The sequence below is a fragment of the Sorangium sp. So ce1014 genome, from assembly GCF_051521505.1.
Lineage (GTDB): Bacteria > Myxococcota_A > Polyangia > Polyangiales > Polyangiaceae > Sorangium.
This window is the reverse complement of the sequence record NZ_CP150356.1, coordinates 1-57,671: the sequence shown is the minus strand read 5'-3', so window position 1 is coordinate 57,671 and position 57,671 is coordinate 1. Positions and strand designations below refer to the sequence as shown.

Below are 57,671 nucleotides of genomic sequence, written 5' to 3'. Positions count from 1 at the left end.
GCGCGGGAGGGCCTGCGGCGCGCGATGGTCGAGAACACCACGGCGGTCGTGGACGTGTTCGCGCCAGGGCTCTCGCTGGGGGCGCAGGCGACGGCGAAGATCATCGTGGATCAGGGCGGGAAGCAGGCAGGCGCGCTCGTCGCGCAGCAGGCGGCGCGGCAGGTGGGCCAGGCGGCGCTCACCGACGGCGCGTCGGCTGCGGTCGCCAGGACGCTGGCCCGCGAGGTGATGAAGACCGCGGGCCGGGAGGTCCTGAAGGGCGCGGGCAAGGCGGCCGGGATCGGGTTCGTCATCGACGGCGCCTTCGGCGCGTACGAGGGGGTCACGGCCTATCAGCGCGGCCAGATGACGAAGAAGGAAGCGATCACGCACGCGGCCCAGGAGGCCTCGACGGGCGCGGTGGCCACCGGCGCCGGCGTGCTGCTCGCGGCGGGTCTCATCGCGGTCACCGGCGGCGCTGCGGCGCCGCTCGTCTTCGCGGTGGGCGCGGGCGGCGCGATCGGAGCGAAGCAGATCCTGCGGCGGTTCGTGGGCCGAGTGTCCTCGAAGATCCAGGTCCGTCCCGTTCCCGACGGAAGCCAGGTGGGGTGACGTCGCGTGGCGGCGCGCGTCCTGACGAGCGCTGCCGCAAACTCGAACCGTCAACGCGCGCGGGCCGGCGTTCGTCCTGTGCATCACCGCGGCGGCGGCCTCGTGGCGCGCCCGCGCGACCGCTTTCGCGCGGTGGCCGTTCGACGTAGATCCTGTTCATGAAGCGACGCGTCCCGAGGCGATCCTTCTTGCGCATCGGCGGGGCTGCAGCCGCGGCGCTGGCCCTGCCGTTCTCCCTGATCTTCGCGCGGAGGACGGCCAAGAAGGTGACCGGCCGGTTCGGGCCTCTCGTGCCCGATCCAGCGGGCATCCTCGACCTCCCCGCGGGCTTCACCTACCGGATCCTCGAGCGCGCCGGCGGCGACATGGAGGACGGTTACCGGGTGCCCGGCCGGCCGGATGGAATGGGGTGCTTTCCCGGGCCAGATAACACGTTGATTCTGCTCAGGAATCACGAGAACGGGCCGGCGGACAGGAACATCGGACCGTACCGAGCCGGCCAGGACGCGCCGGCCGAGGCGTACGACGCGGGGAGCATGGGCGGCGTCACGAGGCTCGTGCTCGACGCCGCGACGTTCGAGCGCCGCTCGAGCAATCTCGTGCTCGCCGGCACCAACCGGAACTGCGCGGGCGGCGTGAGCCCCTGGGGCTGGCTCACCTGCGAGGAGAACGTCGACGCTCGCCACGGCTATGTCTTCGTGTGCGCCGCGAACGCGTCCAGGGTGGCGCCGCCGCAGCGCCTGACCGGCTATGGCCGCTTCTTCCACGAAGCGGCGGTCGTCGATCCCGCGACGAACATCGCTTACCTGACCGAGGATCGGGCGGACGGCTGCTTCTACCGCTTCAAGCCGACGGACCCCGCCGCTCCGTTCGAGGGCCAGCTCCAGGCGCTCGCCGTCGTCGGGGCCCGCAAGGTCGATGCGTCGGGCTGGGCGCTGGGGGAGCCCCGCGAGATCGCGTGGGTCGATATCGACGATCCCGATCCGCGGGACGACACGGTCCGGAAGGAGGCCCAGGCCAAGGGGGCCGCCGTCTTCCGGCGCGGGGAGGGCATCTGCCTCTCGCAAGGTGCCGTGTACCTCTGCGCGACGAGCGGCGGCCCGGCCGGCGCTGGGCAGATCTTCCAGCTGGTCCCTGCGGAGGACGGCGGCACGCTCCAGGTCATCGCGCACGCGACCGACACGGAGGATCTGGACGCGCCCGACAACATCACGCTGGCTCCCTGGGGAGAGCTCTTCCTGGCGGAGGACGGCAGCCGGGGGAACTATCTTCGAGGCGTGACGGAGGACGGGCAGCTCTTCGACTTCGCGCGCAACGCGCGGAGCCTGAGCGAGCTCGCCGGCGTGTGCTTCTCGCCCGACGGCAAGGCGCTCTTCGTGAACCTGCAGGAAGACGGGCTCACGCTCGCCGTCACGGGCCCGTTCCCCGGGGTCACCGCGGGCGCCAGCGGCTCGATCCCGACAGGGACGGCGACGCCGGGCGCCGGGTAGAGCGGCGACCGCGGCCGGTGCGCGGGAGAAGAAGGAGCTCTCCGGGCGTTCCGGCGCTCCGTCGCTCGAGCCGATCCGGGGCGCTCACGCGCCGCGCGTCGCTCAGAACGGCGGCGGCGCCGTGTCGCCGGCCGGCAGCGGCCCTGGCTCCGGCGCGTGCTCCGGCTCGATCGGCCCCGGCGCCGTCCCCGGCTCTGTCGGCCGCGGCCCCTCGCCTGGCGCCGGCACGACGCCCTGCAGCTCCTCCGGCGCTCCGCCGCCGGCGCCCTCCGCGCCCGCGTCCGCCTCGGGGACCGGCGCCTCGTCGGCCGGCTCCGTCCCGGCGACGAACACCTCGTCGATGGCGTCTTCCTGCCCCTCGCGCGCAAGGAGGCCCGTCAGCGGATCGATCTTCACGCGCACGACGCCGTTCGGCACCGGGAAGTCGGCCACCGGGCGCTTCCCGTGCGCCTGCTTCATGAAATCCACGAACGCCGGCAGCGCCGACGTCGCGCCTGCCTCGCCCTTGCCGAGCGGCGCCGCGTCGTCGTAGCCGGTCCACACCGCGCACGCGATGTCGGTCGAGTAGCCGACGAACCAGGTGTCCTTCGACTGGTTCGTCGTCCCCGTCTTGCCGGCGATCGGCCGCCCGAGCGCGCGCGCCTGCTTGCCGGTCCCGCTCTGCACGACGGACGTCAGCAGGCTCGTGAGCACGTAGGCCTCCGACTCGTCCATCACGCGGTGCGCCGGCGGGCGCGGCGGCAGCGGGATCTCCGCCCCGCCCGGCCCGACGATCTTCGTGATCAGGACCGGCTGCTCGTAGACGCCGCCCGCGGCGATGCTCGCGTACGCGCCCGCCATCTCGCGCGGCGTGACCTCGTAGGCGCCGAGCGCGAGCGACAGGTCCGCGCCGAGCTTCGACTGGATGCCGAGCGCGCCGGCGAAGGCGACCACGTTCGAGGCGCCGACGCGCGACAGCGCCGACACCGCGGCGACGTTCACGCTGTGCGCCACCGCCTCGCGGAGCCGCGCAGGCGACTTCCCCTCGCTCTCGTCGTGGTTCTGCGGCTTGTAATCGACGATGGACAGCGGGTTCGTGTCGAGGATCGTCGACGGCGTCAGCGTGCGCGCGTGGATCCCGTAGCCGTAGACGAACGCCTTGAACGTCGACCCGGGCTGCCGCCGCGCGAACGTCGCGCGGTCGAGCCCGCCGCGCACCGCCTCGTAGCTGCCGACGAGGGCGACGATCTCGCGCGTCCGCACGTCGACGGCGACGAGCGCCCCCTCGGGTCCGAGCTCGAGCCGCAGCGGCACCGGGGCCGCGGGCTTCGCCGGGTTGCCTGCGGGCGCGGCACGCTTCGCCTCGCCGGCGGCGTCCTCGTCCTCTTCCTGTCCCGGCGCGACCGCCTCGACGACCGGCTCCGGCGCGGGGCCGATCAGGCTGACGCGCACCACCTTGTCGACGTCGGCGAACTTGCTCGCCGCGAGCCCGTTCGGGTTGTACCGCTGCGCGCCGCGGAGCGCGACCGTGCCTTCCAGCGTGCCCACGCGCACCGAGAGCGTCCCTCGGGCGTCGTCGGCGCCGGTCACGATCCCCCGGAAGACCTTGTGACCGGCCGGTGTCCCCTCGAAGGGCGGCGGCTCCTTCTTGGTCCGCGCGAGCGGACCGAACAGCTTGTGCCGCTTCGCGTAGGCGTCGAGGTTCTTGCGGACGGCCGCGCGCGCCGCCGCCTGCAGCGCCGGATCGATCGTGGTCGTGATCGTGTAACCGCCCTGCTGCGCGGCGGGCCCGACGACCTCGCGCAGCACGCGCTGCGCCTCGCTGACCACCTCGGGCGCGAGCTCGGCGAGCGACTCGGTCTCGATGGCGAGCAGCACCGGCTCCCGCTTTGCCTGCTCGACCTGGATCTCGTCCGCGAAGCCCTTGCGTTGCATCTGGTCGAGCACGAAGTCGCGCCGCCCCACGGCGCGCTCGAGGTTCGCCCGGGGCGAGTACACCGACGGCCCCTTCACGATGGCGACGAGCAGCGCGGCCTCGGCGAGCGTCACGTCGCGCACGCTCTTGCCGAAGTAGTAGCGGCTCGCCTCCTCGACCCCGTAGCGGCCGTGACCGAAGTAGATCTTGTTGAGGTAGAGCTCCAGGATCTCGTCCTTCGTGAGCTCCTGCTCGATCCTGCGGGCCAGGATGATCTCGCGCGCCTTGCGCTTGTAGGTCCGGTCCGGCGTGAGCAGGACGTTCTTCACGACCTGCTGCGTGATCGTGCTCGCTCCCTGCCGGGTCTGAGTCGAGCGGAGGTTCACCGCGAGGGCGCGGAGCATGCCGAGATAGTTCAGCCCGGCGTGCTCGTAGAAGCCCGCGTCCTCGGCGGCGAGCGTGGCCAGCTTCACCTGGTTCGGGATCTCGCCGATGCGCACGACGGTGCGCCGCTCGGTGAAGAGCTCGCCGAGGCGCGTTCCGTCGCGCGCGAGGATGCGCGTCACCTGCGGGGGCCGGTAGTCCTTGAGCTCGCGGGTCGAGGGGAGATCCGCCTCGTAATGTCGGACCACGAGCACGACGGCGGCGGCGGCGAGGACGAGCAGCGCCGCGAGCGCGATCCCGATGCGCTTCGCCCAGGTGGCGATCCTGGCGTTCCGCTCCTGTGCGGCCGCGTCGTCCGGCGGGGGTGGCGGGCGAGACGGGCGCGACGGGACATCGAGGTGTGGCGCGCTCACCGGCCGCGCCGCCGCGCTGATCCGCTGCGGCGGCTCGCTCCCTCGCCCCGGCGGTCCGGACCTCCGCGCCGGCGGCTCCGACGCCTGCCGCGCCGGCGGCTCCGACGCCTGCCGCGGCGAATCGGCCCTCCTGGCCGGATCGCTCTCGTTTCCTCCTGGGTTCCCTGATTGCTCCGAGGCCATGACGACGTCCCCGTGAACGCTGGCGCAGGCGATGCGCATCCAGCGCGCCGGAGCGGCGACGCTAGCACGCCCGTGGAGGCTCGCCTCGATCCAGGGCGCAGCCGCGGAGGCTCAGCCCTGGAACAGCCGCATCGCCACGATGGTGATCAGGATGCCGGCGATCAGGCACCCCGCCGCGATGCCGACGAGGAGCAGCGGCTTCGCCTCCGCCCTGGCCGCCGGCGCCTTGGCGAGGGGCGCGGGCGCCGGCTTGGCGACGGGCGCCTGCGGCTGCTGGGCCATCTTCACCGTCTTCGCGGGCGACTTGTACGGCGACGACCCGGGCGGCCTGCTCGCCTGGAGCGCGGCGGCGTGCTGCTTTGCCGCCAGATCGAGCGCCGGGTTCGCCTTCTTCGGCATCATCGCCGTGTAGCCCTTGCCCGCGCCGCCTGCGAACGGCTTGAGCGCGTCGGCGAACTCCGAGGCCGACTCGAACCGATCCTCGGGCCGCTTCTCGAGCGCCTTGCCGAGCACCAGCCCGAGCCCCGGCGGGAAGTGCTTCCCGGCCACGCGCTCGTCGAGCGGGATCGGATTCCTTGTCACGTGGTGCTGGATGTACTCCATGGGCGTCCGCGCCTCGAACGGCAGCTTGCCCGTGAGCACCTCGTACAGGATGGTCGCGAGCGAGTAGATGTCGCTGCGCGCGTCGAGCACCTTGCCCTGCGCCTGCTCGGGCGACATGAACTCCGGCGTCCCGAAGACCATGCCCTCCTGCGTGAGCATCACCGACCCCGGCCGGAGCTCGCGCTCCGTCACCTTCGCGAGGCCGAAGTCGAGCACCTTCGGGTAGTCCTTCAGCCCGCCGTTGGTCGACAGGAAGATGTTCTCGGGCTTGAGATCGCGGTGCACGATCCCCTGGATGTGCGCCTCCTGCAGGGCGCCGCAGACCTGGATGAGGATCGGGATCGCGCGCTCGACGGTCAGCGGCCCGTCCTTGCGGACCACCTGGTTCAGGTTCTTGCCCTCCAGGTACTCCATCACGATGTACAGCGAGCCGTCCTCGAGCTCGCCGTAGAGCAGCACCTTGACCGTGTTCGGGTGGGTGAGGTGGCTCATCGCCCGCGCCTCGCGGCGGAAGCGAGAGACAAGATCTTTTCGGTTCGCGAGCTTCGGGTGGAGGATCTTCACCGCCACCATCCGGTTCATCGCCGGCTGTGTGGCCTTGTAGACCGACCCCATGCCGCCGGAGCCGATCTTCTGAAGAATCTGGAACTGCCCCCCGAGCAGATCTCGACCGATATTCGGGTCCGGACCGGCGGCCATGCGTGGAGCGGGAAAATACCACGCAACCCACCCGTATCGTCTATGACCGAAGCAGCCGACGCATCCGATCGTTCGTGGCGCCCCAAATGACCGTAAAATTCGACGTCCCCGGGGCGGCCGAGGCGCTCGAGAGCCCGCTCCTCGCCTCCGCCGGCTTCTCGCACGCCTTTTTCACCCGGCGCGGCGGCGCCAGCGCCCCCCCGTGGGACACCCTGAGCTTCGCCGTGGCGCTCGGCGACGACCCCGCCGCCGTCCGCGAGAACCTGGAGCGCGCCGCGCGGCGCCTCGGCATCCCGGCGGCGCGGCTCTATTACCTCAGCCAGGTCCACGGCGTGGCGGCGCGGGTGCTCACCGGAGCCGAGGATCGTGACGACGTCGTCCGCGAGGTTGGCGACGTTACCCTCGCACGCGTGCCCGGCGTCGGCTGCGGCGTTCGCAGCGCCGACTGTGCCCCCATCCTCCTCGCCGATCGCCGGAGCGGCGCCGTCGCCGCGGTCCACAGCGGCTGGCGCGGCACCGTCCTCCGGGTCGTGGTCGAGGCGGCCCGCGCGCTCAGGGCGCTCGCCGGCCCCGGCGCGGATCTCGTCGCGGCGATCGGCCCGCACATCGAGGCCTGCTGCTTCGAGATCGGCGACGACGTCGCCGCCGATCTCGCCGCCTGCTCCAGCGCCGGCGACGCCGCCATCGTCCGCCGCGCCCCCGGCGCGCGCCCGCATGCGGACGTCCGGCGCATCCTCAAGGCTCAGCTCGCCGAGTCTGGCCTCGACGCAACCTCGGTCGAGGACGTCCCGGGGTGCACCGCGTGTGACCCCGCCCGCTTCTTCTCGTACCGGCGCGACGGACAGCGAAGCGGCCGGTTGCTTTCCGTCGTCGTCGCCGGCCGTACCGTCATCGGCTAGAACGCTCCCCATGGTCTCGCTCGCGCGCGACTCGTCGCCGATCGTCCTCGCCATGGTGGGCCTGCCCGCGCGGGGAAAGACATCCATCGCCCGCAAAATTGCGCGGTATCTCTCGTGGCTCGGCCACCCCACGCGGCTCTTCAACGTGGGCAACTACCGCCGGGCGCACCTCGGCACCGCGCAGCCGCACCAGTTCTTCGACCCCGACAACTCCGAGGGCCGCCAGGCGCTGCTCGGCATGGCGATGACGGCGCTCGACGACCTCATCGGCTGGCTCAGCTCCGGCGGCGAGGTGGCGATCTACGACGCCACGAACAGCACCCGCGCCCGCCGGAACCTCGTGATGGAGCGCTGCCAGGCGCACGGCTTCCCGGTCGTCTTCATCGAGTCGATCTGCAACGACGAGTCGACCATCGAGACCAACGTCCGCGAGACGAAGCTCCGCTCGCCCGACTACCAGGGCGTCGATCCCGAGGCGGCGCTGCGCGACTTCCGCGCGCGCATCGCGCACTACGCCCGCGCGTACGAGCCGCTCGGCGAGCCCGAGAAGAGCTACATCAAGATCATCGACGTCGGCCGCCAGGTCGTGCTGAACCGCATCCACGGCTACCTGCCGGCGCGCCTCGTCCCGCTCTTGATGAACATGCACCTCACGCCGCACCCGATCTGGCTGACCCGCCACGGCGAGAGCGTGTTCAACGAGAAGGGCCTGCTCGGCGGCGACTCGGATCTCAGCGCGCGCGGCGACGAGTACGCGAAGAACCTCGCCGGCTTCATCCGCGAGCGCTCCGGCGAAGAGCACGTCAACGTCTGGACGAGCACCCTGCGCCGCACGATCCAGACCGCGCGCCCGATCACGCAGAACCACGTCGCGTGGCGCGCCCTCGACGAGATCGACGCGGGCGTCTGCGAGGGCATGACCTACGAGGAGATCCGCCAGCAGATGCCCGAGGTCTTCCACGCGCGCGCCGCCGACAAGTTCCGCTACCGCTACCCTCGCGGCGAGTCGTACGAGGACGTCATCCAGCGCCTCGACCCGCTGATCATCCAGCTCGAGCGCCAGCGCTCGCCCGTGCTCGTGATCGGCCACCAGGCGGTGCTGCGCGCGCTCTACGCCTACCTCGTGGATCGCCCCGCGCCCTCGTGTCCGACGCTGCCGATCCCGCTGCACACCGTCATCGAGCTGACCCCCACCGCGTACGCGTGCGAGGAGCGCCGCTTCCAGCTCGCCCCGGCGGTCCAGGGCGGCGACTCGAGCACCGCGCACCCCTGATGCTTCCATCGCGGCGACGCGCGCGCGGCCGCGGCGACGCGCGAGGCCGCGACGACGCGCGGCCGGGTCAGCGCTCGCGGCTGATGAGCTTGCGGAGCAGCTCCAGCGGGTGGAACGGCAGCATCGCGGCCATCTCGCTGTCGGTCCCGGCCCGCTCGAGCACCGCCCGCATCGCGGGCCCCACGATCCCCATCGGATCGATCCGCTCCGCGATCGCGCGGAGGGCGCTGAGCGCCGCGCGCCCCGCGTCGATCCCGAGCGGGATGGCGAGCGCCGCCGGCACCGGCGCGAGGATCACGTCGCGCACCGCGACCGCCCGGGCCCAGGCGCCCGGGCTCGGATCGACCTCGAGCTTCCGGATGGTCTCCGCCTCGGCGAAGCAGCCGAGCGACAGCTCCCCTGCCCGCTCCTCGATCGCGCGCGACAGGTGCCGGTAGTCGCGGCGCCAGTCGCCGGCGAGCAGCCCCATGTCCTCCCGCACCTCGTCCGGCCCGAGGATCAGGCTGATCCCGCGCGCGTCGCGGCGCAGCGCCACGCTCGTCCAGAGCTCCCCGCCCTCGAACAGGCCGATCACCATCGTCTTGCCGACCCCGACGAGCGACTCCAGCGTGCCCCGCACGACGCCCGGCGACGGGATCGGCACGCCGTGCAGCCGCGCCGGCCAGAGATCGATCGTCCCGACGAGGAGCTCTTCGCGCGCGAGCTGCAGCAGGAGGAGCGTCTGGGCGATGAGGTCGTCGCCGCGCCGCACCCGCGCCCCGAACCGCTCCACGATCGCCTCGAGGGCGCCCGCCTCGATCACGGCGGCCCAGCTCGCGTGATGGGACGCGGCGAGCTCCTCCACGGAGAGCGTGGCCGCGCGCTGCGCGTCGTCGATCCGGAGCCGGCCGGCGTCCGTGTGCACGAGCTTCCTGAGCTTGCCGCCCGCGCGGACCGCGACGACGCCGCCGCGCGGCCGTTCGGCCTCGTCGATGCCCGTGCGTCTGGGCCGGAACAACGACAGCACGCGGATCCAGTCGGTCGCGGTGAACCCCTCGAAGCGGACGTCGGGCGACAGCACGGGGCGAGCCTACTCCCGGGACGCGCGCCGGTCAGCCCGGCGCGCGCGCGCCGTCGGGCGGCGCACGGCGACGCGGCCGGCTACGCCCCCCACCAGAGCATCTCGTGCGCCTGGGTCTCGCCGCGGACGGGCACGATCACCCGGATCTTCTGGCCCTCGACCTGGACCACGTGGGCGGGAAAGCTGTCGGCCGGGTAGTACGCGGATTTCGCGAAGCCGTTCGCGTCGAGCCAGAACAGGTGCACCCCCTCCGTGGTCGCCCCGTGCATGAGGAGCATCCGCCCGCCGCCGAGCAGCGCGAACTCCATGCTCTTGAAGGCCATCTCCTCGAAGCGCTCCGGGGACGGGAAGTCCTCCCCCACCGACCTGAGCTCCGGCAGGTGCGCGCGGAGGTGCTTGTAGAGCGTGTCGTAACGCACCTTCGCGAGCCTCGGGATCCGCCGGTCGCCCGCCGCGATGACCGGCAGCCGCTCCGCGTCGAACGTCGGCACCTCCACGTGGGTGCGGTAGCGATCCACGAGCCTGCCGCGGTCGATCTCCTCGTCGCTGAGCGCCTTGAGCCACCACTGGAAGAGCGCGAGATCGCCGGTCCCTGCGCTCGACTCGAGCCGGACCAGCGACTCCCACAGCGGCGTCCGGACCTGCCATTTTCCCCCGTGGTTCTTGACGACGCACGCGCCGACATAGAGCGCCCCGTGCGTCACGAGGGTGACCAGCATGGACGGCTCCCCGGCCCCGCTCGCTGTCGACGTGCCGCGCGTCCCGCGCGCGCCGCCCGCTCCTCCTGCCGGCGAGAGCCACGCGTCGCGCCGCTCGCGCGTCAGCGCCGCGCCCAGCCGGTGGACCGACGCATCGGAGAAATCGAGCCCGAGATCGGGCGCGTCGAACGCCCCGGGCGCGAGCCGGGCGAACACCTCCGCCGCGTGCTCGATCTGGGCCAGGATCGACGGGTTTCCAGCCGGATTTGCGTCGGTGGAGCGCATGGCCGCGAGGTCGGTGAGCGCGTCGGGCGGGTAGTGCGGCGCGAAGAAGCGCTCGAAGAGCTGGGCGGCCGTGATCGGTTCGGCGGGCATGACAGGAGGCCGGGAAAGGGGGAGGGCCGGAACGGGGGTCGAGCGGGCGCGTCCGGCGCCGTTCAGAACATCTTCTTGCGCTTCGACGAGCTCAGGATGCCGAGCATCTCGCGGTACTTGGCCACGGTGCGGCGGGCGATCTTGATGCCGTCCGTCTCCTCGAGGATCTTGACGATCGCCTGATCGCTGTAGGGATTCGACTTGTCCTCGGCCGCGATGATCTTCTTGATCGCCTGCTTGACGCTCTCCGAGGCGATGTCCTCGTCAGCCACCCTGTGGATCGACGAGTTGAAGAAGTACTTGAGCTCGAAGAGCCCCTGGGGCGTGTGCACGTACTTGTTCGACGTCACGCGGGAGATGGTCGACTCGTGCATGCCCACCGACTCGGCGACGTCCCGCAGGATCATGGGCTTCAGGTAGCCCACGCCGCGCTCCAGGAACTCGCGCTGCTTCTCGACGATGCACTCGGTCACCTTGATGATCGTGCGCCGCCGCTGCTCGATGGCGCGGATCAGCCACTGCGCGCTCCGGAGCTTCTCGCTGATGAACTCCTTCGCCTTCGGGTCCTTGAGCATCCGCTGGGCGAGGTTCTCGTTGATGTAGAGCCGCTGGAGCCCCTTGTCGTTGTCGGTGACGACGAACTGAGAGCCGTCCTTGATGACGTACACGTCCGGGGTGATGGCGATCGTCTTCTCGTCGACCTCGGCGAAGTTGCGCGCCGGCACGCTCTCCAGCTTCTGGATCTCCTGGACCGCGTCGTAGACCTCCTCCAGCGGGATCTTCAGCGCCTTGGAGATCGCGGGGAAGTTGCGCCGCTCCACGTTGTGGAGGTGGTCCTTGATGATGGCCATCTCGATCGCGTCGAAGCCGAGCACCTCGGCCTGCACCCGCAGGCACTCCGACAGATCGCGCGCCGCGACCCCGACCGGGTCGAAGCGCTGGATCATCGCCAGCACCTCCTCGGCGTCCTCGGGGTGCAGCTCCGCCTCCCGCGCCAGGTCGGCGAGGCTCATATCAGGGCCCTTCGTGCCGTCGGGACGTTCTCCCCCCTTGAGGTCGAGGTATCCCTTCTCGTCGATGTTGCCGATGACGAGCAGGGCGAACTGCCGCTCGTTCTCGACGAAATCGCTCATCTGGAGCTGCCAGAGCAGGTGGTCGCGCAGGTTCGACGGCTTCGTCAGGTTCTGGTCGATCGGCGGCAGCTCGTCGAAGCCGCCCCGGTGCGCGGGCATGGCCTGCTGCATCTGGCGGTTTTCCAGGAATTGCTCCCAGTCGACCTCCTTGACCCGCTTTTCCGTCTCGCGCGCCGCGATGTCGGTGTCGCGGTCGAACCGTTCACCGTTCTCGAGCCGCTGCTCTGTCGGCAGGTCGGCGTTCCTCCCCCTCTGATCCCCCTTCTCCCCGTCCCGCGCCTTCGGGTCGGTCATGTCGTCGGCGAGGACCGGGTTGCCGTCCAGCTCCTTCCTGATCTCGTCGACCAGCTCGAGCCGCGAGAGCTGGAGCAGCCGGATCGCCTGCACCAGCTGCGGGGTCATCACAAGCTGCTGGGACAGCTTGAACTGGAGCTTCATCTCCATGCCCATGAGGAGCTCCTTCTCTCAGTTCGCCGCCTGCGCCACCCGCCGAACGGGGGCCGGGGCATTGCGCGAGGTTCGTGCCATCGAGTGTTTCATTGGTGGCCTCACCCCCAACGTAGCATCGAACGGGGCAGCGGCCCGGGTCTTGCTTTCACGTCTGCACCAAAAAATAGCGCAGGGCCTGCATCCTGTACCGCTGAACGCGGTATCAGGCTCCACCATGGCGGATTTCTCCGCCCTGCCCGGAGTGTGATCCTTGGCCTGTTAGAATCGGCCCCCGCCAACGGATCGTTGCACCATCGGCGACCGATCGGGAGGCTTGAAATCCCCGAAAAATTGGGCGATGGCGCGATGGGACAGCCGAGGGTGCGCGGACCTGCACTGGGGATCGAGGGCGAGCGCGGCGACACCTCGCAGGATCTCGAGCCCCGTGAAGATCGAGCGCGTCGCTGACGGGCGGGTCGTCCCGCTCGGGCACCGCGGGCCCGGCGAACTCGCGGGCGAGAGCGCGCACGCGGGCGCGCCGGCCTGATCTCGTTCGACCGGCGGCGGATCGTCATCCGGGATGGCGCGCACCTCGCGGCGCGCGCCGCGGCGACCTGAGCGTGCGCCCCGACGGACCGCTGCGCGTCCTGCGCTGGAGCCGGACGACGGCGGCGCCGGTCGCCCCGACGGCGTCGCCGCCGCGCGGCTCGGCCGGGCGGTCGACCGCGCCGAGGGCGGCCCGGCCGGGGGCGCACGCGCCTCGCTCGCCCGGTCCGCTCCGCTCTGGATTGTCGAGCTCGCCGCGGACCAGCCGGAGGCGAGGAAAGACCCCGGACCTCGTGGATGGCCGGGGGCTGAGGTCGACGAAGATCGTGCTGAGCAGCCGGCCGAAGGCGTACGGCTTGAGGAGGACCTCGCTCACGTCGTCCGCTCCATCGCACGAGACCGGCTCGTCGGCGCAGAAGACGACCCGCCGCGGCATCGTGCCCTCGCGCCGCAGGCGGCCCAGGATCTCCCGGGCGCCCTGGGTCCCGGGAGCGAGATCGATCAGCGCGACGTCGTAGACGCGCTCACGGGAGAGAGAGATCGCTTCCTCCAGCGTTGCGGCCGGGCTGACGACGGCGCCGCGGTTGCCGAGGAGGAGCGCCGTGGCCCTCCGGAGGACATGGTCCTGATCCAAGAGGAGAACGTTCGGTTGGTACGTCATCGGGGTTCCCTGCGGCTTTGCAGTCGAATTGCGCCGCATCGACGGGGACGGCGACGCGCGCGCGCCCCATCGTTCAGCGGCAGCATCCGCGTCCGCGGACGGTCCTCCCTCTTCGCAACGCACGTGCCGACAGCGTGGCGCCGCCGTGGCCCGACCCTCGTCGGCCCCGGTTCTCGGCGTCAACGCGGCCCTTTCGAGCGACGCCGCCGGTGAGGCCGCCCCGTCGATCCCGGGGCCGGCGCTGTGCCCATTTCGCGCTCCCTCCGCAAGGCCTCTCCGCCCCGGCGAAGAGCGCCCCCCCATGCTGTCGGCTTGCCCACCGCGTCCCCGACCGCCGGTGCGCGGTTCGTGCGCACGGGCCAGCCCAGGTTTGCGACCCCTCCAGGACGGTGCTGTCCGCCGATCCGCCCGTTGCTCCAGGCTCGGCTTCCAGGCCGAGGCCTCCCGTCCGGGCCGCTCGTGCACCTCCGCCCTGACGCGATCGGCGCAGCGCAGCAAACTCATTTTCCCGCTTGATGAGGCTGGCGTGGGGTGCCACAAGCGTGCGCGCGCACGAGTGGCGGAATTGGTATACGCACCGGGTTTAGGTTCCGGCGCCGCGAGGCTTGGGGGTTCGAGTCCCCCCTCGTGCACCACGGCTTGAATCCTGGAGGACTCGACCTCCCTGCGGCGCGACGTGCCCCGTCGTTACCCGGGGCGGCTCGGGCCGAGCGGGGTCGCCGGTGCGCGGGCGGGGTCGGCCGGTGCGTGGACGCGGCCCGCTGGGCGTGCGGGAGTGAGCCTGCGCCGGAGCGCGTGTCCGACGGCGGAGGCGGAGGCCGGGCGGCGCCCGGGCCGCGGAGCCTCGGGCGGATCGCCTCGGCGGTGTCGTCGACGGAGCGCGCGGTCCAGGAATTGCGCGACGCCCGCGGCGCGACTACGTTCGCGTTCCTCGGCCGGACCCTTTCCTCCCACCTGACCGCCGCGGAGCCAAGGCACGTAAGATGTTCACTTGGGCGATGAAGAAGATTTTCGGCACCTCGCACGAGCGTGCCATCCGCCGCTTGCGACCCCGCGCCGAGGCGATCGGCAGGATGGAGCCGGAGCTGCAGAAGCTCTCGGACGCCCAGCTTCGGGCAAAGACGGCGGAGTTCAAGGAGAAGCTCTCCAACGGGGCGACGCTGGACGACATCCTGGTCCCGGCGTTCGCGGTCTGCCGCGAGGCGTCGAAGCGCGCGCTCAAGATGCGCCATTACGACGTGCAGCTCATCGGCGGGATGGTGCTCCACAACGGCAGCATCGCCGAGATGCGCACCGGCGAGGGCAAGACGCTGGTCGCGACGCTCCCCTGCTATCTGAACGCCCTCGAGGGCAAAGGCGTCCACGTCGTCACGGTGAACGATTACCTGGCGCGACGCGACGCCGAGTGGATGGGCAAGCTCTATGGCTTCCTCGGCCTGTCGACGGGCGTGGTCGTCAATCAGCAGGGCGACGCGGAGAAGCGCGACGCGTACCGCTGTGACATCACGTACGGCCAGAACAACGAGTTCGGCTTCGATTACCTGCGCGACAACATGAAGTTCTCGGCGCTCGAGTACGCGCAGCGCCCGCTGCACTACGCGATCGTCGACGAGGTCGACTCGATTCTCATCGACGAGGCGCGGACTCCGCTCATCATCAGCGGCCAGGGGGAGCGCTCGAGCGACAAGTACCGCTCGATCAACGAGGTCATCCCCCAGCTCCGGAACGAGGAGCACTACGCCGTCGACGAGAAGGGTCACTCGGTGACGCTGACCGACGAGGGCGTGGAGACGGCGGAGCGGCTGCTCGCGGCGCTCAAGGTGCTCAAGGGCACGAACCTCTATGACCCGGTGAACCTCGAGACGCTGCACATCCTGAACCAGTGCCTGCGCGCGCACACGCTCTACAAGCGCGACGTCAACTACATGGTACGCGACGGCAAGGTGCTCATCATCGATGAGTTCACCGGCCGCGTCCTCGCGGGCCGCCGGTGGTCGGACGGCCTGCACCAGGCCGTCGAGGCGAAGGAGAACGTCCGGATCCAGGAGGAGAGCCGGACGATGGCGACGATCACCTTCCAGAACCTCTTCCGGCTGTACAAGAAGCTCTCCGGGATGACCGGCACCGCGGACACGGAAGCGGCGGAGTTCCACAGCACGTACAAGCTCGACTGCGTCATCATCCCCACGAACAGGCCGGTGGTCCGCGTCGACTACGAGGATCTCGTCTACAAGACCGAGAAGGAGAAGTTCACGGCGGTCATCAACGAGATCCTCGAGAAGCACGAGCTTGGCCAGCCGATCCTGGTGGGCACGACGAGCGTCGAGAAGAGCACCGCGATCAGCCGGATCCTGACGAAGCGGGGCGTGAAGCACAACGTGCTGAACGCGAAGCACCACGAGAACGAGGCCTACGTGGTCGCGCAGGCGGGCCGCAAAGGGGCCATCACGGTGTCGACCAACATGGCGGGGCGCGGGACGGACATCATCCTGGGCGGCAACGCCGAGATGCTCGCGAAGCTCAAGTTCAAGGAGCAGAACCGCCAGCCCGAGGCGGAGCCCGAGGCGTTCGAGGAGCTGATCGAGGAGCTCAGGAAGGAGTGCACCGCGGAGGGCAACGAGATCCGCGAGATCGGCGGGCTGTACATCCTGGGCACCGAGCGGCACGAGTCGCGCCGCATCGACAACCAGCTGCGCGGCCGCGCCGGCCGCCAGGGCGATCCCGGAACGTCGAAGTTCTACCTGTCCCTCGAGGACGATCTCATGCGCATCTTCGCCGGGGATCGGGTGAAGAACCTGATGGAGCGGATGGGCATGCCCGACGACGAGCCCATCGAGCACCCTTGGGTGACGAAGAGCGTCGAGAACGCGCAGAAGAAGGTCGAGGAGCGCAACTTCGACATCCGCAAGAACCTGCTCGAGTACGACGACGTGATGAGCGCGCAGCGCAAGACGATCTACGACATGCGCCAGTCGCTGCTCGTCGGCCGCTATTATCCCGAGATCCTCGACGAGGAGGGGAAGCCGACTGGCGAGAAGCGGGCCATCAAGCCGCTCGCGTCGATCGTGGAGCTGGTCCGGCCGGACGTCGGCTACCTGCTTGGCATGTTCGCGAACGATCCGGTGATGCCGCTCGACGCCGACGGCAACCGCCGTGAGATCGTGCGAAAGGACTTCGAGGAGACGGAGCGGTTCGTCGAGCTCGAGAACCTGCAGCGCGAGATCTACACGCGCTGGGGCGTGAAGGTCGAGCTCGAGTCGCGCGCCGACAAGGTCCTCGAGATCTACGACGAGAGCGCCGCGCTCGTGCCCCAGGCGCTCACGGAGCAGCGCGAGCGCCTGCTCGATCTGATGGATCGGATCATCGGCGCGATGGTCGAGGAGTCGTGCCCGTCGCGCAAGCCGCCCGAGGAGTGGGACTGGGGCGGCATCTTCCAGGGTTTCCGCGAGCACTTCGGCGTCGACCTGCCGGACGACGTTTCGCACATCGGCGATCAGGAGACGCTGGCGCGCGAGCTCTACGAGCGCGCCGAGAAGGCCTACGAGAAGCGCGAGGAGGAGATCGGGATCGAGCTGTCGCTACGCATCTTCCGGCATCTCTACCTGGAGGAGCTCGACAAGGCCTGGGTCGACCACCTGACCGACATGGACCACCTCCGCGACGGCATCGGCCTGCGCGGCTATGGGCAGAAGGACCCGAAGCAGGAGTACAAGAAGGAGGGCTACAACATGTTCGTCAACATGGTGGCCCGCGTCTCCTCGAACGTGGTCACGAAGCTCTTCAGCGTGAACGTCCGGCGCGCCGAGCAGGAAGAGGCGCAGATCGAGGCGGCGGATCGCCAGCGCCACGCGGCGGCGCTGCTCGACGCGGTCGCGCAGCACGACGAGTCCCTCCCGATCGGCGCGAACCCCGCGCCGGCGCTGCCGCAGCCCGCCGTCATGCAGGAGCAGGAGTGCCCCTGCGGCAGCGGCAAGCCGTTCAACACGTGCCACGGCGTCGAGGACGAGGCGACGGCCTGAGCCGGCGCCGCTCGCCCGACAGCCGCGACGTGGCAGCAAGGGCCCCCGCCGGGCCCTTGCTCCTGCGCCGGACCCCAGCATGAACACTGCCGGAGGGCCGATTCATCGGCTCGGGGAGGCAGGACCATGAAGGTGTTCATCGACTCAGGGGATATCGCGGAAATCAGGGAAGCACAGTCGATGGGGGTCATCGACGGCGTGACCACGAACCCGTCGCTCCTCGCCAAGGGCGGCAGGCCGACGAGGCAGGTGATCGCCGAGATCTGCGAGCTGGTCGACGGCCCCGTCTCGGCCGAGGTGGTGGCGGTCGAGAAGGACGCGATCCTCCGCGAGGGTCGCGAGCTCGCCAGGATTCACCCGAACGTGGTGGTCAAGGTCCCGCTCATCGACGAGGGGCTCAAGGCCGTCCGGATCTTCGCCGCCGAGGGCGTCAGGACGAACGTCACCCTCTGCTTCTCGGCCGCCCAGGCGCTGCTCGCGGCCAAGGCCGGGGCCACGTACATCTCGCCGTTCGTCGGGCGGGTCGACGACGCCGCGGGCGACGGGATGGACCTCGTCCTGCAGGTCGTGACCATCTACAGGAACTACGGCTTCCCGACGCAGGTGCTCACCGCAAGCGTGCGGCACCCCGTCCACTTCGTGCAGGCCGCCATGATCGGCTCGCACGCCGCGACGCTGCCGCTCAAGGTCATCAAGCAGCTGACCAGGCACCCGCTGACCGACGTCGGGCTCGCGCAGTTCTTGGCGGATGCGAAGAAGATCCCCGAGCTGGTATAGCGGATCCCGTGGCCGAGAAGGACAAGGGGAGCGCGGGAACGAAGCGACGCGGGAGCCGCCCAGCGGCCCCCGCGGTCGTGTCCATCACGACGCAGGGCGGGCCGTTCCAGGGGGTGTCGGCGGCGGTCGTACGCCGGCGCGCGAGCAAGATGCTCGCCCACCTCGCGCTGCAGGGCGTGGAGCTCTCCGTTGCCCTGGTGAACGACGAGGTCATCCACGAGCTGAACCGCAATTACCGGCGCAAGGACAAGCCGACCGACGTGCTCGCGTTCCCCATGATCGACCAGAACGGAGCCACGTCACGCCGGCGCGGCCGGCGAGGCCCTGTGGATCCGTCAGTGTGGCACGGCCTGCTCGGCGACGTGATCGTCTCGATCGACACGGCCACCCGGCAGGCCGCCGAGCGCGACCGTCCGCTGCTCGACGAGATCACGATGCTGCTCGGGCACGGCCTGCTCCACCTGCTCGGCTACGACCACAAGACCGACGCGGAGGAGCGCGAGATGACGGCCTTGACCCGGGAACTCGAGGCCGCCGCGGCGTCGCGGGGCAGCAGTTCCACTGGAATCCGGCCCCGCAGCGGCGTCGCGAGGCCGAATAAGACGGGGGCGCAATGACTTATCGCTTGCGATACGAAACCTCGCTTGTTAAACGGACGCCCCCTTTCGACTTGGAGGAAACATGCCCGGTTCGAACAAGCTGACCAAGGCGCAGATGATCGTTGGTCTTGCCGAGGCCACCAACCTCGACAAGAAGTCCGTGGCCAGCGTGCTCGATGCGCTCGGCGAACTGGTGAAGAAAGAGCTCGGTCCGGAGGGGCCTGGTGAGGTCACGGTCCCGGGCCTCGTGAAGATCAAGGCGAAGGAGATCCCGGCCACGCAGGACCGGGAAGGCATCAATCCGTTCACCAAGCAGCCGATGACCATCAAGGGCAAGCCGGCGAGCCGCAAGCTCCGCGCGGCGCCCGTGAAGGCGCTCAAGGACGTCTGAGCGGTACGTCGGTGGCCGCAGCTTGCGTGGCCGCATCCGGCGGCGCGAGCTCCGGCGCTCCTGCGAGCGGGCGCGCTTCCGCGCCGATGCCCCGAGCTTCGGGCGACGCCTTCACCTTGGAGCGTCGCCCCCTGAGCGCGCCCACGACGATCGCGAGGGCGAGCAGCGACGCCAGCGGGGCGTCGCCCACGCGGGTGTAGAGCGTCAGGGGCGTGTCCCTGACCGCCGGGGTCGCGAAGGTCACCCCCGGCGCAGCGCTCTCCTCGCGGGTGCGCACCACGCCGCGGGCGTCGATCCATGACACGACGCCCAGGTTCACGGCGCGCACGAGATCGCGGCGCAGCTCGATGGCGCGCATGACCGCGAGCCGCGCGTGCAGCTCCGGCTCGGCGCTCCCGGTGAACCAGGCATCGTTCGTGATGTTGACGAGGAGGTTCGGGGTGAGCGTCCCGGTGATCCGCCGCGCCACCCCGGTGAGCGTGTCCTCGTAACAGTTGAGCACCCCGATCCGGAGCGCGGGCCCCTGCTCTCGGGGAAGCGTGAGCGCGCGCGGCTCCGCGCCCGGGACGAGCCCGCCGCTCTTCTGGAAGATGCGCCGCAGCCAGGGCAGGTAGGCGCCGCCCGGGACCGTCTCGCCGAACCAGAGCAGCTGCAGCTTGTCCTGCGTCGGCTGCATCGTCCGGTCAGGGAGCACGAGGGTGGCAGAGTTGTAGCTGTTCCGTTCCTCCACGCCGTCGGCGGCCTTCACGGGCGGCGCATGGGTGATGAGCCCGGCGAGGATCGGACCGCGGACGCCCGGCCCGAGGATGGCTCGGCCGCCGCGCGGCGCCTGCCGGGCGCTGTGCGGGAGGGGGTAGGGATAGGCCGCTTCGGGCCAGAGGGTGAGCTCGGCGCCGCCGGCCTCGGCTTTCCGGGTGAGCTCGTGCAGGGTCCGCAGGATCTGCGGGTGGTTCTTCGCCTGCCAGCGCTCGTGAGGCCCCACGGCCTGGTTGACGAGCGCGACCCGCGCCGTCGGCAGGCCCGCGCTGGCGCGCTCCACCGCGGCCATCCGCAGCGCGCCGTGAGCCGCGAGCAGCCCGAAGAGCGCGGCGCTCGAGAGCGCCGGGTAGAGGATCGCGCGCGGCAGCCGACGGCGGGCGGACCGCGGCTCCGGCGCAGGCGCGCGCGCGAGCGGACGCCCGCCCGGCGCCACCCCGAAGGCCGCGAGCCCCGCACGGGCCAGCAGAGCTGCCCCCACGGCGAACAGGACCGAGACGCCGCGCTCGCCGATGAGATCGGCGAGCTGCACGAGCGCCGGCCATGGACTCATGAGGCCCGCCGGCGTCCACCCGAAGACCGTCGGGAGGCCCACGGCGGCGAACACGCCGGCCGCGAAGGCGAGCTCGAGCGGGGCGCGCAGGCGCCGGAGGAGCACGCTCGTGATGCCGCCGCAGACCGCCCAGACGAGCGACTGGGCGGCCGCGAGCAGGACCAGCGCGAGGTACGAGGCCGCCGAGCCGAGCGGCGTGAAGCGCTGGATGACCTCCGGCACGAAGCGCAGGCCCACGATGCCTGCCGCCGTTCCCCAGGCGGCGCCGCGCCCAAAAGCGCGCCAGACCGTCGGGGCGTCGTGGACGGCGGCCGCCAGCAGGGCGAGGCCAGCGATGACGGCAGGATAGAGATCCGTCGGCGGGGCCGTGAGGGCGAACGTCGCACCGCCGGCGACGGAGAGGAGCAGCGGAGCGCGGCTGTGAAGCGCGCGTGGGGTCGAGGCCTGGGGCACGATGCGGCGTTATACCGCGTCGGAGCAGCCCGGACCGCGGAGGCAGCCCCGAGGAGATCGAAGCCGAGGCGAGCCCCGCACGGTCAGGGCGGACAGGAGGCTAGGACGAGACGCTCACCAGTAGACGCTGAGCCCACCGCGGAAGAGCCCACCGCCCGACGTGTCCGTCGTTCGCCCGGTCACGGGATCCCTGAACTCGGGAACGACACCGTCGTCAGTGCGGCCGCGCACGAAGCCGATCGCGTCGATGTTCAGCGCGAGGCGGGGGGAGAGCCGGAACTCGAGGCCGAGGCCGCCCTGCACGCCGAAGTAGTCGTACTCGGTGTTCGAAACGTACGCGTCGCCGCCGGCCGCCGCCTCGCTCAAGGGTCGCTCGACGTCGGCGTGCGACATGTTCAGGCCGCCCGTGAAGTAGAACTGCGTGCGGCTGCGCGGGTTGACGAACAGCATCCCGCTCAGCGAGAGCGGCACCTCGGTCCGCTGGTAGCCGTGATAGTCGTTGCCCGCGAGGATGTCGGCGCCGAGGTCGAGCGCGAACGCGGGGACGGGCCGGTAACGCAGGCTGATCCCGACGCCGCCCATGCCGGCGTCCTCCGCGCCGCCGTGCTCGCGGCCCATCATGAGGCCCTGCATGCGGAAGTTGACCCCCCACTGGCGCCGCCAGCGCAGCTTCGGCGGCGGAGGCGGAGCAGGCGGGGTCACGCGGCGCACGATCACACGCGGCGGAGGAGCGGACCCGGGCGTCACGACGATGACCTGCGGCGGCTGGCCCGGAGGCGAGGTCTGGTAGACGACGATCGGCGGAGCCGGACGGGTCGCACGCCGGCCCGGCGGCGGGGCCGGCGATGGGGGGGGCAGCGCCTCGGCCGGGGGGGCCTCGGCAGGGTCGGCGGAAGGCGGCCCCGCGGCGGGATCGCCGGGCGGCTCCACGTCCTCACAGAACCACGCGCCTGGAGGACAGTTGTTGTTCTCCTGCGCGAGCGCGCTCATCGGCGCGGTCATCGCCACCGCAACAAGGGCATGGGTCAAGCAACGGCGCATCGGGCGACTCCTCTTCGGTGCAGGGAACTTAGCAACCGGGATGCCATCGACCATCTCGCTGAATTGTCGTCACCATGGCCGCGAAGCACGCCGGCGTGCATCGGCCGCCACGGCGCGCTGTGGCGGAAGGTTCACACGCGCGCCGTCCCGCAGGGTACTAGCTCCCACGGCAAACGTCACGGCAGGGCCGCCCCCGTCGGCAGCCCTGCCAACATCGAGAACAATCGGGTTCCATCATGCCTACGGTTACGTTGAAGCAGGGTCATGTTCGGCCCGTGTGGTCGGGGCATCCCTGGGTGTTCGCTCAGGCGGTCGCGCGCATCGAGGGCGGCGCCGTGGCCGGCGACGAGGTCGTGGTCACCGATCCGTACGGCAGCGTGCTCGGCCGCGGGCTCTACACCCCGCGCTCGGCCATCCCGGTGCGCATGTACACGCGCGAGGACAGGCCGATCGACGCGGCCCTGTTCCGCCACCGGATCGAGCGCGCCATCGCGCACCGCCGCGAGCTCGGCCTGCCCGGCCGGGCGCCTGGCCACGAGACCGACGCCTTCCGGCTGATCCACGCGGAGGGGGACGGACTGCCCGGGCTCATCGTCGATCTGTTCGGCGACACCGTGGTCGTGCAGCTCGGGACGATCGGGGTCAAGCGCCGCGAGGGGGTGATCTTCGACGCCCTCCAGGCGGCGCTCTCGCCGCGCGCGATCGTGGACAGGACCCCGGAATCCCTCGCCAAGCTCGAGGGGTTCACCGCCGACAGCGGCGTGGTGCGCGGCGACCCCGGGCTCGATCGGCTGCGGTTCGTCGAGCGAGGGCTGCGGTACACGATCCCGCTCGCGCTCGGCCACAAGACCGGGTTCTACCTGGACCAGCGGACGCTGCGGACCCGCGTCGAGCAGCTCGCCCCCAACCGGCGCGTGCTCGATGCGTTCTGCTTCGTCGGCACGTTCGCCATGGCGGCGGCCCGCGGCGGGGCGAGCGAGGTCCTCGCGATCGACGAGAGCGCGACGGCGCTCGAGGTCGGGGCGGAGTGCGCGCGCGAGAACGGGCTGCTCGACCGGATCCGCTTCACGCGCGACGACGCCCGCAAAGCGCTGCAGAGCGCGTCGAGGGAGGGCGGCTTCGACCTCGTCCTCTGCGACCCGCCGAAGCTCGCAGGCACGCGCGCGTCCAAGGACGCCGCGCTCACGGCCTACCGGCGCCTCGCGGCCGGGGCGTGCCGCGCCACGCGACCGGGCGGCATCCTCGTGCTCTGCTCCTGCTCCAGCGCCGTGAGCCTCGACGACCTCACCCGGGTGCTCGCGCTCGGCGCGCGCGACGCCCGCATGCAGGCAGCGGTGTTCGACCGGCACTTCCAGGGGGGCGACCACCCCGTCCCCGCGGCCTTCCCCGAGGGCCTCTACCTGAAGAGCCTCATCGCGCGCGTCGACGCGCTCTGACGATCGCCCGATGAAACCTCTCTCCCTGCTGACCCCCGACGACGCGCGCAGCCTCGCCGGGGTGATCTTCGACCTCGACGACACCGTGCTGGATCACGGCGCCCTCACCGAGACCGCCTACGGTGCGCTCTTCCGTCTGCGCGAGACGGGGCTCGCGTTGATCGCCTGCACCGGCAGGCCCGCCGGATGGGGCGAGGTGATCCAGCGGCAATGGCCGATCGACGCGACGATCGTCGAGAACGGAGCCGTCGCGCTGGTCCGTGAGCAGGCCGGTCCGATCGCCGGCCCTGGAGAAGGGCTCGCCCCGGTTGCTGGCGCAGGCCGCGTCGTCAAGCTCGACGCGCTGGACCGCGACACGCGGCGGGCCCGTCGGGCCGAGCTCGTCGCGCTCGCCGATGACATGGTGCGTCGTTTTCCCGCGGCTGCGCTCGCGGACGACAACGACCAGAGGGTGACCGACGTCACCATCGACATCGGGGAGCACCGGCGCGTCCCGCCGGAGGACGTGCAGGCGATGCGCGCCGTGCTGCGCGAGCGGGGGGTGAGGACGCTCGTCTCGAGCGTCCACCTCCACCTCACCCGCGACCCGGCCGACAAGGCCACGGGCGCCGTGCGCCTGCTCTCGACCCGGTTCGGAGAGGATCCAACCCGGGCCCGGTACCGCTACGCCTTCGTGGGCGACAGCGGCAACGACGGCGTCGCCTTCGCTGCATTTACATTGACCTTCGGCGTGGCCAACGTGCGCGCCCACCTCGGCAAGCTGTCGGTGCCGCCGCGGTTCGTGGCCTCCCATCCCATGGGCCGCGGGTTCGCGGAGATCACCCGCCGGATCGTCGAACTGCGGAAGAATGCACCTGAGCCGTGATCGCCCCTGCGCAAGGTGCCTCACGCTGCGATCCGCCCCACACCTGGAGCAGGTAACCTAGCCGCGACGTGCACCGAAGGAATAGGATCGAGCTTTCGGGAGGGGCGTGCCTCCCAACCCTTTACAGGGGCGCGTGTTCTCGGGGACCATGATCTTGGTCCCTCGCTCGCCAGCGGCAGCAGATGGCGTTTCGACCCCCGACCCCCGGCCTCCTCGTCGACAACAAGTACCGCCTCGCGGAGCGCATCGGCGGGGGCGGCATGGGCGACGTGTTCCGGGCGGAGCACGTGCTCGCAGGTCGCGCCGTTGCGATCAAATTCCTCCACCCCGAGCTGGCGGACAACTCGGAGCTCTCTCACCGGTTCTTCCAGGAAGCGCAGGCGGTCAACCGGATCCGCCACCCGAACATCGTCGACGTGATCGACGCGGGCGTCGGCGAGCTCGGTCCGTACATCGTGATGGAGCACCTCGACGGCGAGTCGCTGGGCATGGCGCTCGCGCGCTTCGGCCGCCTCGACATGGAGGCCGCCGTCGGGGTCGCGCTCCCGGTGCTGGAGGCGCTCGACGCCGCGCACCGCGCGGGGATCATCCACCGCGACCTCAAGCCCGAGAACATCTTCATCGCCTTCGATCCCAGCCGCGGCTCGGCCGTCGTCCGGCTGCTCGATTTCGGCATCGCCAAGGTCCTCGACTCCGACGGCCCCTCGCCGCGGACGCGCACGGGCGTCGTGTTCGGCACGCCGGACTACCTGTCGCCGGAGCAGGCCACCGGGGAGTCGCCGCTCGACGGGCGGAGCGATCTCTTCTCCGTGGGCGTCCTGCTCTACGAGGTGCTCACGGGCACGCGGCCGTTCCGCGCGCCGACCGCCGTGGCGACCGCGTTCCGCGTCGTGCACGCGGAGGTGCCCACGCTCGCCTCGGCGGGCGTGACCGTCGACCCGCGGCTCGAGGCGATCGTGCAGCGGCTCCTGCAGAAGGATCCCGCGAAGCGCTTCCAGACGGCCGGCGACGTCGTCCGCGAGCTCGAGCGCGTCGCGCCCGATCCGCCGCGACGGACGGCGGCGCTCGGCAGGCTCATCAACGTGCAGCGGCGGATGGCCCTGAGCCTCGGGGGCGCCTCGGAGAACGAGCGCGATCGGCTCTCGTCCTCGCGCGACCGATCGCGCGCGGGCACGGCGTTCGACATGAACGCCGCGCCGCCGATGCGCCTCTCGCCGTCGCTCGTGTCGGGCGGGCGCGTCACCGAGGCGCCGCCCATGATGCGACCGTCGTCCGAGCCGTCGAAGCCCGCGCCCGGCGCGACGCTCTCGAACGCGCTGCGGAACCGAGGCTCGGAGCCCTCGATGCTCTCGCAGCGCGGCGAGTCGTTGCCCACCGTGCGCAGCGCCGACCTCGGGCTCCGATCCGAGCCGACCGTGCGCAGCGCCGACTTCGGCGCCCTGCTCAACCGGCAGCGCGATACGCGTCGGCCCAACGTCACCCCGGTCCGGCCGCTGCCGGCGCGCTTCGCGGGGCAGTACCACGTGCGCGGCCCCGTCCTGCGGAGCGTCGATCGCACCATCGTCGACGAGTACGGGAGGAGCGCGCGCGACGAGGTCGTCGCGCAGATGCCGCTCCGCTACGCCGACGACTTCAAGCACGACTCGATCAACGCGCTCGTCGGATACGATCTCGAGGCGCTCGACGCGTACATGGAGCTCGCGACGTCGCTGGTGCTGCGCGATCTCGAGCGCTGGCGCGACATCGGCAGGCTCGGCGTGGGCGGCGAGCTGCACAGCCTCGTGCGCACGCTGTTCGCCCGCCCGCTGACCGACATCGCGTCGCTCATGCGCCGCGGGACCTCGATCTGGTCGCGGCTCTTCACGTTCGGCTCATGGCGCGTGGCGACCGGACCGACCGGGCGGGTGACGCTCCACATCGGCGACTTCGACCCTGCCTCGCTGCCGCTCCGGCTGTGGGTCGTGGGGATGGTCGAGGAGACGGCGCGACGCGCGTCCGGCGGGGGCGTGAAGGTCACGATCACGCTCGGCGAGCTCGGCTTCACCTCCGAGCTCGCCTGCGAGATCAGCCTCTAGCTCCGCTCGCCAGAGGCCCGGCGCCCGGTCAACGATGGCCGGACCTCTGCGCCGCTTCGAGGCGGCTGCGCTGACGGGATTCTCAGGAAGGCTTGCGCGCGCGGTAGCACGCTTGACAGAACACGTCGCGGCCCTCGACAGGCTTGAACGGGACCTCGCCCTCGGAGCCGCACGACTTGCAGGTGATCGAGAACGTCGGACGGTTGCGCGGCGCGCGCGGCTGCTGCGGCGCGCCGCGGCCCTGCGGCACGGCTCGGCGCTCGCCGGCGAACGACGGCGCGCGGTAGTTGCCGTCGTCGCGGACGGGCGCGCCGCCGCGCGGACGGTGCGGGTAAGCGCTCGGCGCCGTCCACGCGGGCGCAAGCCCCGAGTACGCGTCCTGCATCGGGCTGCGGTACTCGTTCACGTCGCCCGTGTACTGGGGCTTTCGAGGCCGACCGTCGCCGCGCGCCGCGCCGCGGTACCCGCCAGGGCTCCGGGCCGGCCCAGGGCGCTGGTGCTGCGCCGCGCGAGCGGTCGGCGCGCTCTCGTGCTCCCCTCGGTTGTCCTTGCGCGCGCGGCGGCAGGTCCTGCACCGCTTCGGCGGGGCCGCGAGCTTCCGTTCGGCGTAGACGGCGGCTTCCGCAGCGGAGAATAGGAACGACGTGCCGCAGCTCGCGCAGACAATGTGCTCGTCTCGATGCTGTTCCATGATTCCTCTTTCGTCAGGCCGACGGGCCTCGCAGGCTCACGGGCTCGGGTGCTCGGACAACTCGGGGAACAGGAGCGCCCGGGAGCGGCCCCGCTGCGCCGGAGATGCGCAATTTACGCGGGGATCTAGATGATATGGGTGGGATCGCCCTCTTGATGGGGCACGGGAGTGCCTACGGTGACATGCTTGTCATGGCGGTCAAGCGTGCCGCCTCCACGCATCGCCGGGATCGATCGCGCGGCGTGGAGGCTTTGATTTCGAAGCCCCTCACGATACCATCCGCGCGACTTTCACGAGGAGCACAGCTCCTCCCGTGACTCCCGTGACCCACCCAAGGGCAGCACCCGCCCACGCCGCGCCTCGCAGCCAGTCGAAGCAATGAGCCATCCCTCCCTGCATCTCACCGCTCGTGACTTCGACGCGTACGCCGCCGAAAAAGCGACCTCGAAGGCCTACTCACGCCCCCGCCTCGAGGTGAAGCAGCGCGCGCTCGCCTGGGCGCGCGGCGTCGTCTCCCGGCTGGGCGACCTCGGCATCTCGGTCGACGTTCACGGCTCGGACGAGCACCCCTCGATCCGCAACAAGCACCGGGCCGACTGCCAGTGGGTCTTCTTCTGGCGTGACCAGGCGGCGCGCGACGAGCTCGATCGCCTGCTCGACCGCGGCCGCTCGATCTCCGACGCGATCGACGATCCGAGCCCCTACACGCGGCACGCGTTCCTCGCGCTGCGCATCTCGGAGGGCGAAGTGCAGGTGTGCTTCGCGGTCCACCCGGACGCGAAGGTCGACGTCGACAACCTCCGCGCCCGCCTCGCGGCGACCGAGGAGTCGACGGGCGAGCCGGCCTCGCCGCTCGCCGCCGAGCTCACGAGCGCCCTCCACGCGCTCCCGGAGCAGTTCTCCTTCGGCGCCGACGGGGGCGATCGCGTTGCCTGCAGCGCGGCCACGCCCGACGCGATCGCCGAGATGCTTCGCCGCGCCGCCGACGGGCAGGTGCCGCTCTGGATCGGCTGGTCGGTCCCGCGCGAGACCGCGGTCGAGCACGCCGACATCCTCGACGAGCAGCTCGAGGACGCGCTCGTCGCGCTCACCCCCATCTACCGGCTCGTCGCCTGGTCGCGCGAGAACGATCGCATTGCGCTCGACCGCAAGCTCGAGGGCATCGAGCAGGAGCGGGCGCGCGCCCACGCCGAGATCGAGGCCGAGAACGAGCGGTGGCGCTCCGAGCAGGCCCGGGCGCGCGAGCTATCGATGGAGCAGGCGCGGGCGCGCGGCGACGAGCGCGTCGAGGCCGCCCTCCCCGCCCGCCGGCCGACCCTGGCGACGCTGTTCAAGGCGACGAGCGGCGCCGGCGCCGTTCGCGGAGGAGAGCCGCGGCCCTCGCCGAGGCACGGCGGAGAGGGCGGCGCCCCGGCCCGGCGAGCGCCGCACGGCGAGGCGGAGCAGCAGACGAAGGCCGAAGCTCCGCAGAAGCCGCAGGCCGAGCACGCGCCGCGGGCGCAGCGCGGCCCGTCCGGCGCGCCGGACGCCGCGGCGAAGGCCACCCCGGAGCCCGCGAAGGGCGGCGTGCTCGAGAAGGGCAGCCGGGTGCGCGTGCGGCGGGGGCCCTTTGGCGACAAGATCGGTGTGGTGAGCGAGCTCGACGGGCGCGGAGGGGCGCGCGTCCTGCTCGGCCTGCTCTCGACGAGGCTCGATCTCGACGAGCTCGATCTCGTGGCCGACGCCCGAGATCGGCCTGCGCTCTCGACGTCGCACCGCAAGCCGCTCGCGCCGACGCCCCGCAAGGCGCGCTGAGCGTCGCCGCGCAGCACTCTCCTCAATGATCAAGCGCGATCCTTCAACCTACCCGGTCGGCCTCGCCGCCCAGTTCCGCCACAAACTCCCGCTCTACCTGGCCGGCGCGGCGCTGCTCGCGATGCAGCAGCTGCTCATGGCCAAGCGCGACTTCCTGGTCAAGGATGCCGTCGACGCCGCCGTGAAGCTCCAGTCGGACGAGGCCTCGCGGGCGGCGCTCATCATGCTCGCGGTGAGCGTGGGCGCCGCGGTCATGCGCGTCTTCTCGCGGGTCACCATCTTCACGGCGGGCCGCAACGTCGAGTACGAGCTCCGGGCGATCCTGCTCGCGCGCCTGCACAAGCTCGGGCCGGCCTTCTTCCGCAAGATGCCGACCGGCGAGATCATGAGCCGGGCGACGAACGACCTGACGCAGGTGCGCCTCCTCCTCGGCTTCGGCCTGCTGAACGTCGTCGGCTCGGTCTTCGCGTTCGCGAGCGCCCTGTACGTGATGCTGCACATCTCGAAGCGGCTCACGCTCGCGGCGCTCCTGACGATGCCCGCGCTGATGCTCGTCACCCGCTCGTTCTCGAGCAAGCTCTTCGTCCGCACCCGCGACAACCAGGAGGCGATCGGCGCCATGAGCGACCGCGTCCTCGCGAGCCTCGCGGGCGTCCGGGTGGTCCGCTCCTTCGCGCTCGAGGCGTCCGAGATGGCGGCGTTCACGAACACGAACCAGGCCTACCTCGAGAAGAGCCTCTCCCTCGCCAAGCTGCGCGGATCCATGGGGCCGCTCATGGGGGCCATCAGCTCGGTCGGCGTGCTCATCGTCTTCTGGTACGGCGGGCAGCTCGTGCTGGACAAGCAGATGACGCGGGGGGACTTCGTCTCCTTCTGGCTGGCGCTGCTGCGGCTCACGTGGCCGATGCTCGCCCTCGGCTTCGTCGCAGCGATCGTCCAGCGCGGTCGCGCCGGCTACGTGCGGCTCAAGGCGATCTTCGACGCGATCCCCGAGGTCGTGAGCGGCCCGATGCCGTCCCCCGACGTCGTCCGCGGCGCCCTCTCCGTCAAGGAGCTGACGTTCTCCCACGGCGCCAGGAAGGTGGTCGACGGGGTGAGCTTCGAGGTCGAAGCGGGCGGCTCGCTCGCCATCGTGGGGCGCACGGGCTCGGGCAAGAGCACCATCGCCACGCTGCTCGCCCGGCTCATGCCCACGCCGCGCGGCGCGGTGTTCCTCGACGGCATCGACATCTGCGATCTGCCCCTGGAGACCGTGCGCGCCAGCATCGGCTATGCGCAGCAGGACGCGTTCCTCTTCTCGACCACCGTGGCCCGCAACATCGGCTACTCGCTCGACGATCCGGACTCGCCCGCCTCGTTCGAGACCATCCGCGCCGCCGCGGCCGAGGCCGAGGTGCTGAACGAGATCCTCTCGCTGCCGGACGGCTTCGACACGGTGGTCGGGGAGCGAGGCGTGCAGCTGTCCGGCGGACAGCGCCAGCGCGTCGCGCTCGCGCGCGCGCTCGTGCGCGAGCCGAACATCCTCGTCCTCGACGATCCGCTCTCCGCCGTCGACGCGAAGACCGAGCAGGCGATCCTCGAGGCGATCGAGCGGCAGGCGGCGCGACGGACCGTCATCCTGATCACGCACAGGGTGGCGGCCGCGCGGCGCTGCGACGCGATCGTCGTGCTGGAGCAGGGACAGGTCATCGAGCGCGGCACGCATGACGAGCTCGTCCGCGCGGGCGGGCTGTACGCGTCGTTCTCCGAGGAGCAGCAGCTCGAAGAGGATCTCGCGACCCTCGAGGCGTCGCCGTCCTCGCAGCCGGTGGGGCTCTCATGACGCAACCGAGCCCCGGAGAAAGCGCGACGATGCGGTCGAAATCGAGCAGCCCCTCGGCCGCCGGAGAGGTGGGCGCGAGCCCGCGGCGGCCGGCGCAGGCGGCGGCGGACAGGGGCCGCGGGGCGAAGAAGGCGAGCCGCACCGAGGACGTGCTGAGCCGCTTCCACGAGGAGGCGCAGCTCGGCGAGGCGTACGACGCGCACATGCTGCTGCGGCTATGGCCGTTCGTTCGTCCGCAGAGCAAGCACCTCGCGCTCTCGCTGTCGCTGCTCATCGTCACCGCCCTGCTGGCGCTGATGCGCCCGCTCATCATGCGCGACGCGCTCGACGCCTTCGACTCGCCCGGCGGGCTCGATCGCCTCACGCGCAACGGCTTCCTGCTCACGGGCATCATGCTGGCGGAGCAGTCGCTCGCGTTCCCGCAGCTCTACCTGATGCAGCTCGCCGGCGCGCGCGCGATGGCCGACCTGCGCGTGCGCGTCTTCGGGTTCTTGCACACGAGGCGCCTCGGGTTCTTCGATCGCACGCCGGTCGGCCGGCTCGTCACGCGGGTGACGAACGACGTGGACGCGATCGGCGAGATGTTCGCGTCCGGCGCGCTCAACGCGTTCGGCGATCTGATCCGCCTCGCCGTCATCGTCGTGGTGATGGTGTCGCTCGACTGGCGCATGTCGTTGCTCGCCTTCGCGGCGGTGCCCCCCGTCGCCCTCGGCGTCAACTGGACGCGGCGCCGGATCCGCGACGCCTTCCGGGAGGTGCGGGCGAAGACGGCGAGGATGAACGCGTACCTCAACGAGCAGGTCTCCGGGATGGCCGTCGTGCAGGCCTACGCCAGGGAGGAGCGCTCAGCCGAGGAGTTCGACGAGATCAACGCGGCCTACCGCAGCGCGAACAACCGCTCCATCGTGCTCGACGCGACGCTCGACGCCGCCATCGAGATGGTCTCGAGCGTCTGCATCGCCGCGGTGCTCTGGTACGCCGGCGTGAAGAGCCTGAAGGAGGAGATCTCCTTCGGGACGCTGTTCGCGTTCGTCGCCTACATCGACATGTTCTTCGTCCCGATCCGCGATCTCTCGGCTCGGTACACGCTGCTGCAGTCCGCGATGGCCGGCGCAGAGCGCATCTTCGAGCTGCTCGACAACAAGGACGAGGACGCGACGGCGGCGGCGAGCGGCGGCGGCCCGACGGAGGCCGCGGACGAGGGCGTCGCGTTCGAGCTCGAGAACGTCGTGTTCGGCTACAAGCCGGGCGCGCCCGTGCTGCGGCAGGTCTCGATGGCTGCGAGGAGCGGCGAGAAGGTCGCGCTGGTCGGCGCGACCGGCGCCGGCAAGAGCACCGTGGCGTCGCTGCTGCTCCGCCTCTACGACGTCGAGGAGGGCGCCGTGCGGGTCTTCGGCCGCGACGTCAGCGCGTACCCTCGCGACGAGCTGCGCCGCAAGTTCGCCGTCGTCCCCCAGGACGTGTTCCTGTTCCCCGGCACGGTGCTCACGAACATCGCGGCCGGCGACGCGACCCCGGATCGCGCGAAGGTGGTGAACGCGCTGAACCGCATCGGCGCGCTCGATCTCTTCGAGCGCCGCGAGGACGGCCTCGACGCCCCGGTGCTCGAGCGCGGCAGCAACTTCAGCGCCGGCGAGCGCCAGCTGATCGCCTTCGCCCGCGCCCTCTACCGCGATCCGCCGCTCCTCATCCTGGACGAGGCCACGGCCAACGTCGACAGCGACACCGAGGCGCGCCTGCAGCGCGCGCTCGAGGGCGCCATGGAGGGGCGCACCGCGCTGATCATCGCGCACCGCCTCTCCACGATCCGCGCCGTCGATCGCATCGTCGTCTTCCACAAGGGCTGCGTCGTCGAGCAGGGCACGCACGAGGATCTGCTCGCCGCAGGCGGCGTCTACAGCAAGCTGTACCGGCTCCAGTTCGCCCGGCAGGCGGTGGCGCAGGCCTAGGGAGCAGCGGGCTCCGGGTCATCGCCGTAGCACTTGCCGACGACGGCGCCTCCCGTCGCGCCCTCGTCAGCGCCGTCCGCGCCTCCGGCGACCACCCGCAGCCAGTACTCGGAGCAGCTGTCGTTCATGACGATCAGGTGCCCGTCGTCCACGCAGGTCACCTCGGCCTGGTTGCCCGCCGCCTGCGCCAGCGTGCCGCCGTGCTTCGTGCCGTCGCTCTCGAACGACAGGTAGACCTGCCACCATCGCGGCCGCGCGCCGAGCCCGTGCTTGAGCGCGTACCGCATGCCGCCCGGAAAATAGAGCAGCTCGCCGTCCGGCGCCGACGTCTCGTAGACGCCCCCCTCGGGCGCGGCCTCGGTGAACTCGATGGGCGGGTTCGCGCTCTCGGACCGGTCGCACCGGCTCGGCGCGCACCCCGCCGCGAGCGCGGCCGACGCCCCCACCGCGCAGGCGACGGCCCACCCCGAGCGCCGCGCAGCACCTCCGCCCGCGCCCTGGCTTCGCATGGCTCAGCCGAGCCAGCGCGCGGCGTCGAGCGCGTGGTAGGTGAGGATGAAGTCGGCCCCGGCGCGCCGGATCGACGTGAGCAGCTCGAGCACCGCGCGCTTCTCTTCGATCATCCCGCGCTCCGCGGCCGCCTTGATCATCGCGTACTCGCCGCTGACGTTGTAGGCGCCGAGCGGCAACGTCGTCGCCTCGCGCACGCGCGCGATGACGTCGAGGTACGCGAGCGCGGGCTTGACCATGAGCATGTCAGCCCCCTCCTCCTCATCGAGCGCCGCCTCGCGCAGACCCTCGCGCGCGTTCCCGGGGTCCATCTGGTAGCCCGCCCGGTCGCCGAACTTGGGCGCGCAGTCCGCCGCTTCACGGAACGGCCCGTAGAAGCCGGACGCGTACTTCACGGCGTAGGAGAGGATCGCCGTCCCCGTCAGCGACTCGGCGTCGAGCGCGCGCCGGATGGCGGCGACGCGGCCGTCCATCATGTCGCTCGGCGCGACAACGTCGGCCCCCGCCTTGGCGTGGACGACCGCCGCCCGCGCGAGCACCTCCAGCGTCGCGTCGTTGTCGACGTCCACCGCGCCGGACGCGTCCTGCCGGAGCAGGCCGCAGTGGCCGTGATCGGTGTACTCGTCCACGCACACGTCGGTGATCACGAGGAGCTCCGGCACCGCCTCCTTCATCGCCTTCACGGCGCGCGGGACGGGGCCATCCGCGTCGTACGCGCTCGATCCCGACGCGTCCTTGATGCGCGGGAGCCCGAACAGGATCGTGCCGCCGATGCCGAGCTCCTTGCAGAGCCGCGCCTGCGCCGCCGCGGCGCTCACGGGCAGCTGCGAGACGCCCGGCATCGTCCCGACCGGGCGAGGCGCGTCGAGCGCCTCGTTGAAAAAGAGGGGGAGGACGAAATCCCCCGGGTTGAGGGACGTCTCCCGCACCAGGGCGCGGAGGGCGGGCGAGCGGCGGAGCCGGCGCGGTCTCTTCGTGGGGAACACGGCGGCGGAGCATAGCAGCCCTTCGCCCGCGGGGACCGCTCCGGTCTCGCCGCGCGCGATCCGTGGATCGCCTGAGCGCAGGAATCGGCTAGTGTTCGCCCGAAACCGCCAGCATGAGATCGGCCATCCACTTCCCTTCTTCCGGCCGCGCCCGCCCCGCCGCGCGGAGATCGCTCAGCGCTGGGCCGCTCCGGGGCGCGCGCTCGAGCGCGCCGCCGGCCCGGAACGCGGCGGGGGCAGGGGCGTCTGCTGGGACGAGAGCGGGACCGTATCGTCGTCGTCCGCTGCCGAGACCTCGTCCGGCTGTTCCGCAGGCGTCTCCGTGGCGGCGACCGTGACCATTGCAATGTCGGACAGCGGGCACCACACGGTCCAGGTCTCATTGCGGACGAAGCTATCGAGCGGGACGATTCCGCTCTCGATGCCGCGCGCGAGCTGGTCGAGCTTCACCGGCCCGACCGATCGCTCGCCGTTGGTGACGTACCATCGGTCCGGAAAGCCGCGCTCTGAGCTCCGCAGCTCCTCGAACAGTTTCACAGATCTCATCGAATGGACTCCAGAAACCGTCGGACGTTGAATCGAACGGGTGCGATTCTATACCCTTAACGCACCGAGTCAACTTCACTGCAGAATCGCTATGACAATCAACGTCTGCCATGAATGAACGAGAGAACGACGGGAGTTTGACGGTGGTTCCCAGGCGTGACGACCCCTCCGAGGAAGGCCACGGCGTGGCGGCCCTGCGGGCCGCGGGCGGGGGGCCGGCCGCGGCCAAGCCAGGCGTCGTGTACCTCGTCGGCGCGGGCCCGGGGGACCCGGGGCTCTTCACGCTGCGCGGCGCAGAGCTCCTCGCCACGGCCGACGTCGTGCTGCACGACGAGCTCGTCCACCCTGCGCTGCTGGACGGCGTTCGGGAGGGCGCCGAGGTGCGCTCGGTCGGCAAGCGCGGCGGCGATCGGGTGGTGAAGGACGCGAAGCAGGCGGAGATCGACGCGGAGCTCGTCGCGCTCGGGCTCGCGGGCCGCAGCGTCGTGCGCCTGAAGGGGGGCGATCCGTTCCTCTTCGGGCGCGGCTCGGAGGAGGCGGAGGCGCTCGCGCGGGCCGGGGTGCCGTTCGAGGTGGTGCCGGGCGTCTGCTCTCCCCTCGGCGCGACGGCCTACGCCGGCATCTCGCTGACGCACCGGAACATCGCCTCCAGCGTGATGATCGTCAGCGGCGTCACCCGAGCGGGCAGAGCGTTCGACTGGAGCGAGCTCGCCTCGGTCCGCGGGACGATCTGCGTCCTGATGGGCATGCAGGCGCTCGACGCGGTGGTCGCGGGGCTGATCGGGCCGGGGCGCCGCGATCCCGCGACGCCGGCGGCGGCCATCCAGTGGGGCACGCGGGCCGACCAGCGCGTCGTCTCGAGCCGCCTCGACGAGCTGCCCCGCCGCGCCAGGGAGGCGGGGCTCCAGAGCCCGGCGGTCATCGTCGTCGGCGCCGTCACCGGCCTGCGCGACGCGCTGCGCTGGTTCGACCGGAAGCCGCTGTTCGGCAAGCGGGTCCTCGTGACCCGGCCGCGTCACCAGGCGCGCTCGACGGCGCGGCTCATCCGCCTCCGCGGCGGCGAGGCGGTCGAGCTCGCGACCATCGAGATCCACCCGCCCCCCCACCCCGCGCGGGTCACCGAGGCCGTCCGCGGGCTCTCGGGGTACCACGCCGTCGTCTTCACGAGCGAGAACGGGGTGGCCTGCTTCTTCAAGGAGCTGGAGCGGCTCGGCCTGGACGCGCGCGCCTTCGGCTCGGCCCGCCTCGCCGCGATCGGGGCCGGGACGGCCGCCGCGCTCACCGCGCGCGGCGTCCGCGCCGACATCGTCCCGAAGGAGTTCCGCGGCGAGGAGCTCGCGGAGGCCCTCCTCGCCGACCCCGCGCTGGCCGAGCGCAGGGCGGCGCGCCCCCCGGTCCGCGTCCTCCTCGCGCGCGCCCTCGTCGCCCGCGAAGTGCTCCCCGAACGCCTCCGCGCCGCCGGCTGCGAGGTGGACGTGGTGCCCGTCTACGAGACCCGTCCTGCGTCGAGTGATCGCCGCGAGGAGCTGCTCCGGGCGCTCTCGGCGGACGAGATCGACGTCGTGCTGCTCACATCGAGCAGCACCGTCGATAGCCTCTGCGATCTCCTCGGCGAGGGCGCCGCAGCGCGCCTCGACCGCGTGCTCCTCGCGAGCATCGGCCCGATCACGACCGCGACCGCCGAGAAGTGGGGGCTCCGGGTCGGCGTGACCGCCGAGGTGAGCACCACAGCAGGTCTCCTGGACGCGCTGGATCGACATTTCGCTGCGTTGCAAGCTGCCCCGGCAAGCGCCGATAACTGAGGCGCTGGTCGCACGATGTGCGGCGAGCTCCACGGCGCAAAAAAAGCGTCGCAGCGGACCTGGGGGGGAGGTCTCCGCCGCGACGCTCGAGCTCACAGAAAGCACGAGGCGTGCCTGCACCTTCCTGGAGTGAATTCAGATACTTAGGACGCCGAAGCCGGATCTCCCTTGCGTTCCTGCGCTCCCCTCGCGACAGAGATGCAAGGGATTTCCCGATGCAGCAGTACCGTTGAATATCTACAAGCGCATTCCTCAGGTCGGAGCAGGCGTACAGCGTCACCGCCGGACAGCATCGGTGAGATAGACGCCTTCAGGCGCGCCCGGTCACTCGAAGGTTGCTCGAACCACGAGGAACTTGTTGTTGAGCTCGATGGACGTGAGCCGCTCGAAGATGCGGGGATTGCCGAGCTCGTTCGAAAGGGAGCTGATGCGCCCATGCTCGGTGGCGAAGTAGAAGGTCTTCACACCCTTCTTCTTCTGCTCATTGATGTAGTCCTGAAACTTCTTCCCGCTCGACACGAAGACCGCCAGCTTGTTGCCGGCATAGAAGTTCTCGCCCTTCCAGTTCATCTGGTAGGCGACGAGCGGCCCTGGGATTTCCTGGCTCGAGCGCATGTAGGCGAGCAATGTCTCGCGCTGCCCCCAGTGAGGCGATGTCCGCACGAAGTACACGTCGAGCCCCCACGCCGTGAACGCGACAGCGAGCGAGACGAGCGCGTAGAGGACGAGGCGGCGCCAGCGCGCGACCGCCAGCAAGAAGCACAGGACAGCCGCGGCGGCGGTGAAGGCCCAGAGGGTCGCGGAGAAGTCGAGCGACTGCGGCCAGGGGCGCTTGTAGTTGTACGTGAACAGGTGCAGCAGCCTGGCCTGGCTCGCCTGCCCCTCGCGCGCCATCGCGAGATCGCGCCCGACGAAGAAGACCAGGAGCGCAGCGCCGATCGCGACGGCGCCGAGCATCGCGCGCTCGTAGCTGACCACCGAAGGCGAACGCGGCGGCGCGGAGGCGCTGCCCGAGCGCGGCGCGAGCCCGCCCGCGCCGCGCTCCAGGCGCAGCATGTCGTCGAGCAGGATCCCCGTGAGCATCGCCGCCGGCGGGACGGCCGGCAGGATGTAGTGGTGGAACTTCGTCAGCATCAGCGAGAAGAGCGCGAAGCCGAAGATGAACCACATCGCCAGGAACACCGAGGCGTCGCTCTGGCGGGCCTCGGCCGAGCCGGGCTCCCCCGGGGGTCCCCCCTCGCGCCGCCGGAGCCACCACACGAGCGAGGCGGGCACGAGCCCCGTCCACGGGAACATCGCGTAGCCGAGCTGCCACACGTAGTAGCGGAAGCTCACGTCGTCGCCCTCGTTCGTGTCGTGCACGTGGGTGAAGGCGCGCTTGAACATGTCGTGGAACAGGAGCCTGTCGGTGAACGGCTGGCCGTGCCGCGCGTACATCGCGACGAACCAGGGCAGCGCGACGCACGCGAGCACGAGCAGCCCGACGGGGATCTCCATCTTGAGCAGGTCGCGGTACCGGCGCGAGACGACGACGTAACCGAGCGCGCAGAGCACCGGGAGCCCGAAGCCGGCCGGCCCCTTGGCCATCGTGGAGAGGGCGGCGAAGAACCACGCCGCGAGGAAGAGGAGCCGCTGCACGCGCCGCTCGCCCCAGCTGGCGTACAGGACGATCGCGAGCGTCTGCGCCCAGATGACCGCCTGGAGCACCGGCTGCAGGCCGGGGAGCACGGGCAGCACCGGCCGGCAGGCCTCGTTGCCGGGGAGCCCGCAGTTGCCCGGTGAGCCGGAGCTGAAGACGTCGCCGTGGAGGCGCAGGCCGAAGGGCGCCGTGTGGATCTCGACGTGACGCGAGAGCAGGTAGAGGATCTGCGGCAGCGCGCAGGCGAGGATCGCCCCGAGCACGAGGTGGTAGACCGAGAGGCCCACCTTGAGCACGCCGAGATCGACCTCGTAGACGCGCGCCTCCTCCGCCTCGTCGGTGTGGATGCCGAGCAGGAGGAGCGCCATGGCCGCGGCCATCGTCGCGACGAAGGGCATGTCGGTCATGGTCTGGTGCGAGACCATGAACCACTGCGGCATCGTGGTGAGGACGACCCCCGCGAGCAGCCCCGCGCGGCGGCCGAAGATCCGCGCGATGGCCTTGTAGAGGAGGTAAACGGCGATGAGCGTGAGCGCGAAGATGGGCAGCCGGACCGCCCATTCGGGCCACGGTGTTCGCCCCTCGGCGACCGCCGAGAGCATCTCTCCCGACCCGTAGCGGACGCCGAAGGCCGCCATCGCGAGCGCCTGCATCCAGAAGTCGAGCACCGGCTTCGACCAGAACCAGCCGTCCTGCGCCCACCAGAGGGAGATCCAGTCGTTCCTGGCCAGGATCTCGCGCGCGACCTCGCCGTAGTGCGTCTCCCACGGGTCGGTGAGCGAGTGGCTCCCGAGCATGGGCAGGTAGAGCAGCGTGACGAGGGCGACGAGCCAGAAGCCATGCCGCCGGATCAGGGGGCGCGGGGCGCCAGCATCGTCGACGCGGCAGGGGCCGAGGCGCTCGCCGAGCCGGAACGCGCCGACCACAGCCGTGAGGAACGCGGCAGGGACGGCGACGGCGGACGCCGCCAGCGAGAGCAGCGTGGGCGCGCCGTCCCGCGAGAGGAAGCTCGGCGAGAGGTAGCCCGCCACGCTGAGCGTGATGAGAACGAAGAACGCGACGAGCCCGCCCCCGAGCAGCGCGAGCGGACCGAGGAGGTCGCGGATCCCGACGCGCGCGGCGACGCGCTCGGGCGGGTCGTCGAACGTGCCGAGCAGATCGAGCAGGCCGAGCGCCGCGACGGCGATCCCGAGCGCGCCGAGCGGGACCCCCCAGCGAAGCTGAGGCGCGAGCGCCATCACGACGAACGCGAGGAGGGCGCCCGCGGCGGACACAGCAGCGCCGCGCCAGCGGAGCGGGTTGCCCTGGGGCACGAGGCGCACCTCGTCGGCGTCGAGCTCGGCCGTCTCGTCGTCGGCGTCCGCGGGCGCACCGCTGCTCTTGTCGTGCGTGTCGTTCATGGCTGCGCCGAACGCGGAACGAGGCGCGGCCCTGACGTAGCAACTCTACGTCGCCGGGCAAAGCAGCGGTCGCATGCTCCCGCGCAGCGCGGCCGCGCGGCGGCCGCGGCGCTACTTCGTCAGGCGCGCGATCTCTTCTTTGATGATCGTCTCGGCGAGGACGGGCACGACCTCCCAGACGACGCGCTCCACGACCTCGCGGGACAGCGCCATCACGGCGTCCACCTGCTCGGACGTGAGCCCGAGGCCCTCGAGCTTGCTCGCCATCTGGCCGTTGACGTGCGCCGAGGCGGTGGCGGCCACCGCCGCGGGCCCGGACGCCGTCTTCGGCACGCCGGACACCGGCGTCGGCGAGAACGCCATCGTCGTCGTGACCGGCACGCTCCCCGCACCGCCCGGGGCCGTCTTGACCGAGGCCTGGGCCGGCGCGGCGCTGGTGGCGGGCGCGTTCGGCGTGTAGATGAGCGTCTTCGCGCGCTGGAGCGGGCTCGTGGCCGCGGGCTGCGCCGCGGCGGCAGGTTGCGCCGCAGCGGGCGTGCGCGCGGGCGCAGGCGTCGCCGCCGCAGGAGCCGCGGCGGCGGCGGGCTTCGCCTCGCCGCGCGACGCCAGCAGCTTCTTGACCTTGTCGATCATCTGCTGGGTGTCGAACGGCTTGTCCATGTGGTCGTCGGCTTGCACGCTCGAGCCCTTCGCGGGATCGAACGGGTTCTGCTTGGACGACAGGATCAGGACGGGCGTCGCCGGTGAGGCCTGCTTGATCGCCTTGCACAGCTCGTAGCCGTTCTTCGGCTCGAGCGTGATGTCGGCGATCACCAGGTCGGGTTTATCGCTCTTGAGCTTCTGCAGCGCAGCGTCGGCGCTGCTCGCCGTCACGACGCGGAAATCCTGACCCGCAAAGGTGATTTCGAGCACTTTGCGCATGGTCACGCTGTCGTCTACGGCGAGAAGGGTGCTGGCCACGAACGGGTCTCCTCTCAGATGGCGAGAAAGCGATGACGGCTCGGATATCTTCGGCCCCCGTCGCGCGATGTGTCAACATTCGCGGTGTCTTTCGCCTCGCGAGCCCCGCGGATGTGCGTTTTCCGCGCCGGTAGAGGCCGGCCCCACGCCGGTGGGCGGAGCCGAGGCGCCCCCAACGAGCTCTCATGCGCCCGCTACAACCCGCCGCTCCCGCTCCGCCGCCCCAGATCCAGGACGCCGAACCGATCGGCGCCGACTCGACCGCCCCGGTCCGACCCCCACAGGATGGCCGCTGGACGGTGCCGGCAGAGCTCGATCGGCGGCCTCTCGACGGGGCCGTCCGGGTGCTGGCCTCGGTCTCGTGGTCCGACGCGCGCCGGCTGATCGAGACCGGCAAGGTGCTGGTCGGGAACGCGGTGACGACGAGCGCCCGGCGGCGGGTGCTCCGCGGGGAGCCGATCGAGGTCCGCCTGCACGCGCCGCGGCCCGAGACGGTGCGGCGGCGCAAGCTCGAGAGCGAGCTCGTGATCTACGCGGACGCGAGCGTCGTGGTGGTGAACAAGCCCGCCGGGGTGAGCACCATCCCCTACGGCGACGAGGACCCCGCGGAGCAGGCCGCGACGCTCGACGCGCTCGTGCGGGAGGTGCTGGCCCGGCGCGATCGCCTGCGCGGACGGGCGCCGCTCGGCGTGGTGCAGCGCCTCGACAAGGGGACGAGCGGGGTGCTCGTCTTCGCGCGGACGCTCGCCGCGAAGAAGCACCTCGCGCAGCAGCTCCGCGTCCGCGCGATGCACCGGCAGTACCTGGCGCTCGCGCACGGCGCCGTCCCGCGCGGCACCTACCGCAGCTACCTCATCGAGGATCGGGGCGACGGGCTGCGCGGCTCGGCGAGAGGAGGGCGGCGCGAGGGGCAGCTCGCGGTGACGCACGTGGAGCCGATCGAGACGCTCCGGGGGCCGCAGGACGGGACCGGCGCCGCGGGCGTGACGCTGGTCGCCTGCCGCCTCGAGACGGGGCGCACGCACCAGATCCGCATCCACCTCGCCGAGGCCGGACACCCGCTCGTCGGCGAGACGGTCTACGTGCGGGACTACCGCGCGCCGAAGATCCTTGCCCCGCGGCTGATGCTCCACGCGGCCGAGCTCGGCTTCGATCACCCCGCAGACGACCGGCCGATGCGGTTCCAGGCGCCGCCGCCCCCCGACTTCGACGAGGTGCTCGATCGGCTCCGCGAGGCGCGCCGGAAGGGCGCTACTTGACCTTGCCGCGCGCCTCGCTCATGGCCGCGGCGGTGGCGTCGACGAGCGGCATCACCTTCGCGTAGTCCATCCGCGTCGGGCCGAGCACGCCCACGGTCCCGGCGACGCGCCCGTTCTCCATGTACGGCGCGGCGACGAGGCTGAGCTGGCCGCCGCCCAGATCGCCCGCCTCGCTGCCCACGAAGACGGTGACCTCGCCCGCGCCGGCGGCGAGGGTGCGGTCGAGCAGATCGACGAGCTCCTCGCGCTCCTCGAGCGCCCTCATCAGCTTCCTGAGCCGGTCGACGTCCGCGTACTCGGGCAGATCGATCAGGCGGTTCTGCCCCTCGATGACGACCTGGCTCCGCCGCGTCACGTCGGCCGTCGCCTGGCTGCCGAGCTCGAAGGCGCGGCGCCTCAGCGCGTCGATCTGGAGGCGCTCATCGGCGAGGCGGCGCGCGAAGAGGTCCCGGATCTCGCCCAGCGTGCGCCCCTCGATGACGTCGGCGAGCAGGTTGTGGATCCGGTTGAGCTCCCCTTCGTTGATCGACTCGCCGATCGAGAGGAAGCGGTTCTCGACCGAGCCGTCGGCGAAGACGAGCACGGCGAGCAGCTGCCCCGGCTTCGTCGAGATGAAGCGCAGCTGGGAGAGGGCGCGGATCTCCGCCCGCGGCGCCGCGACGACCGCCGCGGCGCCGGACAGCTCCGAGAGGTAACGCCCTGTCTCGCGGAGCGGATCGCTCGCCACCGTGTAGATCTCGGTGAACCTGGCGCTGAGCTCGGCCTGCTGCTCGGGGGAGACCGACCGGAGCTCGACGAGCGCGTCGATGAACAACCGGAGCGCGCGGTCGGTCGGGATCCTCCCTGCAGAGGTGTGCGGCTGGTGGAGGTAGCCGGCCTCCTCGAGGTCCGCGAGCACGTTGCGGATCGAGGCCGCCGAGAGATCGAGCCCGTACTTCCGCGCAAGCGTCCTGCTGCCTACGGGGTCGCCCGTCGCGATGAACTCGGTGACCGCCGCGAAAAGGATCTTTCGAGCGCGATTGGAAAATTCTCCCATGTCAACTGCTGGCGGCGCATGCGTGCGCTGCTGTGGCTACCTGGCCCAGGGACCGCCCGAACCGGGAAGCCGTGCGGGCCGGGCCTTCGCTCCCATACGTCAAGAGGCGCGAGGAGGCGCCGGGCCCACGAATGCGCATGCGAGCTATTTTGAGGCGATCGCGCGGCCCGGTCAAATGGCGCGGTAGGATGGGCGCAGCCGCCGCGCGCAATCCTGCGGCGCCCCGCGCCACCCGCGGACGCCTCCAGCCTTCCGCCTCCTTCCTTCCAGCGGGCGCTTCGCCTGCCCGCGCGAGGCCGACCCCGCAACGATGCCGTCCGTACGTCACGCCGCCACCGCCGCCGCGCTCGCCCTCGCGCTCGGCCCGCTCGCCATCGCGCCGAGCGCGCAGGGCAAGCCGAAGGTGCGGTTCCATCAGGACTGGGCGAAGCACCCGTCGGCGCGCTACGCGGCCATGAGCGCGGAGCAGTGCCGCGCGGCGCTCGCGCGGCGAAAGATCGCGTTCGAGCCGGTGCCGCGCGCGCCGGGGGTGCTCGCGCCGGTGCGGCTGATGCAGGGGGTCGGCGGGGTCCTCTACCGGACGGCGCTGCCGGCCCACCGGCGCGCGGACAACCCGAACGACGTCTTCGACTGCCGCCTCGCGCTCGCGCTCTCGGACTTCAGCCGGATCCTGCGCGTGCACGACATCGTCGAGGTGCTGATGTTCTCGGCCTGGCGACCTCCGTCGAGGATGTGGCCCGAGGGCAAGCTGGCCAGGAGGCACCCGGGCGGGCTCGCCATCGACCCCTACCGGTTCGTCAAGAAGCGCGCGGGCGACGGGTTCGCGGAGGCGTGGCTCGACGTCGAGCGCGATTTCGTCGGCAGGCGCGGCGCACCTGTGTGCGGCGAGGGCGCCAGGTCGACCGGGAAGCCCGGGGCGGCCGGCAGGGGTGCGACGAGCAGCCCTCCCGCGGGCACGACGGCGCGCGAGCTGCGCTCCATCGTGTGCGAGGCCGCGGATCAGCACATCTTCACGTCGATCCTCACCCCCAACTACGACCGGGCGCACAAAAACCACCTGCATCTGGAGGTCACTCCCGGCGTCCAATGGCATCTCGTGCGCTGAGGCGGGACGGGCGGTCCTCCCCGGCGCAAACCCGCTCTCGCCCCGAGGTCGACCCGCTATGTTAGCCCGCGTGCCCGCACGAAGCTCCCCGCTCCCCCGCGCGTCCACCGCGTCTGCCGCGCTGACGCTCGCCGTCGTCGCCCTGTCGTTCACGTTCGTCGGCTGCCCCTGCATCAGCGGTCCGGTGAACGCGAGCCCCGGCCTCCGCTGGTTTCTGTTCTCGAACTTCGGCGCCAGCAAGATCTGCCCCGAGATGCTGAAGAGCGGGGTCTCGCTGCGCCTGCAGGACCGCTCGCCGGCCATGGGGCGGTTCTTCCCGATGCAGTGCTCGTACGACGTCAACGACTCGGCCCAGACGGTCACCGTGCACATCACCGGCACGGGGTACGGCTACATGCAGCCCGCCAAGCGCGTGGGCTTCTCCCTCACGACGTCCGTCGAGTACCGGCCCGACTTCCAGATCGCGGGCGACGACGTCTACGTGTGGGGACGGCTGAACCGGATCGTGCAGGGCCCGAGCTTCCAGCTCGGCTACGTCGAGAACCCCGTCATCGACGTGATGGCGAACGTCGCGCCGTTCGGCGGGATCGCCAACCTGATCGGCAACCAGATCGTCGCGGGCGAGATGACCCGCGGGTTCACCGTCCTCTACAACGAGGAGGCCGGGAAGGACTTCACGCTGGGGATCCTCATGCCGCCCCAGCGGCCGCACCACCCGTTCGAGGTGGAGGACGACGAGCGCTACACGTTCGCGAACGAGAGCGTCGAGGTGCACGCGCACCAGCGCGACTACCTCGGGCCGTTCGAGGTCGCCGACTCGGACCAGGCGCTCTACCTCAAGGTGAGCGTGCAGGGCGCCCCCGTGGACATCATGATCGTCGACAAGCTGACGGGCGACGCCTGGCGCGAGGCCTATCAGACCGGCAAGCCGCTCGGTCCCCCGCCCGGCCCGGTGCAGGCGGGCGGCCCTCTCCAGCCCGGGATCATCGAGACGCGCCGCTATGCGCTGCGCCCGGGCCTCTACTACGTCGTCATCGACAACACGTCGGCGGCCGGGATGGTGGCGCCGCCCGTCACGCTGCTGAGCCCCTTGGGAGGCTCGGCCGCGCAGGTCAGCTACATGGCGCAGGTCGGCGAGTAGCGACAAGGGCGACAGGTGGACTGCCCGGTCGCGCCGAGCAGGCGCGGTCGCCGGCCTTGACGCGGTTCGCCGCGAACGGGATAAACTCGTCATGGCCGTCATCGCGAGTGAGGGGGACAGCGTGACCCACGTCGACAAAGTTGCCCTCGACCGGCTGCGCGCCCGCCTCCAGGCGTACATGGCCAAGAAGGGGCTGAGGTCGACGGCGCAACGCCGGCTGATCGTCGACACCTTCTTCTCGGGCGCGCCGCACATGACCATCGAGGACCTGCTCACGGAAGTGCGCGCGCACGACCGAGGCATCGGGTACGCGACGGTCTACCGAACGCTCAAGCTGCTCGCGGAGTGCGGCGTGGCCTCGGAGCGCCGGTTCGGCGACGGCCTCAGCCGTTACGAGCTGGCGGACGACGCCAGCGCGCACCACGACCACCTGATCTGCGTCAGCTGCGGGAAGATCATCGAGTTCGAGGAGCCGCGCATCGAGGCGCTCCAGGAGGAGATCGCCGCGAAGTACGGCTTCGAGGTGACCTGGCACAAGCACGAGATGTACGGCGTCTGCCTGGACTGCCGCGACACAAAGAGCGCGGCCTCCGGCATCTCGTAGCCCGCCCCGGCGCCGCAGGCCGCGCGCGGCGCTCAGCTCTTCGCGTCGAGCGCGCGGGCGTGGACGACGGCCATGACGCCGCCGAGCAGCGAGGCGATGGGGGCGTAGGCCGGCGGGAGCACGAACGCGGAGATCACCGCGGCGCCGACGAGCGCGGGGGCGACGCTCAGCGCGAGCCCGACGCGCGCCTCGAGGCGCGTGCGGTGCGCGAGCGCGAGCGAGAGCGCAGCGTCGCGGACGTCGTCCGAGGCGAGGACCGTCGAGAAGTCGGCGGGCGCGGAGCCGGCCGCGCCGAGGGCCACCGAGACGTCCGCGGCGCCGAGCGCGGCGTCGTCGACGCCGGCGTGGCCGAGGACGGCGACGCTCGTGCCCGCGTCGATCAGGCGGCGCACCTCGGCGCCGCGATCCGCGGGGAGGACCTCGGGGCGGATGTGGTCGATGTCGAGCGAGCGGCCGATCGCCTCGCACGTCTCGCGCGCGTCGCCCGACATCAGCACGGGCTCGATCTGCGCGTCGAGCAGGTGCTGGATGGCGGCCCGCGCCCCGGGGCGCAGCCCGTCCTGCAGGCCGATGACGCCGACGAGGCGGGCGCCCACCGCGACGAGGACCACGGTGCGCCCCAGCGCCTCGAGCTCGGCGACGCGGCTCTCGGCCGCGGCGATCGAGATCCGCTGCTCGAGCATGAGCGCGCGGTTGCCGACGCAGAGCTCCTCGCCGGACGAGGTGACGGCCGTCACGCCGAGGCCGGGGTGGAAGTTGGGGTTGCGCACCCCGTCGGGCCGCAGGCCGCGGACGCGGGCGGCGCGGACGATCGCCGTGGCGACCGGGTGCTCCTCGGTGCGCTCCGCCCCGGCCGCGAGCGCGAGCACGTCGCTCGGCGTGAGCTTCTGGCCGGTCGCCTCCAGCTCCGCGAGCTCGGGCTCGCCGAGCAGCAGCGTGCCGCGGGCGCAGAACACGGCGACCGAGACCCTGCCTGCGCGATCCCAGGCGTCGGCGCTCTTGTAGACGATGCCCCGGCGGAGCCCGAGCAGGATGCCCCGCGCGACGTGCACCGAGGCGATGGAGGCCGTGATCGCCGTGGCCATCGCGGCGAGCACGGCGGCCGCGGTCATCGCGATCTCGACGGGCGCCCGCCCGGCGACGAAGGCGGAGAGCGCGCCGATCGCCGCGGCGCCGAGCGCCCAGCGCTCGGTCAGGGCGCGCGAGGCCTGCGCGATCGGCGCGAGGGCGTCCGCGCGCCGGCGAGCGTCGAGCAGCACGCGCGCGACCGCGCGATCGCCGCCGGAGAAGGTGCACGCGCCGACGAGGCGGCCCCGGACCACCGTGGCCCCGGCGATGACCGGGTCGCCGTCGCGGCGACGGGCCGGCGTGGTCGCGCCGATCCAGGGGAGCACCTCGACGTCGCCGCCCGTGACCACGAGATCGACGGGGACGACATCCCCCGCGTCGACCTGGACGCTCTCGCCCGGTCGCAGCTCGTAGAGCTCGACCCCGGCGCCCTCGGCGGCGCCGTCGTCGCCGCGCGGAAGGGCTCGGTCGGCAGGCGCCGGGCTCGGCGCCCACGCGCCCGGCGGCCAGCGCGCCGGCGCGGAGAGCACGGACGCGATCCAGCCCCGCTCCGCGAACACGCGGTGGCGGGCGCTCTCGATGAGCCAGGCGCTGATCGCGCTGGCGGTGGCGATCACGCCCGCGAGCGACGCGGCCTCGGCCGCGAGCGCGCGATCCTGACCGAAGAGGGCCCAGACGGCGGCCACGAGCCCGCCCAGGACGGGGGCGAGCATCGGCGCCGGGTGCGGGTCCGTGGCGTCGCGCGCGGTCGTGGCGGCGCGGCCGAGGAGCATCCCCGCGCTCACCGTGGCGAGCACGATGCGGGCGCCGATGACGAGCTTCGCGTCCCCGGCGAGGGTGAGCGCGACGGCGAGCGTCCCCGCGATGATCGCGAGCACGAGCAGGAGCGCGCCGATGTCCCGCGCCTCGACCGCCTCGTAGCGCTGCGGCTCCTCGCTCAGGATGGTGTTCCCGATCGGCTCGAGCAGCGCGCGATCGTCGTCGAGGAGGGGCAGGTCCGGCAGCCTCTCGTCGAGCGACACGGGCGGGAACGCGTCGACGATCGGCGCGTCGAGATCGGCGACGCGCGAGGCGCCCTCGTCCGAGCCCGCCCGCGCGGGCTCGGCGCGCGGCGCTGAGGCGTACGGCCCGGCGGCGCCCGGTGGCGTCCCCGGCGAGGTCCCTCGAGCAGCAGCGCCGAGGAACGCCGCGCCGTGCGCCGCGAGGCCAGGCGGCCGGACGTCGCCCGGCGCGGGCGACGCCTCACCGAGGAAGGTGTGGCGGCACCGGGCGTCGCAGAAATAGTGGAAGCGCTGGTCGAAGATCGCGACGTGCCCCGCGCGCAGCGGATCGATCAGCTTGCTGCAACCCGAGCACGGGAGGGGCGCGACGGTGGGCCCGGCTGCGCGCGACGCGACCACCTCAACCCGCAGCCGGCGTCTCGGCGAGCGCGGCCTCGACCTCGGCCAGGGCCTCGTCGATCTGCGCCTCGCTCACGATGAGGGGCGGCGTGAACCGGAGCACGTTGCTGCCCGCGATCGTGAGCAGCACGCCCCGGTCACGCGCGCGACCGAGCGCGATCCGCCCGTCCACCCCCGGCGCGAGGATGAGCCCGCGGAGCAGGCCGCGCCCGCGCTCGCCGGCGCACACGCCCGGCCGCCGCGCGGCGATCGCGGCGAGGCCGCGGCCGAGCTGCTCGCCGCGCTTCTGGGCGGCCTCGCAGAGCTTCTCTTCCTCGATGACCGCGAGCACCGTGCGCGCCGCGGCGGAGGCGAGCGCGTTGCCTCCGTAGGTCGAGCCGTGCGAGCCCGGGGGCAGCGCGCCGTTGAGCCGCTCCCGCAGCACCAGCGCGCCGACAGGGAAGCCGCCGCCGAGCCCCTTCGCGAGCGCCGCTGCGTCGCCCTGGACACCGTCGACCATCGAGCCGAGCCAGTGCCCCGTGCGCCCGATGCCGGTCTGCACCTCGTCGAGGAGCAGCAGCGCGCCGTGCTCATCCGCGATGCGCCGCAGCTCGGCGAGGAACCCGGCCGGGGCCGGCAGGACGCCGCCCTCCCCCTGCACCGGCTCCACGAGGATCCCCGCGACGTCCGGGCCCATGGCCGCGCGCACAGCGGCCACGTCCCCGTAAGGCACGTGGGTGACGCCCTCGAGCGACGGGCCGAACCCCTCGCGGTACTTCGGCGTCCCCGTCAGGGCGATCGCGCCGAGGGTGCGGCCGTGGAACGCGTTCTCGAACGCGACGATCCGGTAGCGCTCCGTCTCGCCCCGGTTGAAGAAGTGGCGGCGCGCGAGCTTGAGCATCGCCTCGTTCGCCTCCGTGCCCGAGTTGCAGAAGAAGGCGCGGTCGAAGCCGGTCTTCGCGCAGAGCTCCTCGGCGAGGCGGAGGTTCTCCGCGTTGAAGAAATAGTTGGAGACGTGCATGAGGCGGCCCGCCTGCTCGGCGATGGTCGCCACGAGCCGCGGGTGAGCATGCCCGAGCGACGCCACCGCCACCCCGGCGCACATGTCGAGATACCTGCGCCCCTCCGTGTCGAAGAGCTCGCAACCCCGGCCGCGGTCGAGGACGAACGCAGGCTGGCGGTAGTTGCCGAGGAGGTGCTTCTGCGCCGCGAGGAGCGGCGAGCTGGCGGGCGTCGAGGCGTTCGCCGGGGCGGGGTCGCCGCCTGGGCTTGTGGCGATGCTCATGGGGCCGATCTAACGCCGGGCAGGGGGTCGGAGCAAACGGTGGATGCATGGCCGGCTGCGGATCGCCGAGACCTGGGCGAAACGCGGGTCCGGAGCGCCCGGTCACGGACGCCTGCGAGCGTCCGCGGCCGGTCCCGGGGGACGCGGCCATCCGGACGCGCCGGCGCTCGCCCGCCGCGGGCCGACTTCGGCCTGGCGATTGCCAGCGGATCGCGGCTGGCTATAGTGCCGGCCGTCCTATGAGCGATTCGGAACAAAATGGGTCGAACCAGAACACGGGGGAGACGGCGGAAGCGCAGGAGGAACGCGCAGAGCCGGCGGAGCAGCGAGCTCCCACCCCCGAAGACAAGCTCGGCGAGGCGCAGGCGGAGGCCGCGCGGCTGCGCGAGCAGCTGCTGCGCACCGCCGCCGATTTCGACAACTTCCGTAAGCGCTCCCGGCGCGAGGCCGAGGACGCGCAGCGCCGCGGCCGCGAGACGATCCTGAAGGATCTGCTCCCGGTCTTCGACAACCTCGAGCGCGCCGCCAGCCACGCCGAGAGCGCGCCCGACGCGAAGTCGGTCGCCGAGGGCGTGCGGATCGTGGCGAAGCAGTTCGTCGACACGCTCGATCGCATGGGCATCAAGCGCATCGCCGCCGTCGGCAAGCCCTTCGATCCCAGCGTGCACGAGGCCATCCAGCAGATCGAGTCGACCGAGCACCCGGCCGGCGTCGTGATCGCGGAGGTCCAGCCGGGCTACATGCAGGGCGATTACCTGCTCCGCGCGGCCATGGTCGTCGTCTCGAAGGGCTCGCCCGGCGAGCCGGCGTCCGAAGCGAGCTGAGCTTCCATCGGCGTCGCGCGCCGGTTCCCCCGGCGCACACCTGCTGCCTCATGCGCATCATGGCGGTGGTCCTCTCCGGGATCTGCTGTGCCCCGCCACCTCACCGCACGATCTCCCCAAATATCACGGGCGCCACGGTCGTCTGCCCACCCGGCGAGCATCCAGGCCTGTAGTATCTTTCGCCGCATATGGGGAAGGTGATCGGCATCGATCTCGGGACGACGAACTCGTGCGTGGCGGTCGTCGAAGGGGCAGGGGTCGCCTCGGCCGGCGACGTGCGGGTGATCCCGAACGCCGAAGGCGCGCGCACGACCCCCTCCGTGGTCGGCTTCCCCGCGAGCGGTGAGCGCCTGGTCGGGCAGGTGGCGCGGCGCCAGGCGGTCACGAACCCGCAGAACACCATCTATGCGGTGAAGCGGCTGATGGGCCGCAAGTTCAGCGCGCCCGAGGTCAGCAAGCAGGCCCTGCTCGCCCCGTACAAGATGGTCGAGGCGGCGAACAGCGACGCCTGGGTCGAGGTCAAGGGGCGCAGCTACTCGCCCCCCGAGATCTCGGCGATGATCCTCGGCCAGATGAAGCAGGTCGCCGAGCGGTTCCTCGGCGAGCCGGTGACGGAGGCGGTGGTGACCGTCCCGGCCTACTTCGACGACGCGCAGCGGCAGGCGACGAAGGACGCGGGGCGGATCGCCGGGCTCGAGGTGCGCCGGATCATCAACGAGCCGACCGCCGCGGCGCTCGCCTACGGCCTCGACAAGGTGAAGGCCGAGACGATCGCGGTCTACGACCTCGGCGGAGGGACGTTCGACATCTCGATCCTCGAGATCGCGAGCGGGGTCTTCAGCGTCAAATCGACCGGCGGCGACACGCACCTCGGCGGCGAGGATTTCGACCAGCGGATCATCGACCTGCTCGCCGACGAGTTCGAGGGCCTGCACCGGATCGATCTGCGCCGGGATCGCATGGCGCTGCAGCGGCTCAAGGAGGCGGCGGAGAAGGCGAAGCACGAGCTCTCGTCGTCGCTCGAGACCGAGATCAACATCCCCTTCATCGCCGTCGGCCCGGGCGGCGGGCCGCTCCACCTCGAGCGCACGATGCGGCGCAACGAGCTCGAGATGCTCTGCGAGAGCCTCATCCGGCGGACCATCGACGTCTGCCGGGCGACGCTCGGGGACGCCAAGCTCCCCGTCTCGGCCGTCAACACCGTGGTCCTCGTCGGCGGCATGACGCGGATGCCCTCGGTGCAGGCGGCGGTGCGCGAGTTCTTCGGCCGGGAGCCGAACAAGGGCGTGAACCCCGACGAGGTCGTCGCGGTCGGGGCGGCGCTGCAGGGCGCCGCGCTCTCGGGGCACGTGGACGAGGTGCTGCTCCTCGACGTGACGCCGCTGTCGCTCGGCGTCGAGACCGGCGGCGGCGTGATGTTCAAGCTCATCCCGCGGAACACCACGATCCCGACCGAGCGGAGCGAGATCTTCACGACGAGCGTCGACAACCAGAGCTTCGTGCCCGTGCACGTGCTCCAGGGCGAGCGCGAGATGGCCGCCGACTGCCGGAGCCTCGCCCGCTTCGAGCTCACCGGCATCCCGCCCGCCCCCCGCGGGCTGCCCAAGATCCAGGTCACCTTCCGCATCGACGAGAACGGGATCGTCCGCGTCGAGGCGCGGGATCTCGGGACGGGGCGGGTGCAGGAGGTCCGGGTGACCCCGACGAGCGGCCTCACGCCGGACGAGGTCGACCGGCTCGTCCTGGAGGGCGAGCGGTTCAAGGAGACCGACACGCTCCGGCGCGAGCTCGCCGAGATCCGCAACCAGGCCGAGACCCTCGCCTACACGACCGAGCAGGCCCTCGAGGGCTACGGCGATCTGCTCGACGCCGAGCTCCTCGGCGAGGTGCACGCCGAGTGCGCCGCGCTGCGGAAGCTGCTCGACGGCGGCGGCGATCTCGACGCGCTCCGGGCGGCGTACGCGCGCCTCGAGGGGGCGGCGTTCCGGATCGCCGAGTCGATGTATGGAGGGGATGATGACGCCGGCGCGAACAAGGCGGTCGAGACGTGACGCGCGGCCGGGCGACGCAGCCGGGGAGCAAAGACCGGCTCGCTCGCCGATCCGAGGCCGTCCCCTCCGGAGCGCCGCGCGCGCTCTAGACGCAAGGCTGCGCGGGGCTTCGACGGGACGATGCTGAACGAGACCTTCGGACGCTATCGCTTGCTCGAGCGCCTCGGCGAAGGCGGCATGGCCGAGGTCTTCAAGGCCAAGAGCTTCGGCGTCGAGGGGTTCGAGAAGGTCCTCGTCATCAAGCGCATCCTCCCCAAGCTCGCCGAGCAGGGGCGCTTCGTGGACATGTTCGTGCACGAGGCCAAGCTCGCCGTCCGCCTCTCGCACGCGAACATCGTCCAGGTGTTCGACCTCGGCCGCGTCGACCATCCGAACGGCGATCCGACCAGCTACTTCATCGCGATGGAATACGTCCCCGGGCTCGACCTGGCGACGCTGCTCTCCCGCTGCCGGAGGTTGAAGCAGCCGCTCCCCCTCGGCATGGCCGTCTTCATGACGGCCGAGATCGCGAAGGCGCTCGACCACGCCCACCGGCGGCGCGACGAGCAGTCGCGCCCCCTCGGCATCGTCCACCGCGACATCTCGCCCCAGAACATCCTGCTCTCCTGGGAGGGAGAGGTGAAGGTCACCGACTTCGGCATCGCCAAGGCGACGCAGTCGATGACCGAGGAGGAGGTCGGCGAGAAGCGCGCCGGCAGGATCCGCGGGAAGCTCGCGTACATGAGCCCCGAGCAGTCGCGCGCCGGCGCGATCGACGGCAGGAGCGACCTCTTCTCGCTCGGGACGGTGCTCTACGAGATGATCGCCGGCTCGAACCCGTTCGCGGCGCCGACGGCGTTCGAGGTCATGCGGCGGCTGCAGGCGAGCGAGTACCCGCCGCTCGCGCTCGTGCGCGCCGACGCGCCGAGGTCGCTCGTCGACATCGTGAGCACGATGCTCGCGAGGAACGTCGAGGATCGGGTCCCCGACGCCGGGCGGCTGCACGAGGCGCTCCTCGGGTTCTTCTACGCGACGGGCGAGCGGTTCGGGGCGAACGACCTCGCCGAGTTCCTGGAGCCGTTCCACGAGGAGAAGGCGGGCGCCGCGCTCGAGGCGAGCGCCGTGCTCGAGGAGGAGCCGATCGGGGCCAACGAGCGCACGCCGGTCGAGGTGCCGCACACGACGAGCAGCACGCGCAGCCGCACGGCGTCGGGGCTCCTCCAGCTGCTCGAGAAGGCCGACAGCAGCCCGGCCGCGCGCGGGCTCGGCGAGCGGCGCGAGGTCACGGCGCTCGTGCTCATCTTCACGGGCTCCGAGGACGACGCGGCGAGGCGCATCGGGCGGGCCCGCGAGGTGCTGGCGCGCTACGGCGCGCTGCTGCTCGAGCAGGAGGCGTCGCAGCTCGTCGCCGTCTTCGGGCTCGGCGACGCCGACGGCCGCGACACCGAGGCCGCGGTGCGCGCCGCCCTCGTGATCCTGCGCTCGCGCGGCGGGGGCGCGGCGGCCTCGGCCGGCATCCACCTCGCCCGCATCCTTGTCGACAGCGCCGGCGCCCCGATCCGGGACGAGCGGCTCACGTCGCTCATCGCCTCGGCCCAGGCGCTCGCCCGCGCGACCGAGTCGCAAGTGGCCGTGTCACACCTCACCGGGCGCGTCCTCCGCAACGCGTTCACGACCGAGGAGCTGCCCGGCGCGGGCCGGACCGCGCCCGAGGGGGGCCGCGTGGTCACCTCGGCGCAGCCCCCGGACGGCGCGTACGGCCGCTTCGTCGGCCGCCGCGACGAGCTCAAGCAGCTCGGGGACATCCTCGCCGACGCCACGAGGAAGCGCGCGCAGATCGCCGTCATCCAGGGCGAGCGCGGCATCGGCAAGACGCGGCTGCTCGCCGAGATGGAGCGGCGGCTCTCGAAGGGCGACTACAACGTCGGGGTCTACGTCGCGTCGTGCCCGCACAACGGCGCCGGCGTCCCGTGGAGCGGCCTCACCGCGATGCTGCAGGTGCTCTGCGGCATCCAGGAGGGCGACGACGAGGAGCGCATCCGCGCGGTGCTGCCGCGGCTGCGCGCGCTCGGCCTGCGCGAGGACGAGTCCGCGGCGGTGCTCGGCCAGCTCGGCGCGGCGCTCGTCGACCAGCGGGCGCCGCAGGGGACGACCGCGATCCTGCGCGCGGCCTTCCCGCGGATGGTGCAGAGCCTCTGCGAGGATCGGCTCCACTGCTTCGCCTGGGACGACGCGCAGGCGATGGACCAGCTCACCGCCGAGACCCTCCTCGCCACGGCCGGCCGCGCCGGCGGGCTCCGCGCCGTGCTGATCCTGGCGACGCGCAGCGACCCGCCGCCGCTGCTCGCGGCGCACCCCCACTTCTACCGGATCCAGGTCGGCGAGCTCTCGGACAGCGACAGCGCGCGCCTCATGTCGGCGCGCATCGGCGCGACCTTCCTGCCGCCCGAGGTGCTCGCCTTCTGCCGCGAGCGCGCCGGCGGCCACCCGCTCTTCCTCGAGGAGCTCATCAAGGAGCTGAGCGACTCCGGCGCGCTCAGCGTCGTCGGCGGCGCCGTGAAGGCCCGGCTCGACGGCGCCTCGGCGGTGCCGCGCTCGCTGCGCACGCTCATCGCCACCCGGGTGCGGCGGCTCGATCCGAGCGACCGCGCCGTGCTCCAGGCGGCGGCGATCCTCGGCGATCCGGTGCCGACCGAGGTCCTCGCGGCGCTCCTCCAGCAGAAGCTCTCGCTCGTGAACCGCGCGATCTCGGGGCTCGCGACCCGCGATCTCCTGCGGCTCAAGGGCCCCGAGCAGGCGAGCTTCGCGTCGCCCATGCACGGCGAGATCGTCCTCGACGCGATCCCGCCCGAGCTCCGCCGGGAGCTGCACGCCGCGGCCGCGGCGGCGTACCTCGCGGTCGTGGGCGAGGACAGCGCCGAGCACGCCGAGCGCATCGGGCAGCATTTCTACCAGGCCGGCGATCGCGACCGGGCCGCCACGTTCCACGCGCGGGCGGCGCTCCACAAGATCCGCGCGAGCCAGCTCGACCCGGCGCTCCGGCTCATCTCCCAGGCGCTCGAGCTCGGCGACCACGCCCACCGCTCGCCGACGGAGCTCTCCGCGTGGCTCGGCGCGCTCGCGGACGTCGTCGTGCGCGTGCGCTCCGCGCCCGACCTCGGCGACGTCGCGGCCCGCGCGCTCCGGCGCATCGACGAGGCCGGCACCCCCGAGCAGAAGCTCTCGGCGCGCGTCGACGTGGCGCGCGCCCTCGGCGCGGTGGACCTCTTCGCGGACGCGTACGCGCGGCTGGAGGAGGCGTACGCCCTCACCGGCGACCGGGAGGACCTCCGCCGCAAGGCGCTCGCGTGCGAGACGGAGATCGGCGTGAGGACGGGCGATTTCACCCGCGCGGTCCGCGCGGTCGAGCAGCTCGAGGCGATGGGCGACATCGACGACGAGCGGCTGCTGCTCGCGATCTCCCAGACGCGCGCGGCGACGGGGGACATCGACGCGGCGATCCGCGCGCTCGATCGGGCGGAGGCGCTCGGCAACCCGGGCGATCTCGCGGCGGCGAGCGAGCGCGAGAAGCAGCGCGTCCTCGTGCACGTCTTCCTCCGCGACTTCGCCGCGGCGGTGAAGACCTCGGCGCGCGCCGTCGACCTCGCCCGGTCCGCGGGCCTGCGCTTCGAGACCGCCGCCGCGCTGCACAACCTCGGCGACGCGAGCCGCCGGCTCGGCGATCTGCCGCGCGCCTACGCCTCGCTCACCGAGTCGAAGGAGCTCGCGGAGGAGAGCGGCCACGAGCGCCTCGTCTCGATCAACCGCGCGCACCTCGCCTACCTCGACGGCCTGAGCGGCGCGGCGGGCGCCGGCGATCTCCTGCGCGAGCTCGCGCGTTACGCCGACGCGCGCTCCTACCGGACGGACGCCCTGGAGAGCCGGTACCTGCTCGGCGCGCTCCTGAAGCACCGGGGCCAGGTCGAGGAGGCGCGGGGCGAGCTCGCGGAGGTGCTCGAGCTCGCCTCCGCGTACGGCAACAAGCTCGTCGCCGACGACGCGCGCACCGCGCTGTCCGAGCTCTGACCGCCCAGCGGCTGCGGCAGGATCTCCGGCGCGCGGCGCGCCTTGTTCGGCGCGGGCGCGCGCCTCATTCGTCGGCGAGCTTCTTCTCGAGCGCCTCGAGGTGGGCGCGGACCTGCGGATCGGAGTCGCGCTGCGCCTCGATCTTGCGGACGGCGCTCATCACGGTCGTGTGGTCGCGGTTGCCGAAGGCCCGCCCGATCTCCGGGAAGCTGCACTTCAGCCGCTGCTTGCACAGGTACATCGCGACGTGGCGCGCGAAGGCCACGCTCTTGTGGCGGTCCTTCGACGTGAGGTCGATCGAGCGCAGGTGGAAGTGGTGGCACACCGCGCGCTGGATGTCCTCGACGCTCATCATCTGCGCCCGCGGCGGCGACGTGGCCGTGATCTCGGCGCGCGCGAACGGCAGGTCCACGGGGCGACCCGTGAGCGAGCTCTTGGCCGCCAGCCGGATCAGCGTCCCCTCGAGCTCGCGGACGTTGGAGCGGACCATCTGCGCGAGGTAGAGCGCCACGTCGTCGGTGAGCGCGATGCCCTCGAGCGCCGCCTTGTTCCGGACGATCGCGACGCGCGTCTCCAGCTCCGGCACCTGGATGTCGGCGACGAGCCCCCAGGAGAACCGCGAGACGAGGCGCTCTTCCATGCGCTCGAGGTTCTGGGGGTACTTGTCGCTCGTCACCACGATCTGCCGGTCGAGCGTGTGGAGCGCGTTGAAGGTGTGGAAGAACTCCTCCTGCGTCTGCTCGCGTCCGGCCAGGAACTGGATGTCGTCGACGAGCAGCACGTCGCAGCTCGACCTGTAGCGCGCGCGGAACTCGTCCATCCGGTGGTGCTGGATGGCCGTGATGAAGTCGTTCGTGAACTTCTCGGCCGAGACGTAGATGATCCGCGCGTCCGGCCTGCCCTCGAAGACGCGGTGCGCGATCGCGTGCATGAGGTGGGTCTTGCCGAGCCCCGTGCCGCCGCAGATGAAGAGCGGGTTGTACCGGCGGCCCCCGCCGCCGGCCGCCGCGATCGCGGCCGCGTGCGCCAGCTGGTTCGACGGGCCCACGACGAAGCTCGCGAAGGTGTGCTTCGGGTTCAGGTCGTCCGGCAGCGACGAGACGCGCCGGAGCGACGGCTCGGGCCGGGGCGCCGGCGCCGGCGCCGTGCTCGTCGGACGCACCACGAGCGCCCGCGGGCGCACCGGGGTGAGCTCCACGCGCTTCGCGATCGGCGAGGCGAGGTGCTGATCGACCGTCCACGCCACCTGGACCGACCAGCCGGTGAGCTCGCGGATCTTGTCCGTCAGCGAGGGCAGGAAGTTGTCCCTGACCCACTCGAGGACGAACTCGTTCTGGACACGCAGCGTGAGCACGCCGTCGGTCAGATCATCGAACTGCACGCCCCCGAACCACTGATCAAAAGTTGCGGGCGAAAGCGTCCGCGTATGCTCGATCGCCTGATCGAAGACTTCGCGCGGCTCGTGTTTCGGAATCGTCAT

General features: G+C 71.8%; 40 protein-coding genes and 1 tRNA gene (1 of these 41 running past the window's edge). 23 read left to right on the top strand and 18 right to left on the bottom strand.

Features of this window, described 5'->3' with window-relative positions; genetic code table 11:
• Window positions 1–591: the 3' portion of a hypothetical protein gene (locus tag WME75_RS00205; RefSeq protein ID WP_437485187.1), read on the top strand. Its footprint begins 117 nt before the window's first position; only the last 591 of its 708 coding nucleotides appear in the window; the start codon falls outside the window, past its left edge; the stop codon is at window positions 589–591.
• A 158-nt stretch (window positions 592–749) separates the two neighbouring features.
• Window positions 750–2,081, top strand: coding sequence for an alkaline phosphatase PhoX (locus tag WME75_RS00200; protein WP_437485185.1), 1,332 nt, complete (start codon window positions 750–752; stop codon window positions 2,079–2,081).
• Window positions 2,082–2,183: 102 nt separating this feature from the next.
• Here the strand turns inward: WME75_RS00200 and WME75_RS00195 are convergent, their stop codons facing one another.
• Together WME75_RS00195 and WME75_RS00190 are read right to left on the bottom strand one after the other, a co-directional pair.
• Window positions 2,184–4,994, bottom strand: a complete 2,811-nt coding sequence (locus WME75_RS00195; protein WP_437485183.1) for a penicillin-binding protein 1A — start codon at window positions 4,992–4,994, stop codon at window positions 2,184–2,186.
• Between the two features lie 72 nt (window positions 4,995–5,066).
• Window positions 5,067–6,257: a serine/threonine-protein kinase gene (locus WME75_RS00190; protein ID WP_437485181.1), complete on the bottom strand. Its 1,191-nt coding sequence runs from the start codon at window positions 6,255–6,257 to the stop codon at window positions 5,067–5,069.
• A gap of 86 nt (window positions 6,258–6,343) precedes the next feature.
• On the opposite strand from WME75_RS00190, the gene pgeF reads away from it, so the two are divergent.
• Window positions 6,344–7,156, top strand: a complete 813-nt coding sequence (gene pgeF / locus WME75_RS00185) for a peptidoglycan editing factor PgeF (RefSeq protein WP_437485179.1) — start codon at window positions 6,344–6,346, stop codon at window positions 7,154–7,156.
• A gap of 10 nt (window positions 7,157–7,166) precedes the next feature.
• Window positions 7,167–8,429, top strand: coding sequence for a bifunctional nucleoside/nucleotide kinase/histidine phosphatase family protein (locus WME75_RS00180; RefSeq protein ID WP_437485177.1), 1,263 nt, complete (start codon window positions 7,167–7,169; stop codon window positions 8,427–8,429).
• Between the two features lie 67 nt (window positions 8,430–8,496).
• On the opposite strand, the gene WME75_RS00175 is transcribed toward WME75_RS00180, so the two are convergent.
• From WME75_RS00175 to WME75_RS00160, 4 genes are all read right to left on the bottom strand, one after another.
• Window positions 8,497–9,489: a hypothetical protein gene (locus WME75_RS00175; protein WP_437485175.1), complete on the bottom strand. Its 993-nt coding sequence runs from the start codon at window positions 9,487–9,489 to the stop codon at window positions 8,497–8,499.
• Window positions 9,490–9,569: 80 nt separating this feature from the next.
• A complete protein-coding gene (locus WME75_RS00170) occupies window positions 9,570–10,562 on the bottom strand; it encodes a hypothetical protein (RefSeq protein ID WP_437485173.1) in 993 nt (330 codons plus the stop codon).
• A gap of 62 nt (window positions 10,563–10,624) precedes the next feature.
• Window positions 10,625–12,145, bottom strand: a complete 1,521-nt coding sequence (gene rpoN / locus WME75_RS00165; protein WP_437485171.1) for an RNA polymerase factor sigma-54 — start codon at window positions 12,143–12,145, stop codon at window positions 10,625–10,627.
• Window positions 12,146–12,695: 550 nt separating this feature from the next.
• The gene (locus tag WME75_RS00160) at window positions 12,696–13,331 is read right to left on the bottom strand and encodes a response regulator (RefSeq protein WP_437485169.1); all 636 of its coding nucleotides are present in this window, start codon (window positions 13,329–13,331) and stop codon (window positions 12,696–12,698) included.
• Between the two features lie 550 nt (window positions 13,332–13,881).
• Between WME75_RS00160 and WME75_RS00155 the strand changes: the two genes are divergently transcribed.
• The 5 genes from WME75_RS00155 (at window position 13,882) to WME75_RS00135 (ending at window position 19,117) form a co-directional block, all read left to right on the top strand.
• Window positions 13,882–13,966: transfer RNA gene (locus WME75_RS00155), tRNA-Leu, on the top strand.
• 348 nt (window positions 13,967–14,314) lie between these two features.
• Window positions 14,315–17,350, top strand: a complete 3,036-nt coding sequence (secA, locus tag WME75_RS00150; RefSeq protein WP_437485167.1) for a preprotein translocase subunit SecA — start codon at window positions 14,315–14,317, stop codon at window positions 17,348–17,350.
• A gap of 126 nt (window positions 17,351–17,476) precedes the next feature.
• Window positions 17,477–18,127, top strand: coding sequence for a fructose-6-phosphate aldolase (gene fsa / locus WME75_RS00145; RefSeq protein ID WP_437485165.1), 651 nt, complete (start codon window positions 17,477–17,479; stop codon window positions 18,125–18,127).
• An 8-nt stretch (window positions 18,128–18,135) separates the two neighbouring features.
• Window positions 18,136–18,744: an rRNA maturation RNase YbeY gene (gene ybeY / locus WME75_RS00140; RefSeq protein ID WP_437485163.1), complete on the top strand. Its 609-nt coding sequence runs from the start codon at window positions 18,136–18,138 to the stop codon at window positions 18,742–18,744.
• A gap of 64 nt (window positions 18,745–18,808) precedes the next feature.
• The gene (locus tag WME75_RS00135) at window positions 18,809–19,117 is read left to right on the top strand and encodes an HU family DNA-binding protein (RefSeq protein ID WP_437485161.1); all 309 of its coding nucleotides are present in this window, start codon (window positions 18,809–18,811) and stop codon (window positions 19,115–19,117) included.
• Here the strand turns inward: WME75_RS00135 and lnt are convergent.
• Both lnt and WME75_RS00125 read right to left on the bottom strand, forming a co-directional pair.
• Window positions 19,104–20,879, bottom strand: a complete 1,776-nt coding sequence (gene lnt, locus WME75_RS00130; protein ID WP_437485159.1) for an apolipoprotein N-acyltransferase — start codon at window positions 20,877–20,879, stop codon at window positions 19,104–19,106. The genes WME75_RS00135 and lnt overlap by 14 nt on opposite strands.
• Before the next feature lie 114 nt (window positions 20,880–20,993).
• Window positions 20,994–21,920: a hypothetical protein gene (locus WME75_RS00125; protein WP_437485157.1), complete on the bottom strand. Its 927-nt coding sequence runs from the start codon at window positions 21,918–21,920 to the stop codon at window positions 20,994–20,996.
• A gap of 236 nt (window positions 21,921–22,156) precedes the next feature.
• Here WME75_RS00125 and WME75_RS00120 point away from each other — a divergent pair, with 236 nt between their 5' ends.
• The 3 genes from WME75_RS00120 (at window position 22,157) to WME75_RS00110 (ending at window position 26,296) form a co-directional block, all read left to right on the top strand.
• Entirely contained in the window at window positions 22,157–23,356 is a 1,200-nt protein-coding gene (locus tag WME75_RS00120) for a class I SAM-dependent rRNA methyltransferase (protein ID WP_437485155.1), read from the top strand.
• 10 nt (window positions 23,357–23,366) lie between these two features.
• On the top strand, window positions 23,367–24,221 hold the full coding sequence (locus tag WME75_RS00115; protein WP_437485153.1) for an HAD hydrolase family protein: 855 nt from the start codon (window positions 23,367–23,369) through the stop codon (window positions 24,219–24,221).
• A 182-nt stretch (window positions 24,222–24,403) separates the two neighbouring features.
• Entirely contained in the window at window positions 24,404–26,296 is a 1,893-nt protein-coding gene (locus tag WME75_RS00110) for a serine/threonine-protein kinase (RefSeq protein WP_437485151.1), read from the top strand.
• Between the two features lie 82 nt (window positions 26,297–26,378).
• Here WME75_RS00110 and WME75_RS00105 read toward each other — a convergent pair whose 3' ends face one another.
• Entirely contained in the window at window positions 26,379–26,987 is a 609-nt protein-coding gene (locus WME75_RS00105) for a zinc-ribbon domain containing protein (RefSeq protein WP_437485149.1), read from the bottom strand.
• A 378-nt stretch (window positions 26,988–27,365) separates the two neighbouring features.
• Between WME75_RS00105 and WME75_RS00100 the strand changes: the two genes are divergently transcribed.
• Genes WME75_RS00100 through WME75_RS00090 form a run of 3 tightly spaced genes read left to right on the top strand, consistent with a single transcriptional unit; the run spans window position 27,366 to window position 32,552 of the window.
• Window positions 27,366–28,781, top strand: a complete 1,416-nt coding sequence (locus WME75_RS00100; RefSeq protein WP_437485147.1) for a hypothetical protein — start codon at window positions 27,366–27,368, stop codon at window positions 28,779–28,781.
• 25 nt (window positions 28,782–28,806) lie between these two features.
• Complete coding sequence (locus WME75_RS00095; RefSeq protein ID WP_437485145.1) at window positions 28,807–30,603, top strand: ABC transporter ATP-binding protein; 1,797 nt, start codon at window positions 28,807–28,809, stop codon at window positions 30,601–30,603.
• A 29-nt stretch (window positions 30,604–30,632) separates the two neighbouring features.
• On the top strand, window positions 30,633–32,552 hold the full coding sequence (locus WME75_RS00090) for an ABC transporter ATP-binding protein (RefSeq protein ID WP_437485143.1): 1,920 nt from the start codon (window positions 30,633–30,635) through the stop codon (window positions 32,550–32,552).
• Here the strand turns inward: WME75_RS00090 and WME75_RS00085 are convergent.
• The 3 genes from WME75_RS00085 to WME75_RS00075 form a co-directional block, all read right to left on the bottom strand.
• Window positions 32,549–33,061 (bottom strand): hypothetical protein, encoded by a 513-nt coding sequence (locus tag WME75_RS00085; protein ID WP_437485141.1) that lies wholly within the window; start codon window positions 33,059–33,061, stop codon window positions 32,549–32,551. The genes WME75_RS00090 and WME75_RS00085 overlap by 4 nt on opposite strands.
• A 3-nt stretch (window positions 33,062–33,064) precedes the next feature.
• Window positions 33,065–34,048: a porphobilinogen synthase gene (gene hemB, locus WME75_RS00080; protein ID WP_437485139.1), complete on the bottom strand. Its 984-nt coding sequence runs from the start codon at window positions 34,046–34,048 to the stop codon at window positions 33,065–33,067.
• A gap of 174 nt (window positions 34,049–34,222) precedes the next feature.
• Window positions 34,223–34,594, bottom strand: coding sequence for a DUF4339 domain-containing protein (locus tag WME75_RS00075; RefSeq protein WP_437485137.1), 372 nt, complete (start codon window positions 34,592–34,594; stop codon window positions 34,223–34,225).
• A 110-nt stretch (window positions 34,595–34,704) separates the two neighbouring features.
• Here WME75_RS00075 and cobA point away from each other — a divergent pair, with 110 nt between their 5' ends.
• Window positions 34,705–36,396 (top strand): uroporphyrinogen-III C-methyltransferase, encoded by a 1,692-nt coding sequence (gene cobA, locus WME75_RS00070; protein ID WP_437485135.1) that lies wholly within the window; start codon window positions 34,705–34,707, stop codon window positions 36,394–36,396.
• 324 nt (window positions 36,397–36,720) lie between these two features.
• Here cobA and WME75_RS00065 read toward each other — a convergent pair whose 3' ends face one another.
• Both WME75_RS00065 and WME75_RS00060 read right to left on the bottom strand, forming a co-directional pair.
• Window positions 36,721–39,435 carry an ArnT family glycosyltransferase gene (locus WME75_RS00065; RefSeq protein ID WP_437485133.1) on the bottom strand — a complete coding sequence of 905 codons (2,715 nt, stop codon included), beginning with the start codon at window positions 39,433–39,435 and terminating at the stop codon, window positions 36,721–36,723.
• Window positions 39,436–39,546: 111 nt separating this feature from the next.
• Window positions 39,547–40,395: a response regulator transcription factor gene (locus WME75_RS00060; RefSeq protein ID WP_437485131.1), complete on the bottom strand. Its 849-nt coding sequence runs from the start codon at window positions 40,393–40,395 to the stop codon at window positions 39,547–39,549.
• Between the two features lie 185 nt (window positions 40,396–40,580).
• On the opposite strand from WME75_RS00060, the gene WME75_RS00055 reads away from it, so the two are divergent.
• Window positions 40,581–41,654, top strand: a complete 1,074-nt coding sequence (locus WME75_RS00055) for an RluA family pseudouridine synthase (RefSeq protein WP_437485129.1) — start codon at window positions 40,581–40,583, stop codon at window positions 41,652–41,654.
• Here WME75_RS00055 and hrcA read toward each other — a convergent pair.
• Entirely contained in the window at window positions 41,647–42,690 is a 1,044-nt protein-coding gene (gene hrcA / locus WME75_RS00050; protein ID WP_437485127.1) for a heat-inducible transcriptional repressor HrcA, read from the bottom strand. The two genes, WME75_RS00055 and hrcA, sit on opposite strands and share 8 nt — an antisense overlap.
• A 310-nt stretch (window positions 42,691–43,000) precedes the next feature.
• On the opposite strand from hrcA, the gene WME75_RS00045 reads away from it, so the two are divergent.
• The 3 genes from WME75_RS00045 (at window position 43,001) to WME75_RS00035 (ending at window position 45,540) form a co-directional block, all read left to right on the top strand.
• Window positions 43,001–43,795 (top strand): hypothetical protein, encoded by a 795-nt coding sequence (locus tag WME75_RS00045; protein ID WP_437485125.1) that lies wholly within the window; start codon window positions 43,001–43,003, stop codon window positions 43,793–43,795.
• Between the two features lie 70 nt (window positions 43,796–43,865).
• Window positions 43,866–44,936 carry a hypothetical protein gene (locus WME75_RS00040; RefSeq protein WP_437485123.1) on the top strand — a complete coding sequence of 357 codons (1,071 nt, stop codon included), beginning with the start codon at window positions 43,866–43,868 and terminating at the stop codon, window positions 44,934–44,936.
• 91 nt (window positions 44,937–45,027) lie between these two features.
• Window positions 45,028–45,540 carry a Fur family transcriptional regulator gene (locus WME75_RS00035; protein WP_437485121.1) on the top strand — a complete coding sequence of 171 codons (513 nt, stop codon included), beginning with the start codon at window positions 45,028–45,030 and terminating at the stop codon, window positions 45,538–45,540.
• Window positions 45,541–45,572: 32 nt separating this feature from the next.
• On the opposite strand, the gene WME75_RS00030 is transcribed toward WME75_RS00035, so the two are convergent.
• A complete protein-coding gene (locus tag WME75_RS00030; RefSeq protein WP_437485119.1) occupies window positions 45,573–48,008 on the bottom strand; it encodes an HAD-IC family P-type ATPase in 2,436 nt (811 codons plus the stop codon).
• A gap of 1 nt (window position 48,009) precedes the next feature.
• Window positions 48,010–49,272, bottom strand: a complete 1,263-nt coding sequence (locus tag WME75_RS00025; protein WP_437485117.1) for an aspartate aminotransferase family protein — start codon at window positions 49,270–49,272, stop codon at window positions 48,010–48,012.
• A 239-nt stretch (window positions 49,273–49,511) separates the two neighbouring features.
• On the opposite strand from WME75_RS00025, the gene grpE reads away from it, so the two are divergent.
• The 3 genes from grpE to WME75_RS00010 all read left to right on the top strand — a co-directional run bounded on the left by grpE (window position 49,512) and on the right by WME75_RS00010 (window position 56,191).
• Window positions 49,512–50,096, top strand: coding sequence for a nucleotide exchange factor GrpE (grpE, locus tag WME75_RS00020; RefSeq protein WP_437485115.1), 585 nt, complete (start codon window positions 49,512–49,514; stop codon window positions 50,094–50,096).
• A gap of 188 nt (window positions 50,097–50,284) precedes the next feature.
• Window positions 50,285–52,147, top strand: coding sequence for a molecular chaperone DnaK (gene dnaK, locus WME75_RS00015; protein WP_437485113.1), 1,863 nt, complete (start codon window positions 50,285–50,287; stop codon window positions 52,145–52,147).
• Between the two features lie 120 nt (window positions 52,148–52,267).
• Window positions 52,268–56,191: a serine/threonine-protein kinase gene (locus tag WME75_RS00010; RefSeq protein ID WP_437485111.1), complete on the top strand. Its 3,924-nt coding sequence runs from the start codon at window positions 52,268–52,270 to the stop codon at window positions 56,189–56,191.
• A gap of 64 nt (window positions 56,192–56,255) precedes the next feature.
• Here the strand turns inward: WME75_RS00010 and dnaA are convergent, their stop codons facing one another.
• Entirely contained in the window at window positions 56,256–57,671 is a 1,416-nt protein-coding gene (gene dnaA, locus WME75_RS00005; RefSeq protein WP_437485109.1) for a chromosomal replication initiator protein DnaA, read from the bottom strand.

What these genes read in the sequence shown, in the direction of transcription:
- WME75_RS00200 (WP_437485185.1), top strand. Translation starts at nt 750, where the DNA reads ATGAAGCGACGCGTCCCGAGGCGATCCTTCTTGCGCATCGGCGGGGCT.
- WME75_RS00195 (WP_437485183.1), bottom strand. Translation starts at nt 4,994, where the DNA reads ATGCGCATCGCCTGCGCCAGCGTTCACGGGGACGTCGTCATGGCCTCG.
- WME75_RS00190 (WP_437485181.1), bottom strand. Translation starts at nt 6,257, where the DNA reads ATGGCCGCCGGTCCGGACCCGAATATCGGTCGAGATCTGCTCGGGGGG.
- pgeF (WP_437485179.1), top strand. Translation starts at nt 6,344, where the DNA reads ATGACCGTAAAATTCGACGTCCCCGGGGCGGCCGAGGCGCTCGAGAGC.
- WME75_RS00180 (WP_437485177.1), top strand. Translation starts at nt 7,167, where the DNA reads ATGGTCTCGCTCGCGCGCGACTCGTCGCCGATCGTCCTCGCCATGGTG.
- WME75_RS00170 (WP_437485173.1), bottom strand. Translation starts at nt 10,562, where the DNA reads ATGCCCGCCGAACCGATCACGGCCGCCCAGCTCTTCGAGCGCTTCTTC.
- rpoN (WP_437485171.1), bottom strand. Translation starts at nt 12,145, where the DNA reads ATGGGCATGGAGATGAAGCTCCAGTTCAAGCTGTCCCAGCAGCTTGTG.
- WME75_RS00160 (WP_437485169.1), bottom strand. Translation starts at nt 13,331, where the DNA reads ATGACGTACCAACCGAACGTTCTCCTCTTGGATCAGGACCATGTCCTC.
- secA (WP_437485167.1), top strand. Translation starts at nt 14,315, where the DNA reads ATGTTCACTTGGGCGATGAAGAAGATTTTCGGCACCTCGCACGAGCGT.
- fsa (WP_437485165.1), top strand. Translation starts at nt 17,477, where the DNA reads ATGAAGGTGTTCATCGACTCAGGGGATATCGCGGAAATCAGGGAAGCA.
- WME75_RS00135 (WP_437485161.1), top strand. Translation starts at nt 18,809, where the DNA reads ATGCCCGGTTCGAACAAGCTGACCAAGGCGCAGATGATCGTTGGTCTT.
- WME75_RS00125 (WP_437485157.1), bottom strand. Translation starts at nt 21,920, where the DNA reads ATGCGCCGTTGCTTGACCCATGCCCTTGTTGCGGTGGCGATGACCGCG.
- WME75_RS00120 (WP_437485155.1), top strand. Translation starts at nt 22,157, where the DNA reads ATGCCTACGGTTACGTTGAAGCAGGGTCATGTTCGGCCCGTGTGGTCG.
- WME75_RS00115 (WP_437485153.1), top strand. Translation starts at nt 23,367, where the DNA reads ATGAAACCTCTCTCCCTGCTGACCCCCGACGACGCGCGCAGCCTCGCC.
- WME75_RS00110 (WP_437485151.1), top strand. Translation starts at nt 24,404, where the DNA reads ATGGCGTTTCGACCCCCGACCCCCGGCCTCCTCGTCGACAACAAGTAC.
- WME75_RS00105 (WP_437485149.1), bottom strand. Translation starts at nt 26,987, where the DNA reads ATGGAACAGCATCGAGACGAGCACATTGTCTGCGCGAGCTGCGGCACG.
- WME75_RS00100 (WP_437485147.1), top strand. Translation starts at nt 27,366, where the DNA reads ATGAGCCATCCCTCCCTGCATCTCACCGCTCGTGACTTCGACGCGTAC.
- WME75_RS00095 (WP_437485145.1), top strand. Translation starts at nt 28,807, where the DNA reads ATGATCAAGCGCGATCCTTCAACCTACCCGGTCGGCCTCGCCGCCCAG.
- WME75_RS00090 (WP_437485143.1), top strand. Translation starts at nt 30,633, where the DNA reads ATGCGGTCGAAATCGAGCAGCCCCTCGGCCGCCGGAGAGGTGGGCGCG.
- WME75_RS00085 (WP_437485141.1), bottom strand. Translation starts at nt 33,061, where the DNA reads ATGCGAAGCCAGGGCGCGGGCGGAGGTGCTGCGCGGCGCTCGGGGTGG.
- WME75_RS00075 (WP_437485137.1), bottom strand. Translation starts at nt 34,594, where the DNA reads ATGAGATCTGTGAAACTGTTCGAGGAGCTGCGGAGCTCAGAGCGCGGC.
- cobA (WP_437485135.1), top strand. Translation starts at nt 34,705, where the DNA reads ATGAATGAACGAGAGAACGACGGGAGTTTGACGGTGGTTCCCAGGCGT.
- WME75_RS00065 (WP_437485133.1), bottom strand. Translation starts at nt 39,435, where the DNA reads ATGAACGACACGCACGACAAGAGCAGCGGTGCGCCCGCGGACGCCGAC.
- WME75_RS00055 (WP_437485129.1), top strand. Translation starts at nt 40,581, where the DNA reads ATGCGCCCGCTACAACCCGCCGCTCCCGCTCCGCCGCCCCAGATCCAG.
- hrcA (WP_437485127.1), bottom strand. Translation starts at nt 42,690, where the DNA reads ATGGGAGAATTTTCCAATCGCGCTCGAAAGATCCTTTTCGCGGCGGTC.
- WME75_RS00045 (WP_437485125.1), top strand. Translation starts at nt 43,001, where the DNA reads ATGCCGTCCGTACGTCACGCCGCCACCGCCGCCGCGCTCGCCCTCGCG.
- WME75_RS00035 (WP_437485121.1), top strand. Translation starts at nt 45,028, where the DNA reads ATGGCCGTCATCGCGAGTGAGGGGGACAGCGTGACCCACGTCGACAAA.
- WME75_RS00025 (WP_437485117.1), bottom strand. Translation starts at nt 49,272, where the DNA reads ATGAGCATCGCCACAAGCCCAGGCGGCGACCCCGCCCCGGCGAACGCC.
- grpE (WP_437485115.1), top strand. Translation starts at nt 49,512, where the DNA reads ATGAGCGATTCGGAACAAAATGGGTCGAACCAGAACACGGGGGAGACG.
- dnaK (WP_437485113.1), top strand. Translation starts at nt 50,285, where the DNA reads ATGGGGAAGGTGATCGGCATCGATCTCGGGACGACGAACTCGTGCGTG.
- WME75_RS00010 (WP_437485111.1), top strand. Translation starts at nt 52,268, where the DNA reads ATGCTGAACGAGACCTTCGGACGCTATCGCTTGCTCGAGCGCCTCGGC.
- dnaA (WP_437485109.1), bottom strand. Translation starts at nt 57,671, where the DNA reads ATGACGATTCCGAAACACGAGCCGCGCGAAGTCTTCGATCAGGCGATC.